The following is a 45,120-nucleotide window of genomic DNA, read 5'->3' on the forward strand; positions in this document are numbered from 1 at the left end:
ACGCCGACACCGTGATCATCGTTCCCGGCTACGGCCTGGCAGTCGCACGGGCGCAGCACGCGCTTAAAGAGCTGACCGAGAAACTGACCCACCGTGGCGTGACCGTGAAGTATGCGATCCACCCGGTGGCCGGTCGGATGCCTGGCCACATGAACGTGCTGCTGGCCGAGGCTGAAGTGCCTTACGACCAGGTGTTCGAGATGGAAGACATCAACTCCGAGTTCGGCCAGGCCGACGTGGTGCTGGTGCTGGGCGCCAACGACGTGGTCAACCCGGCGGCGAAGAACGATCCTAAATCGCCAATCGCCGGCATGCCGATTCTCGAAGCGTTCAAAGCCAAGACCATCATCGTCAACAAGCGCTCGATGGCCAGCGGCTATGCCGGCCTGGACAACGAACTGTTCTACCTGGACAAGACCATGATGGTCTTCGGCGATGCCAAAAAGGTCATCGAAGACATGGTTAAAGCCGTCGAATAAGCTCCCCACATACATTCTGCGAGGGCTATGCTTTCGCAGAATGTCGCGCGACCTACCCAGCATCGGTCGAAAGCTTGATGCACCTTAGCCATCGACATTTTTTGCGATAGTTGCTCGAGCAGCATCCAGCTCTTCTGCCAGTTCGTTCGTCTCTAGTGATCTCTTCTCCAGAGCATCAGCCAGCTCATTAATGTTGTGCTGCAAAGTGCTGACCTGATCCAGCAACACCTGTTTGCCGCCCTCGCATTGCGCGACCAGGGTTTTGAGCGAGTTTATTTCACCCGTCTGGCGCTCCTTGATCAATTCCTGATCCAGATACGCCTTCTGCTGCTGGCGAGCTTCGGTTAATAAACGCTCATTGTCCCGATTCAACTGAGTCAGCTCATCCTGTTTGATGATCAGCGTTTGCTGCAAATGACGCAGCTCCATCTGGACCTGTTGCAACTGCCCTTCATGGCGGCGTTGTTCCTGCTCGCGCTGCTCCTTGATCGCTCCACGGTAGTGCTCTAGCGCATCACGTGCGTGCAGGTGTTTTTCCTCCAGCGAACGAATCTGCTCGTCCTTGTCCTTCATCCGCGCTTCAAGATCCAGATTGGACTGACTCAGCCGGGCATTGCGGGTTTGTTCGGCCTGTAATGTCGTACGGCAGGTCTGCAGTTCGGTCGACTCTGTATCCAGGGCGCTGCGCTGGATATCGAACTGTTGCTGGAGCTGTCGCAGTGCATCCTGACTGGCCTGAAGCTGTTCGAATAACTCGCTTTTCTCGGCCCGCGAAGCCGCCAGTGCCTGTTCAATCTGCTCCTCGCCCTCCTCTGCCAGGCGTTGCGCCACCCGCGCCACCAACTCGTTCAATTCGTCGCTCAGCCCCTGTTGAGGCGCTTTTCGGCGCTGATCAACCTCATCGAGCTCCTTCAGATAGCGATGAATTGTGGTTTTCGAGCCGGTATTTCCAAGCTCAACCCGTACGGCATCAATGCTCGGATTCTCTCCGCGAGCCAGCAGCGCCTCGCGTGCTTTCTGCACGATTGCCTTGTTTACGCCGCCACGGGCCATTTTGTACTCCTACGATTTCGTACTGTTTTACATACCATGTATTTACGTTCTATTTTCGTGTGAAGTAAAGGCCTATAAAACTGCAGTCATCTGATAAAATAATTGAGCGTTATCGCATCAGATAAGCAAAAATCGTCTTTTCCACGGCCGGAAAAGGTACGTTCGCGGGAGGATGGGTCAAGATGAGCAAGGTTGATCGCTACCTGCAGGCGGGCACCCGGGAAAACACCCGGCGTAGCTACCGCGCCGCAGTGGAGCACTTCGAAGTGACGTGGGGCGGCTTTCTGCCGGCAACCGGGGACAGCATCGTGCGCTACCTGGCGGAATACGCCGACCAGCACACCGTCAGCACGCTCAAGCAGCGTCTGGCCGCCCTCGCCCAATGGCACATCACCCAGGGCTTTCCCGATCCGACCAAGACACCGGCCGTGCGGCAGATGATCAAGGGCATCCGCACCTTGCACCCGATCCAGGAAAAGCAGGCGGCTCCCCTGCTCCTGCAGCACCTGGAACACGCTGTCCAGTGGGTGGAACGAGAGGCGGAACAGGCCGCCGCGCGGCACGACCTGACGGGGATGTTGCGCAGTCGGCGGGATATTGCGTTGGTACTGATCGGGTTCTGGCGCGGCTTTCGCGGCGATGAGTTATCGCGAATACAGGTGGAGCACACCCAAGCGCAAACGGGTGTGGGCATCACCTTCTATCTGCCGCACAGCAAAGGCGATCGTCAGCACTTGGGAACGACCTTCCGCACGCCCGCCTTGAAGAAGCTCTGCCCTGTCCAGGCTTATGTGAACTGGATTACCGTCGCGGGCATTGCGCGAGGGCCAGTCTTCAGAAAGCTCGATCGCTGGGGGCATCTGGCGGAGGATGGCCTGAATGCCAACAGCCTGATCCCTTTGCTGCGTCGAGTGTTTAGCCGAGCAGGCGTGCCCGGCGAGCTGTACACCAGCCACTCATTACGTCGAGGGTTTGCGACCTGGGCTACCGCTAATGGCTGGGATGTCAAAGCGCTGATGACGTACGTCGGCTGGAAGGACATGAAATCGGCCATGCGCTATATCGACACGGCCGACTCATTTGGGGAATTGGCTATGGAGCATTCGTCCTCTCCTTCGCCAATGCCTCGAAAACATTCCAGCGTTCTCGCCGAAAAGCTCTAGAAAGTGGCATTAATTCAGGTTGCCTGATAACCGCTCAACAGCTGACCTCACTCCTGCCTGACAATATCGACCGAGATCTCCACCGCCGCAACCGTTCCTCTGTTTTCAAGCCAGTGCGTGGTGTTCCTGTCCTCGGGCCAGCCCACTCCGGGCCCATAGTCCGTGGCRACTCCATTTCGATGGTCAGTGATCGTGCCTTGCAGAATGTAGACGATGCCCGGTCGGTCTATATGGTTGTGAACCGGCCCGAAGACGCCTCCCGGCTCGATGGTCACCATACGCATTCGAAGCTGACGCCCTGCCATACCCTCGATCTCTGGGCCAAGGTCAACGGTGGCAAGTAACTTCACCGCAACACCTTTCGTTTCAGGTGCAACTTGTTCGTTGCTCATCGTGTTCTCCTCTCTGTACAGACAGGGCTGACTGTAAGTAGACACCCTGAAAGGCTAACCGGGACACTATCGTAACGCTACGGGGCCCTATAACGGTCTCGGCTTCGACCAGATGCACACTTTTATAGTGTTTCGGCTTCGCGCAGAGTCAGCGGACTGCTGAGGACGTAGCGTGCAATCTCATCCTTACGCATGAACGCGACCCCCGGACGGCTTTTGGCGTAACGTAGAAATTCGTCCCAGACCCTCACCATCTGTGGCGAGCCGCTGATGCGGTCATGCGCGCTGACCGACATCATGCGGCGGCGTGTGCCGGCCTCTTCGTAGAGTTGATCGAAATCCAACTTGATCTGTTCCAGGAACCGGCTCGGTGAATAGTTGCGGCCCTCGATCAGCAGGATGTCGTTGTTGCGCAGCGTGTACGGCACCACGACGAAATCCTTGCCATTGACCTGTTCGATGAACGGCTCATCACGACTCAGATCGTCGATGTGGTAGACGTAGCCCAACTCTTGCAGCAGCGACAGTGTGTTTGGACCCCGCCGCAGCCAGTTGCAGTTGTAGCCAATTGGCCGCTGCCCCGTGACGGCTTCGACCATGCTGGCTGCCTGAACGAGGAACTGCTGCTCTTCCTCGCGGCTCATCGCATACTGGGAACTCCAGCGAGGGCCGTGTCCGGCTGCTTCATGGCCGCGCGCAACGATTTCCTTTGCCAGTTCTGGATGCCGCTGAGCGGCCTCGCCGATCATGTGCGAAGTCACCTTGACCTGGTGGCGATCCCACAGATCGAGCATGCGCGGGATGCCCTCGCGATAGCCATAGGCAAACCATGTGTTGGCTGCAGGATCCGCTGGAATATCTGGCGGAAAATCTACCTTGGGAAAAGGACTGTCCGTCCCCTTGGACGGCTGTCCGCCCGCCTCGAATTGCATGGAAATGGAAACGACCAGCCGAATACCGTCCGGCCAGAACTGACCATGGCGTGGTGTAGCCGTGAGCTTTGGCGTGGATGCCTCGGCTTGCGCGACTGCGACGGCAGGGAGCACCGCACTTGCAGCAAGCACACCTGCTGCCGCTCCGGCGCGATTGAGAAATGTCCGGCGACTGACTTGTGCCAATGTACTGGAGTCGTCAGCAATGGATTCATGATCAATGTCCATCAGCGTGATCCCCTTACTTCACCATGCCGAGCTGTTGCAGCAGGGTCAGGTTATCTTCGAGATGCCAGTTCTCGGCGATACGCCCCTCGACGACGCGGTAGATGTCCGTCGCGATGAAGTCGATCGTCTGCCCTGTGCCCTGGACGCCCTTGAACTGGCCGGTAAAGTGACCGGTGAAACGCAAATGAGCGATGACCCGGTCGCCGACCACCATCATCTGTTCCACTTCGCACTGGATATCAGGAATCGCCGCGTGCATGGTTTTCGATGCCGCGATCGGTCCGGTAATGCCTTGGGGGCGACCTGGCGGCAGTGTCGAATCCTTGAAGTCGGGTGCCAGGGCGGCGCGGGCGAGCGCTTCGTCGCCGGTGGTCCAGAACGTGCCATAACGGCGTGCGGCCAGGATCTGCGCGTCGACCTGCGCCTTCGCAAGACTATGGTCGACGATCACCGTGCGGGGCTGGACGAGCGGATCGGTCGCGGCGAAGACGGGGCTCACCGCGACGGCGACCAGGGAAGAGAGTAACCAGCAACGTGCATGGGTCAGGCGTGCAACAGGGAAAAGCGACATCAGGATGCTCCAAACGTTGATTGATGTCGCCATTCTGGGTATGTCTCGTCAGTTTGATAATTGGCGTACTATTTGAATAACTTTCAAAAAATATCGAAATATCATGGACTACCTGGGTGACATCCGGCTGTTTGTCGAAGCAGCCAATCTGGGCGGTTTGTCGGCCGCTGGCCGCAAACTCGGACTCTCCCCCGCTGCCGCGAGTGCGCGCCTCGTCAAGCTCGAGTCGGCGTTGCATACGCGTCTGTTCGAGCGCACGACACGCCACCTGCGCTTGACGGATGAGGGGCAGGCGTATTTGGCCTATTGTCAGCAGGCGCTCCAGGCACTCGACGATGGTCATGCCTTTCTACAGGCCGGGAAAAGCATTGTGGGGGGCAAGGTGCGAATTTCCGCAACCTCGGATTTCGGGCGCAACGTGCTGAAGAACTGGCTTGACCAGTTCAACACCCAATACCCCGAGGTGAAGTTCGCGTTGGTGCTGTCGGATTCGCTGTCGCATTTGCTGCAAGACGATATCGATCTCGCCATCCGATTCGGTGTGCCGCCGGACAGCTCCTTCATTGCCCGGCCCTTGGCACCCAACCGGCGCGTTTTGTGCGCATCGCCCCGGTATCTTGCAAAGCATGGCGTCCCCGAGCACCCACGGGATCTGGAGTGTTTCGACTGTATTGTCCTCAACTCTGTTGCCGGGCCCGCGAACGACTGGTGCTTCACCCGCAATGGCAAAGTCGACAGTTATACGGTCCCGCTTGCAAACGCTCGCGAGACGAATGACGGCGCGGTCGCCCGAGAATGGGCGGTTCACGGTTACGGCATTGCGATGAAATCGCTGTGGGATATTGGCCCGGACCTGCGAGCAGGACGCTTGAAGATCCTGTTGCCGGAGTGGCGAACTGCGGAGGCGCCGGTACATGCCCTGTATCAACGCAACCGGTACATGGCGCCTCGCGTACGTGCCCTTCTGGATTTTCTGGTCGAGCGCTTTGCAGAAGAATCCAGCCACCTGGACGACTTTTTGAGCTGACAGCTACGCCAGATCAAGAACCTTCAAAAGAACTGCAAAGAGGATGTACAGCAACACCATCGATGCCAATAGCCAGCGCGAGATGGTGCCCTTTCGGAAAGCGAAGAACATGATGCCCACACCTATCAGGGTGATGATTGCCGCCAGAACCAGCGACGTGTCCAGCGCCCAAGGCGTAAAGAACAGCCCGAATGCAGTGGGCACTGTGGCTTGAATCATCATGGCGCCACTGATGTTGGCCAAGGCCAGTCGGTGTTTACCCTGGCGAACCCAAATGATCGCATTCAGCGTTTCAGGCAGTTCGGTAGCAATCGGACTGAGCAACAGCGCCAGCAATTGAGGGTGGATACCCAGCATGGGGCCCAGAGCGTCGAGTTGTCCGACAAAGAAGTGAGAGGCCGCAAAGATAACCGCCAATGCAATAAGCGTTTGAATCACCGCCGCCGAGGTCGACGGAGTCGCTTTGCCTGGCGCAAGTTTCAGGGGCTCGAGTTCATACTCCTCTTCATCCTGCTCACCGCGCATTTCCTTCCAGAAATACGCTGCATAGGCCGCCAGGAAAAGAATACCCAGCCAAGGTTTGTAGGCGAACACGACAAGACCGAGCGCGATCTTCGCCACAAAGATTACGAGGAACCATCCTTGATCACGGCTGAGTCGCTTGAAGTCCTGACGGATGGCCTCGGTATTCGCCAGGCGCTGACGACACAGCAAGAGTGTTACACCGACTACCGCATAGGCGATCGTCGCCAAGACCAGAGGTCCGCCAAGTGCAGCACCGACGCCGAGGGACTTCTGCTCTGGCGTGTCGCCAAACACAACGGCAATAAACGTGATGACACTTTCCGGTAATGCCGTACCAAAGGCCGCTAGAATGGAACCCGTGGCTTGTTGCCCGACCGCAAGTTTGCGACCGACCCACTCGATGCCATTAACGAAGTATTCACAAGCCAGATAGATGACAACCGCGGAGCCCAACAGCAACGCAAACGTCATGGGCATTGAATGCATAAGGAAACCTGAGGGGCCGGACAAAAGAGCCAATGGTTCAGACACCCGCGTCCGACCCACAGACAGGTATCTTCACCAATGGTCTTGCCAAGTCATATGACCGGTCACGCCATGGCTTGCGAGCCAAGTATGTTGACGTGACCCCTTCCGGAAACGAAGGCGGCTACTCCCCAAGGGAGCGGCGATCCTAAAGATCAGGTACTAATGCGTCAACGGCTTAGTTGCGGGTTTTCAAACTCTGAACCTCATTATTTTGCTGAAAATTCATATATAGCTAGAGCTGGCAGCACTTTAAGTGCTCGATAAAAACATTTGTAACATACTATGTCTTAAAAACCTTCACTATCACTTTCTGAATGAACGCTGAACATTATCCATTGAGTGGGTTACAGCAAAAACAATCCCTCTTATTCTTGTTTAGGAAGTGATCCTTCAGGGGGTTATCAAACACCCTTTAATGGCAATTGTTATTCAGGAGGTAATTAAACAACTGCAAACTCACGCCGGCGTTGCCCGACTCCAGATCGGTACCGTCCTGGTTTATTTAATGTTGCAGTATCTCGTTCGGCGAGGCTCCTGTACAAACACAGGTCACTGATCTGACGACGTCGAGAGACGCCCAAGGTTAAGACAGGCTCTATCGGATTAAGGTTTAGCCCAAAGTGACTTCCGGCCAATGTGGCCCGGATACGTTGTACAGTGCCAAAACCTAGACGTGGAGATCGCTTTCTGCACTCTCTTCTCTGGTTTACGCCCCTGTGTGAGATCTGTTTGTGGTCAAAACAGCTATGGGGACTACCTCAAATGTCAATGGCAAGCGCTACCCCTTCCACCTTCAAGGACATCCGCCTCAAAGATACGGTGGTGTCTTACATGAGCCCTCTGCTCATCACCGTGACCGGCAACATGACGGTCAACCAGGCCAGGGAACATCTGCTCAAGCAACTGCCGGACGATGATATTCCGGCCCACATCTTTGTCACCGACCCGCGCAGCGCTTTGCATGGCCAACTGTCGGTGAAAACACTGCTCACCGAGAAAAACACCGACCTTTGCGTTCGGGATCTGATGATGCCCATTCGCTTTTCGGTTTCGCCGAATCAACTCCGGCACGATGTCGCGCCCGAGCTGATCGAGAAAGGCGTGGACATCGTTCCCGTGGTCAGCGAAGGCCGGCTATTGGGCGTGCTGTATGAAAAAGAAATCGCGACGCTGATTCAGGACGAAGGCACCGACGATGCTCAACGCCAAGGCGCGAGCCTGCCGCTGGAAACGCCCTACCTCAGCACCAGCCCGTGGAGTTTGTGGAAAAAGCGCTTGCCGTGGCTACTGCTGCTGTTTCTCGCCGAAGCCTACACCAGCACCATCTTGCAGGTATTTGAAGAGCAACTCGAAGCCGCCATTGCCCTGGCCTTCTTCATTCCCCTGCTGATCGGCACTGGCGGCAACAGCGGGACCCAGATCACTTCCACGCTGGTACGGGCCATGGCCCTGGGCGAAGTCAGCCTGCGCAATGTCGGCACGGTGCTGCGCAAGGAAGTGACCACCTCCTTCATGATCGCGCTGGCCATCGGTGTCGTGGCGTGGATTCGGGCGTGGATGCTCGGAGTGGGATCGGAAATCGCCATGGTGGTCTGCCTGACGCTGGTCGCCATCACCATCTGGAGCGCCGTTGTCTCATCGATCATCCCGATGCTGTTAAGAAAACTGCGCATCGATCCAGCCGTGGTCTCGGCTCCTTTCATCGCGACCTTTATCGACGGTACCGGCCTGGTGATCTATTTCAACATCGCCAAAATGGTGATGACCGACCTGCCGGCTTAAGCCACTCACCAGACAGCCCCGAATCGCCAGATCCCGGGGCCGTCCTGTTTTTGAAAAAAATGGCGGAAGGCAGCAGGAGTCGAACCTGCCCGGGAACGGCTGCCGTCCCCAACCGGGTTTGAAGCCCGGCCGCGCCACCGGACGCGATTGCCTTCCTTGATGTCAGCTCTCGGGGCGCTGTGCCAGGGCATTGTCTGCACGGATGCAACGCTGGTCGCCAAGCCTGCGGGTCAAGCCGATCCGGTCGAAGTACTCGAGTATCTGGATGCTGCGCTTGCGGCCGATCCCTACCCTGTCGCGAAACGCCGCCGCCTGAATCAACGGATTGTCGTCGACCAGTTGCATCAGCATAGCCGCCAGCTGGTGCACCGACGTGTCGAGGTAAAACAAGTCACGGACGACCTGGTGAACCAGCCCTAATCTCGCCATCTTGCGCAGCAGCAAACGCACGTCAGCTTCGTCACGGCCGATGGCGCTGGCCAGGTTGCGCACCCAGGGTGGATCGAAGCCAGCTTGCTCGAACAATGGCTGCAACTGCTGCCACATGGCCTCGTCTTCTTCACTCAGTCGCACCTGGTGTTCGGGTAAGTGCAGCCACGGCCCACTGACGGTAATGGCGCCGCTGGACAGCACTTCGTCGAGCAGACTGATGAAGGTTGGCCGGTCCAGCGACATGGCCGAAAATCGCCGCAAGCGATCCCGGTCCGGGCCCAGCTCATCCGGTTCAAGTTGATGAAAGTGCGCCAGGTGTTCCAGCAACGAGACTTTCAGCGCCTCCCAGCGTTCGGTGTTGAACAATAACGGACCTTGGCGCGTAGCAATGACACGGACATCCGCCGGCAAATGCCAGGTGCTGCGCAGACGATTGAACTGCCGCTCCAGGCGCAGTGGGTCAAGCCCTGCGTCACTATTGGCAAGCAGCACTGGCAGTATTTGCTCCAGGCTTTCGCCGGTGGCCAGTGCTTGCAACTGCATCAGCCTGGCCGGAACGCGACGTTGGCGGGCCGGTGCAAACGGATCGAGCACCCGTCCTCCGCCGAGAGTGCGCCGTGCACTCTGGTCGCGCAGGACCAAACGGTCGCCATGCACGGCCTGCAACGGCGCGTTCAGCAACAGTTGCGCGAACATCCGCACGCCCGGCTCCAGGCGTGTGCCCTCCAGCAAGGCGACCCGGGCGGTGACGTCCTGAGTGCCCAGATGCACGTGCACCGCACTGAAATGTTCAAAGGCGCGTGGTTCGCTGGCCAGCAACTGCATCTCGATGTCCAGGCGCTGCGTGGGTGCGAACAGCCACTCGGCCAGCATCCAGTCACCGCGATGGATCTGTTCCAGGGCCAGGCGTTCGGTACTCAGGTTCAACGCCACCCGCTGCCCGGCCCACGCCTCGACGACCACATGATTCTGCGCATGCAAACTGCGCACTCGCACAGGCTTGCCTGTCTGGCCCAACAAGAGTGTGTCGCCCACCCTCACCTGCCCAGCCAGCGCTGTGCCAGTGACCACGATACCGGCGCCGGCGACGCTGAAAGCGCGGTCGATTGCCAGACGGAATCCTCCGCTGGCGCTACGCTGCCGGACCTCATGCTGGGCGGTCAACAATGCCTGGCGCAGGGCTTCAACGCCCTCCCCGGTCAGGCTCGACACGGCGAACTGCGGCGCGCCGCAATACGGCCCCGGCGCCAGCAACGCGGCGACCTGGGCGTGTACCGACTGCACCTGTGCCGGCTCGACCCGGTCGATTTTGCTGATCACCACCAGCGCCTTTGGGATCCCCAGTAGCTCGACAATCGCCAAATGCTCGCGGGTCTGGGGCATGACCCCGTCATCGGCGGCCACCACCAGCAACACCAGATCAATGCCCTGAGCGCCGGCGAGCATGTTGTGGATGAAGCGCTCATGCCCCGGCACGTCGATAAAACCGGTCATCTCCGCCCCAGGGTCCAACGGCGCATAAAGGAAGCCCAGGTCGATGGTGATGCCGCGTTCACGTTCTTCCCGGTGGCGATCGCCGGCTTGTCCCGTCAGGGCCTTGAGCAAGGCCGTTTTGCCGTGGTCAATGTGTCCAGCGGTGCCGACAATCACCTTGCCTCCCCCGCTCCTTGCAGCAGGTCGAGTTGAGCGAGCCAGGCCGCTTCGTCGTCCAGCTGGCGCAGATCCAGCCACAGCGCATCGTCGTCGATACGACCGAGCACCGGAATGGGCAAGGCTCGAAAAGCCGCTTCCAGACCATGCAGTTGCCGACTACGCAAGCGTTTGGACACGTGCGGACGCAGGCACAGGGCGGCGCTTGGCAAGCGCGCAATCGGTTGGCTGCCGCTGCCGATCATGCCCAGCGCCGGCAGCGCCGTTACTGCCCAACCGTCGCCCAATACACGCGCCAGCAGCGGACACAGGCGTTCGGCCTGAGCAAGGATATCGGCTTGCGGGCGGGTGAGCAGGCGCAGGCTGGGCAAGCGTTCGGCCAATCGGTCGGGATCACGGTACAACCCCAGCACGGCTTCGAGGGCGGCCAGGGTCAGTTTGTCTACGCGCAACGCCCGCTTGAGCGGGTTCTTCTTGATTCGGGCGATCAGTTCCTGGCGACCGACGATCAATCCCGCCTGAGGACCACCGAGCAACTTGTCACCGCTGAAGGTGACGATATCGGCCCCGTCGGCCAGCGCCTGGCGCACAGTAGGTTCAGCGGGCAGGCCCCAGCGGGTCAGGTCCAGCAGACTGCCGCTGCCCAGATCTTCCAGCAATGGCAACCCGTGCCGGTGGGCCAGTAGCGCCAGTTCGGCGGTCGGTACCTGGGCCGTGAAGCCTTGAATGCTGTAATTGCTGGCGTGGACGCGCATCAACAAGCCGCTGCGCGGGCCGATGGCAGCTTCGTAGTCGCGGGGATGGGTGCGGTTGGTGGTGCCGACTTCATGCAGTTTGACCCCGGCCCGCGCCATGATGTCGGGGATGCGGAATGCACCGCCGATTTCGATCAGTTCGCCACGGGAGATGATGCCCTCTTTGCGCGCTCCCAGGCTGTTGAGCGCGAGCAGTACGGCGGCCGCGTTGTTGTTGACCACCGTCACCGCCTCGGCACCGGTCAGCTCGCGTATCAGGCCCTCGATCAGGTCGTCGCGATCACCACGCTTGCCACTCGCCAGGTCGAATTCCAGATTCAGCGGATAACGGGCAGCCTGTTGCACCGCCTCGATCGCTTCCTCCGGCAGCAATGCCCGACCGAGGTTGGTATGCAGTACCGTGCCGGTAAGGTTGAACACTCGCCGTACCCGACTGCGGTACTGGTTTGCCAGACGTTCGCCGGCCCTCCCCGCCAATACCTGAGCCGTGAGCTCAAGGGCGTCAAGCTGACCCCGTTGCACCGGTTCACGCACATCGTCGAGCAACTGTCGCAGAGTCGCGAGCAAGGCATCGCGGCCATAACGTTCAGCCAGCGGCTGGCAGGCGGCGTTGCGTAACAGGCTATCGATGGAAGGTAAACGCGCGGGGACGCTGGCAAGTTTTGCGGGCATCAAGGGGGCTCCCTGAAACGGTTGGCCGTCGCGGGAGTGGAATGAAACAGGCTCCGGTCCCGGAAACCTGAGTGTAGCCGCTGTGATCAATCTCCCCCTGGCGCCAGCATCAGGTTCGGTGCCAGCCGCTGGTAACCTTCCAGGTCCAGGCGCATGTCCAGCGTCAAGCTGGCGAGGTCCGTTGAGAGCGCTTCGGCGTCAGCATCGTTTTCCAGGTACAGCAGTTTCAGGTAACTGTTGCAGCCGGGGCAGATTTCAGCCCGCAGTGGCGCCTGGCTGGCCGTATGCCGATCATCCTCGAAACTGACGTATTTGAGTCCTTTGCTTTGTTCGCAGTAGACACATTTGACCCGCACCACATGCCATTCGCAGGCACACAGCGAACACACCAGGTAACGCAACCCGTTGTATTTTCCCCGTTGGTGAATCACCCCGGCCATGGCCGGCGAACCACAGGCCGGGCATCGGCCAAGGCTGGCGCACGGCTTCAGTTCACTAACCGGCATGCCGAGCAGCCAGTGGCTCCATGCCGCCTGCAAGGCCGCACCGAGAAACGGCACCAGCGCCGCTGGCAGCCCTGCATACTGGCCGTTGAGCAAGGCAATCGCCCAGACCTTGCGCTGCCCGACGCTGGCGGTGTGCAAGGTGGCCACGGCACTTTTCACTGCCGAACGCGGCGGTGCCTGGTAACGCCGCAGCAGGGTTTCCAGGTACGGCAGCCAGCCGTCTTCGCGTACCAGACTGTCGGCGGCCAGCGGTGGCAAGCCATGTTCCTGGCATAACAACAGGCGCTCAGGATTCGGGGCCGGGGCCAGTGGTGGCTGGTCCAACAGGCTTTGCTGGACATGACACAAATCGGCGACCAGCCGCAGGAAATCGGCCAGCGGATGCCCATTGGCCAATCGCTCCAGGCGCATCGCACGCAAGGTGTACAGGTTGGGCGGCGGCAGGCGCAGGAACGGCGGTGTGCTCGCCGCCGCCTCGATTTGTCCGGGCTCGAGTATCGTGCTCAAGGCATCATCCTTTCTTGCTTATCTGGCTGTCAGGGTTCTCGTCGTGTGTCACCTCGCGGTACCAGAGCGCATGATGTTTCTTCGCCCAGGCACGGCTGACCCCGCCATGCAGCATTGCGCTGACCGAGCCCTTGATCCAGAGGCCGGCGTAGATGTGCACGATGATACTCAGCACCAGCACGAACGCCGCCAGCGCATGCAACAGCATTGCCAGGCGAATCGAGGTGATGCCGAAGTATTGGCTGAAATAGGCCCGCCAGATCACCACCCCGCTCAGCAGCAATATCAGCATGCAGACCAACAGGGTCCAGAACAGCAGCTTCTGCCCGGGGTTGTACTTGCCGATGGGCGGTACGCCTTCCTCCTCATTGCGCATCACCCGGTTGACCCGTTTGAGCCACAGGCGGTCGTTGTCGATGAAAAAGTTGGCTCGCCAGAAGCTGATCACCAGCCCCAGGAAAAACACGAACATCAGCACGCCCATGAAGGGGTGCAGGATGCGCGTCCACGGCCCGCCGCCAAACAACTCGCTGAGCCAGAACAGCGACGGGTGGAACAGTGCCAGACCCGACAGGGCTGCCATGAAAAACAGAATCGCCACCAGCCAGTGATTGGTGCGTTCGTTGGCGTTGTAGCGCAGGATCGTTTTGTCTTTCATGGTCGCCTGTCCTCCTGCGATCCTGGCGTGTTCGGGTCATAGACATGCACCGTCGGGTCGACTTCATGCACGCTGGAATCCTTGCCGGGCGGGTGTTCGTCTTCCTCGACGCGCTGCGGGCCGATGCGCACGTAATGGAAAAAACCCGCCAGCACCGCAGCGCCCATGGCCAGCAACGCCAGTGGTTTGCTCACGCCTTTCCACAGCCCGACCAATGGGCTGATGACCGGCTGGTTCGGCAAGCCGGCGTACAGCGATGGCTGGTCGGCGTGGTGCAGGACGTACATCACATGCGTGCCGCCGACGCCGGCGGGATCGTACAGCCCGGCGTTGTCGAAGCCCCGTGACTTGAGGTCGACGATGCGCTCGGCGGCGTGTTCTTTCATGTCCTCCTTGCTGCCGAACACGATGGCGCCGGTCGGGCAGGTCTTGACGCACGCCGGTTCCAGCCCGACCGCCACCCGGTCCGAACACAGCGTGCACTTGTAGGCCTTGTGGTCTTTGCGTGAAATGCGCGGAATGTTGAAGGGGCAGCCGGTGATGCAATAACCGCAGCCGATGCAATGGTCCTGATCGAAATCGACAATGCCATTGGCGTGCTTGATGATCGCCCCGGGACTTGGGCAGGCCGCGAGGCAGCCGGGTTCGGCGCAGTGCATGCAACCGTCCTTGCGAATCAGCCATTCGAGGTTGCCGGCATCGGTTTCGTGCTCGGTGAAGCGCATCAGGGTCCAGGTCTCGGCGCTGAGATCCTGCGGGTTGTCGTAGGTTCCATGGTTGTGGCCGACCTCGTCGCGCAATTCGTTCCATTCCGAACAGGCCACCTGGCAGGCCTTGCAACCGATGCACTTGGTGGTATCGATGAGTTTGGCGACTTCCTCCTGTTGACGTACCGAAGGCGGCAAGGTGGTGGTGGCCGAACGGGCAATGATGTCTTGGTTGGCCATCAGATTTTCTCCACATTGACCAGGAATGACTTGGATTCCGGGGTCTGTGTATTGCCGTCACCGAGGAACGGCACCAGGGTGTTTGTCAGGTAGCCATGCCGGGTTGCCCCGGTGAACCCCCAGTGCAACGGAATGCCGATATGGTGCACGGTCTGGTTGTTGACCTGCAGCGGACGAATCCGCTTGGTCACCACCGCCACCGCCTCGATATGCCCGCGCTTGGAGCTGACCCTTACCCGATCGCCTGGGGCAATCCCCTTCTCCTTGGCCAGGGCTTCACCAATCTCGACGAACTGCTCGGGCTGGGTGATGGCATTGATCGGGCAATGCTTGGTCCAGAAGTGGAAGTGCTCGGTGAGCCGGTAGCTCGTGGCGGCATAGGGGAAATCCTTCGCCGTCCCGAGCGACTCCCAGACCGAATCGAAGATGCGCCCGGCCGGGTTGCTGGTCGCCTTCTTGTTGGTGGGGTGCAGCGGGTTGATGCCGATAGGCGTTTCGAACGGTTCGTAATGTTCCGGGAAAGGCCCTTCGTTCATCTTGTCGAGGGCGAAGAAACGCGCCACCCCTTCGGGGTTCATGATGAACGGGTTCATGCCTGCTTCCGGCGGTACGTCGGCCTTGTAGTCAGGCACATCGGTGCCGCCCCAGGACTTGCCGTTCCACCACACCAGGCGCTTTTTCGGATCCCACGGCTGGCCTTTCGGGTCGGCCGAGGCGCGGTTGTAGAGAATGCGCCGGTTCATCGGCCAGGCCCAGGCCCATCCCAGATTCTGCTTCATCCCGAAAGGGTCGCTGTTGTCGCGGCGAGCCATCTGGTTGCCCTGCTCGGTCCAGCTGCCGCAGAAGATCCAGCAGCCCGACGCCGTGCTGCCGTCGTCCTTGAGCTGGCCAAAACCGGATAGCTGCTGCCCCGCCTTGAGCGTCGCGCCCGTGGCGTCAGTGACATCGGCAATCGCGTAGCCGTTGAACTCCTTGGCAATCTCTTCCGGTGTCGGATCGTCAGGCACCTTGTAGGGCCAACTGAGCTTGAGAATCGGCTCGGCGAAAGCACCGCCGTTGGCCTGGTAACGCTGACGCAAACGGATGAACAGCTCGCTCATGATCTTGATGTCGGTGCGTGCTTGTCCCGGACCATTGGCGCCCTTCCAGTGCCATTGCAGCCAGCGGCCGCTGTTGACCAGTGAGCCATCCTCTTCGGCGAAGCAGGTGGTGGGCAGGCGGATGACTTCGGTCTGGATGCCGGCCGTTTCGACATCGTTGTAAGGCCCGACATTGCGCCAGAATTCCGAAGTCTCGGTAGCGAGCGGGTCCATCACCACCAGCCACTTGAGTTTGGCCAGCGCGGCCATCACCCGGTTCTTGTCGGGTAAGGCAGCGATGGGATTGAAGCCTTGGCAGACGTAGCCGTTGACCTGCCCGCTGGACATCATGTCGAACACTTTCAGGATGTCGTAGCCGGGGATGTCGAGCTTCGGCAGCCAGTCGTAGCCCCAGTGGTTGTCGGCGGTGGCATTGGCACCGTACCAGGCCTTCATCAGGCTGACGTGGAACTTGCCGTAGTTCTGCCAATAAGACAGCTGTCCGGGCCGAAGTGGCTTGAGTGCACGCTTGGCAATGTAGGCGTCGTAGTCCTGTTCGGCATCGCCCGGCAAGGTCAGGTAGCCGGGCAGCAGGTTCGACAGCAACCCAAGGTCGGTCAGGCCCTGGATGTTGGAGTGCCCGCGCAGGGCATTGACGCCCCCGCCCGGCATGCCGACGTTGCCCAACAGCAACTGCACCATGGCTGCGCTGCGAATCATCTGCGATCCCGTCGAATGCTGGGTCCAGCCCAGCGCATAGAGAATCGTCATGGTCTTGCCCGGTTGCGAGCAAGTAGCAATCTCTTCCCAGATCTTTTGCAGGGCATCTTGCGGCATGCCGCAGATCTGGCTGGTCAGCTCCAGGGTGTAGCGGCTGTAATGCTGCTTCATCAGTTGGTAGACGCAACGCGGGTGCATCAGGGACGGGTCGACTTTGGCGAAACCGTCCTCGCCGATTTCATAGCCCCAGCTCGACTTGTCGCTGTAGGTACGCTTGGTCGCGTCGTAGCCGGTAAACAGCCCGTCCTCGAAACCAAAGTCGGCCTTGACGATGAACGCCACGTCCGTATAGGCGTGCACGTACTCGTGCTGGATCTTGTTTTCAGTGAGCAAATAGTTGATCAGACCGCCCATGAAGGCGATATCGGTGCCGGTACGGATCGGTGCGTAATAATCGGCCACCGAGGCGGTACGGGTGAAGCGCGGGTCGACCACGATCAAGCGCGCCTGGTTGTGCGCTTTGGCTTCGGTCACCCATTTAAAGCCACAGGGGTGGGCTTCAGCAGCATTGCCGCCCATGACCAGGACCAGATTCGCGTTGGCGATATCGGTCCAGTGGTTGGTCATCGCACCTCGGCCATACGTTGGGGCAAGACTTGCCACCGTCGGGCCATGTCAGACACGTGCCTGGTTATCGAACCCCAGCATGCCCAGACTGCGAACGACCTTATGGGTCATGTAACCGGCTTCGTTGGAGGACGCCGAGGCAGCGAGAAAACCCGTCGTCAGCCAACGGTTGACCGTTTGGCCCTTGGCATTCTTCTCGATGAAGTTGGCGTCACGGTCGGCCTTCATCAGGTCGGCGATGCGATCCAGCGCTTCATCCCACGACACCCGCGTCCACTCCTTGCTGCCCGGCTTGCGTACTTGCGGATATTGCAGCCGGCTGGGGCTATGGACAAAGTCCAGCAGGCCTGCGCCTTTAGGGCACAGCGTGCCGCGATTGACCGGGTGGTCGGCATCCCCTTCGATGTGGATGATGCTCTGATTGACGTTCTTGGCCGCATCGCCCTGGCTGTACATGATCAAGCCGCAACCCACCGAACAGTAGGGACAGGTATTGCGGGTTTCATGGGTATGGGCCAGCTTGAAGTGGCGGACTTGCTCGGCGAAGGCTGGCGCGGGTGCCATACCCAGCGCGGCCAGGCTGGAGCCTCCAAGGCCGATAGCGGCGACCTTGAAGAACTGACGACGGTTGAGGTCCATCGTGCGCTCCTGATCAGGTGGAGTTACCCGGAACTTGCCCGGGAAATCTTGGACGAACACGGTGACTGAACGACGGCCGCCGACACTTGAAACTATAGTCAAGATTGCACGGGATGTAGCGAAACCCGGTCGTCGGCGGTGTACTCAGAGCTCCGGCGCGTCATTGCCTCTTTTCCCGATCACATCATCCACCCAGCTCATCGCCGCAATGACCGTCGGGAAGCCGATCGTGCTGGTCAAGGCGATCAGTGCGTGATGGATCTCCTCAGTCGTCGCCCCGGCTGCCAGTGCCCGTCGGGTATGACTGTGCACGGCGCCTTCCGAGCGGATTGCCGCCGCGGCACCGAGCTGAATCAGCTGGACGGTTTTCTCGTCCAGCGGCCCGGCATGATGCACCGCTGTACCCAGGGCCTCCAAGGCACTGAAGTAATCAGGATATAGATGCTTGAGACGTTGGTACGTGTAAGGGTTGTGGCTGCTCTTGTTGTCCATCGTTGTCTCCTCGCGTTGACGGTTTGATTCAATTCCGGCTCTTCATTTCAGGCAGCGCTCTACAAGCTCCTCGGCGCTGGTTACCGGTGGCTCGCAAGTGCGGTTTCGGCAGACATAGGCGCTGGTTTGTCCCGCAAGCGCATGTCGGCCCGCGCCGATGGGCACATCCTCGGCAAAGGCCAGGACGCGTGCCGGCAGGTAGCGGCGCTGCAGCTTCGCGACCAAGGTGCTGGCGGCGGAACGCTCGCCGGCAACGACGATGCTGATCGGGCCACGCTGTACCCAGTCCTGCGCCGCCAGCAGATGGGCGAAACCGAAGGGATTCTGCGCGGCTGCAGCGCGATACATCGCCAATACCTGCTCGGCGCGTTCGTGGTAAAGCTCGCGGCCGGTCAGTTCAAAAAGTCGCAGGAAAGCGAACACGCAGGCCGAGGTACCTGACGGCCAGGCACTGTCGTGCGGTGCCCGAGGCCTGTGCACCAGCGGCTCGCCATCGCTGGGCGTGAAGTAAAGTCCGTCCTCCCAGAACTTGGCGAGGATCACCTCGACCAGTTGCGTGGCGCGTTCGACATAGCGTTTATCGAAGTCGCACTCGTAGAGATCGATCAAGGCGTTGGCGAGGAAGGCGTAGTCTTCGAGGAAGCCTGGAACCTTYGCCGTGCCCTCCCGCCAGGCCCGGTAAAGTCCACCTTCAGGCGTCGAGAGTCGGTCCAGAATGAAGTCGGCGGCGCGCCTCGCGGCGTCCAGATACGTTGTGGTTCCGGTCGCCTGATAAGCCGCGCAGAGACCCTGGATCATTAACGCGTTCCAGCTGGTGAGGATGTTCTCGTCGCGCCCCGGACGAATACGTTGGGCACGGGCCAGCAATAACCTGTCGCGCAGGCCCTTGAGCTGTAGTTCCTGCACTGCGTCCAGTGCGACTGCGCGGTGCAGCACCGTGCTGCCATGCTCGAAGTTGCCGTTGGCGGTGACGCCGTAAGCCCGGCAGGCCAGCGCAGCATCCGGCTCGCCGAGCGCGGCCTGCACTTGAGCGAGTGTCCACACGTAGAACTTGCCCTCTTCACCCTCGCTGTCAGCGTCTTCACTGGCGTAGAAACCGCCGTCAGGGTGAGTCATGTCACGCAGGATGTAGTCGGTGCTTTCCTCGAACACACGCCGCCAGGCAGGCTTGCCGGTCTCGCGATAGGCATCGGCATAGAGCTTCACGAGCTGACCGTTGTCGTAGAGCATCTTTTCGAAATGAGGAACGGCCCAGCGTTCATCCACGCAGTAACGAGCAAAACCGCCGCCGAGGTGATCGTAGAGCCCGCCAGCGGCCATGCGATCAAGGGTCAACTCTACCGAATGCAGCAAATCCGGCTCGTGCAGACGCTGATAGACGCGCAGGACCAGATCATGGCAGGCCGGGTTGGGAAATTTCGGCGCGTTGCCCAGGCCGCCGTTCACCGGGTCGGTGTTTCGGGCAAACAACCGGGCAGCGGTGGCCGGCTGGTCTGGCTCCAGCGGTGTATCACCCTCCAGCATTGACGCCTCCAGCTTGCGATAACCCTGAAGGAACTGTTCAACATTCTGTTGCAGCGCTGCGCGGTTATTCTGCCAGGCGTCGCTCAGACCGAGCAGCAGTTGAGCGAAGCCTGGCCGACCATAACCGTCGTCTGGCGGAAAGTAGGTGCCGCCGAAGAACGGCTCGCGCTCGGCAGTCAGGAACACCGTTAACGGCCAGCCGCCGCCCTGCCCCATCATTTGCACGACTTGTTGATAGATGTCGTCGAGGTCAGGCCGTTCCTGGCGGTCGACTTTGATATTGATGAAGCGCTCGTTCATCAGGCGCGCGGTCTCGGGGTTCTCGAACGACTCGTGGGCCATCACATGACACCAGTGGCAGGCGGCATAACCCAGCGACAAGTGGATGGGCTTGTCCTCGTCGCGCGCGCGGCGGAACGCTTCCTCGCCCCACGGATACCAATCGACGGGGTTCTCTGCATGCTGGCGCAGATAGGGCGAAGTCTCTTTGGCGAGTCGATTGCTCATGGCTGGCTCCTCACGCCGGGTTCCTCAGAACAGCCCCAACTGCAAGCGCGCTGTCTCGGACATACGGCTTTGATCCCATGGCGGGTCCCAGACGATCTCGACCTCGACCTCGCTGACTCCAGGGATACTCTGGACCTTGGTGTACGCCTCTTCTTTGAGTACGTCGCCCATTCCGCAACCGGGCGCGGTCATGGACATCTTGATCTCGACTCGCTGGCCGCCGTCGGCAAGCAAACGGGTTTCACACTGGTAAATGAGCCCGAGATCGACCACGTTGACCGGGATCTCCGGGTCGTAGACGGTGCGCAGCATGTCGAACACTTGCTGGACGTCGAACCCGCCACTGCTCGCCTGGGGCTGCTCCTGCTGCTGAGCATCCCGCCCCAACGCATCGGCGTCAGCGGCGGCGATCCGTGCCAGCCGGCCCCTGGAGATTTGCACCGTGAAGCTGCCACCGAGCGCCTGGGTCACCACTACCTGCTCGCCACGACCCAGTTGCAGTCGCTCCCCGCCCGGAATCAGGGTGACTGCGCAGTCCCGCGTGAGTTCGATCGGTTGCAGGTAGCCCGGTTTATTCGGGTTATCGAAGTGGAAGCCGGCGCCATGCAGGTCATACGTAAAATCGACGGACAAACCATCGGCACGCCCCGCGCTCGCGGGATCGAGCGACAGCTTGATGCCGTCTGCCTCGACCGTGATATCGCCTTCGGCAACGCGCTCAAAGAAAAACTCATGCGCGAAATGCTCGTCGATCTTCAGCCGCACTCCGCGCACATGGCCGTCTGCCAGGGCATCGAGCAAGACTTTGCGTGCCGGTTCGCGCAGGTGAATACGGGGAATTGGTAATGTGGCTGCCATGGCTGATTACTCCGTCGTGACCTGCGAGGCGCCGCCTTCGAGAGCGCTACGCAGCGTGTGCCAGGCCAGAGTGGCGCACTTGACCCGCACCGGAAACTCCCAAACGCCCGAAAGCACCGCGAGTTTACCGAGCTCTGCGGGTGTCACCCGGGCGTTTGGCCCTTCGGTGAGCAACGTATGCACCCGGGCAAAAAGTGCCTGCGCCTCCTCCGGTTTTTTCCCCTTCACCGCCAGCGTCATCAGGGACGCCGAGGCCTGGGAGATGGCACAGCCAACCCCCTGAAAGCTGATGTCCTCGATCACCCCGTTCGCAAGCTTGAGATAGATCTTCAACTGATCGCCGCACAGCGGATTGAAACCCTCCGCCGTACAGGTCGCGTCCGCTAGTGGGTGAAAGTTACGCGGCCGTTTGCCGTGGTCGATGATCACGTCCTGGTAGAGGTCGCGCAGTTCGTCGCCACTCATCGGAACACCTCCTGAACTTTGGCCAGACCGGCCACCAGTGCATCGATATCACGCTCGGTGCTGTAGCAGCCGAGCGACGCGCGAGCGGTGGCGGGCACGCCGAAACGGTTCATCAAGGGCTGTGCGCAGTGATGCCCGGTGCGAATCGCGATCCCTTCGCGGTCGAGGATGGTGCCGATGTCGTGCGGGTGGATGCCGTCGAGGACAAACGAAAGGACCCCGACCTTCTCTGCTGCCGTACCGATCAGCCGCAGGCCAGGCACCGTCGACAGCGCCTTCGTGGCGTAGGCCTGCACGGCCTGCTCGTGAGCCGCAATCGCCTCTGGCCCGAGTTCAGCGAGAAAGTCGATCGCCGCACCAAGGCCGATAGCGCCGGCCATGTTCGGCGTTCCCGCTTCAAACTTGTACGGCGGTTTGTTGTAGACGGTTTTCTCGAAGCTGACCGAGAGAATCATGTCGCCGCCGCCCTGATAAGGCGGCATGCTTTCGAGCAGCTCGTGACGGCCGTAGAGCACGCCGATGCCGGTGGGGCCGTACATTTTATGGCCAGACAAGGCGTAGAAATCGCAGCCCAACGCTCGTACGTCGACCTTGAGGTGCGGAGCTGCCTGGGCGCCGTCGACCAGCACGCGTACGCCACGCGCATGGGCGAGTTCGACAATACGCCGGATCGGGTTGATGGTGCCCAGCACATTGGAGACATGAGTGACGGCCAGCAGCCGGGTCCTGGGCCCGATCAGCCGTTCCAGCTCATCGAGCAGCAGTTCGCCAGCGTCGTTGATCGGTGCCACCCGCAGCCGCGCGCCAGTCTGCTCGCAGAGCATTTGCCAAGGCACGATATTCGAATGGTGTTCCATGGCCGTGATCAGTACCTCGTCGCCTGCGCGGAGCTGAGTCTTGCCATAGGTTTGCGCCACGAGATTGACCGCTTCAGTCGTGCCGCGGACGAAGACGATCTCTTCGACGGACTCGGCATTGAGGAAGCCCTGGACCTTGGCCCGAGCCTTTTCATACTCCTCGGTGGCGCGCACCGAAAGATAATGCACGCCGCGGTGCACGTTGGCGTTTTCCTTTGAAAAGAAGTGCGACATGGCGTCGATGACCGCCTGCGGCTTCTGGCTGGTCGCGGCACTGTCGAGGTAAATCAGCGGCTTGCCGTAGATCGTCTCCGCGAGGATCGGGAACGCCTGGCGCACACGTTCGACGTCGTAGCCTGGCGAAAGGTGGAGTGGTTTCGATAGCCCTTGAAGGCGGTTTTCGAGGTCGCTCATGCCGACACCTCCCGCCCGTGCAACTGCGCGGTGACCAGTCGCTGCACATGCTCGCGCAACGGCTCCAGCTCAATGAGCTCGAGCATCTCGCTGACAAACGCGAAGGTCAGCAGTGACCGCGCTGCCGCCAGCGGAATCCCTCGTGAGCGCAGGTAGAAAATAGCCTGCTCATCCAGTTGACCGACGGCGGCACCGTGAGCGCACTTGACGTCATCGGCAAAAATCTCCAGCCGAGGCTGAGAGTTGACCTGGGCCGACGTCGACAACAACAGATTCTTGTTGGTCTGGCTGGCATCGGTCTTCATCGCTCCCGGACGCACGATGATCCGTCCGTCAAAGATTCCATGCCCATGATCATCGATCACGCCCTTATAGCGTTCGCGGCTGGTACAACGCGGTGCCCGATGCTCGATGGTTGTCTGGTTATCCAGGTGTTGTTGGCCTCGCGGCAGGTACAAACCGTTCAGGGCGACTTCGGCGCCGGGACCTTCGAGTACCACGCGCAGCTCTTGCCGTGCCAGCGTCGAGCCCAGTGCCAGGGAATGCGCTATGAAGCGGCTGCCCTGCGCCTGGCGCACACTGAGCAGCGCGACGTGGAAGGCAGCCGTGCTCTCGTTCTGCAGCGTGTAATGTTCAAGCGTGGCGTCGGCGTCCAGCAGCACCTCGCTGACTGCGTTACTCAGGTAGACCGCTTCCCCGCTGCTGACGTGGCTTTGCACCAGAATCGCCCGGCTCCCGGCCCCCATCTGCACCAGGACACGTGGATGAGTCACCCGTGGCGTGGCGTCCGATGTCGAGAGAAACACCAGATGGATCGGGACATCGAGCGTCGTGTGGGCGGGAATCTGCACCAACGCCCCGTCCTCGGCGAACGCCGCATTCAGTGCGGTAAAGGCTTGGGGGTGTGAGCGAAACGCATGGGCGAACAAACTTTCGAGTTCGCCGTTGTCGGCGTTCAGCAGCGGTGCAAATGGGCACACCTTAACGCCGCGGGGCAGCCCATCAAGTGCCGACAGCTCAGGCGCGAAATAGCCGTTGACGAAGACCAGTCGCACGCCACCGTAGTTGCCGGCGAGTCGTTCGATGTCGACGGCGGACAGGTCCTGACTCGCGATCGTTTCGACCGGCTGGAAAGGAATCTCCAGGATCGGCGCGACTCGCGTGTGCTTCCAGGCCTCGTCCTTGACCGTCGGAAAGCCTTGCTCGATCACCCACTGGAACGCATCGCGGCGCAATGCTTGCAGCCAGGCCGGACGCTGGACGTCAACGCTGGGGGTGAGCTGCGAGAGGAACGCCGCGCTGTTCATGGCCTGGCTCCGGGCGCTGCAGAATCCTGCTCATAGCTGGCATAGCCGTGCTTTTCCAGCTCGATGGCCAGCTCCTTGCCGCCGGACTGGACGATCCGCCCGTTGGCCATGACGTGCACGTGATCCGGGACGATGTAGTCGAGCAGTCGTTGATAGTGGGTGATCACCAGCAGCGCGCGATCCTTGCTGCGCAGCGCATTGACGCCGGCTGCGACTGTTCGCAGCGCGTCGATGTCGAGGCCCGAGTCGGTCTCGTCGAGGATCGCCAGCCGGGGTTCGAGAATCGCCATCTGGAAAATCTCGTTGCGCTTCTTCTCTCCACCCGAGAAGTCGACGTTGAGCGAGCGGTTCATGAAGCTCTGGTCCATCTCGACCAGCGCCATGCGCTCCTTGGCGAGCTCAAGGAAATCCAGCGCATCGAGTTCTTCAAGCCCACGCTGTTTGCGCACGGCATTGAGGGCCGTGCGCAGGAAATAGAGGTTGCCGACACCGGGAATTTCCACCGGGTACTGAAACGCCAGGAAAATCCCGGCGACCGCCCGCGCTTCCGGCGGCATGGCGAGCAGGTCCTGGCCGTCATACAGCACCTGGCCGCTGACCTCGTAAGTCTCAAGGCCCGCGAGGACCTGGGCCAGCGTGCTTTTACCGGAGCCGTTCGGCCCCATGATCGCATGCACCTCGCCCGCTTCCACCCGCAGCGTGATACCCCGCAGGATTTCACGGCCGTCGACGCTGGCGTGCAGATCATTGATCTCGAGCATGCTCCCACCCCGGGCCTTAGCCCACGCAGCCCTCCAGGCTCACACCCAGAAGTTTCTGGGCTTCTACTGCAAATTCCATCGGCAGCTCCTTGAGCACTTCGCGGCAGAAGCCGTTGACGATCATCGGCACCGCATCCTCCGCGCTGATGCCGCGCTGTCGGCAGTAAAACAGCTGCTCGTCGCTGATCTTCGACGTGGAAGCCTCATGCTCGACCTGGGCACTGGGGTTCTTCACGTCGATATAAGGAAACGTATGTGCGCCACACTCGCTGCCCAGCAGCAGCGAGTCACACTGCGTATGGTTGCGGGCACCGGTCGCGGCTTTCTGGATCTTCACCAGGCCGCGGTAGGTGTTCTGTCCATGACCGGCGGATATTCCCTTGGACAGAATGGTGCTGCGCGTATGCCGGCCGATATGGATCATCTTGGTGCCGGTGTCCGCCTGCTGGTGATTGGCTGTCAGGGCTACTGAATAGAACTCGCCGACCGAATAATCGCCCTGGAGAATCACTCCCGGGTATTTCCAGGTGATCGCGGAGCCGGTTTCGACCTGGGTCCAGGAAATCTTCGAGTGCGCGCCTGCACATTTGCCGCGCTTGGTGACGAAATTGAAGATACCGCCACGTCCTTCGGCATCGCCGGGGTACCAGTTCTGCACCGTGGCGTACTTGATCTGGGCATTATCCAGCGCAACCAGCTCGACCACCGCCGCGTGCAGTTGGTTATTGTCGCGCATCGGCGCGGTGCAGCCCTCGAGGTAGCTCACATAGGCGCCCTCTTCTGCAACGATCAACGTGCGTTCGAACTGGCCGGTGTCCGCGGCGTTGATGCGAAAGTAGGTCGACAGTTCCATCGGGCAACGCACGCCCTTGGGCACGTAGCAGAAGGAACCGTCGGAAAACACCGCCGAGTTCAGCGTGGCAAAGAAGTTGTCGCTGTAGGGCACCACCGAACCGAGGTACTTGCGCACCAGTTCCGGATGCTTTTGCACGGCTTCTGAGAACGAGCAGAAGATCACCCCGACTTCGGCGAGTTTGTGCTTGAAGGTGGTCGCGACCGAGACCGAGTCGACCACCGCATCCACCGCGACGCCGGTCAGGCGTTCCTGTTCGGCGAGCGAGATGCCAAGCTTGCCAAACATCTCGCGCAGCTCGGGATCAACCTCGTCAAGACTATTGGGCCCCGGGGTTTTCGGTTTGGGCGCCGAGTAATAGATGATGTCCTGGTAGTCGATGGGCTCGAAGCGAACGTTCTGCCAGGTGGGCTCGCGCATCGTCAGCCAGTGGCGATACGCCTTCAGACGCCAGTCGAGCAGCCACTGCGGCTCGTTCTTCTTCGCCGAGATCAGGCGGATGAGGTCTTCGTTGAGGCCACGCGGGGCCGCATCGTTCTCAAAATCAGAGACAAAGCCGTACTTGTAGGCCCGGTTGCTGAGTTCGCGGATCCTCGCATTGTCAGTGCTCATCGCGGATGCCTCCTGCTGTTGGCAGGATGATGTGATCGTTTAACTATACTCCTTCCCTGTTCCTTACGACCCGAGCTAGCCCCTGGCGTTCAAACATCCGACGATTGCCGTAACAGGATGTCGTTACCGTCCACCCGGACCTCGAACTGTTCGACCTGGTAAGCCGGTTCGGTGAGGCATTCGCCGCTGGTCACGTCGAACTCGTAGGCGTGGACCGGGCAAATCACCACGTTGTCGCACAGTATTCCGTCCCCCAGCGAACCGTCTTCGTGCGGGCAGGTGTTGTGGATGGCGAAGTACTGGCCATCGACATTGAACAGCGCGACGGGCGTGCCCCCAAGGTTCACGGTTATGCCGTTACCCGGTTCGACATCCCCCACGCAGGCGACCTTGACGAACTCACTCATGACGCCACTCCAGGAGGCATAAGACATTCCGGGTTTACGCAATCTGTAGCAGCTGCCGAAGGCTGCGTTCGGCCGCGAAGCGGTCGTAAATCCTGCCTCCTCGGTCGATCTGGAAGTCCGCATTGCGTGATTTCACGACCGCTTCGCGGCCGAACGCAGGCTTCGCCAGCTGCTACGAGTATGCGTACTGACTTAACTGACTGACATTTCTTGATAGTTATTCTAGCTTCTGGATCTGCTGCTGATTCGTCGGGTTTCGTCCGCCAAGACTTGTTTACAGCTGCAGTAGGCTACGCTTTCAGCAACTCATTGCTCATATTTCACGCAGGACTGACGTGATGACCGAGCCCCTTCTCAGCTTCGAAGAACTGAAACTCGCCGCTAGCGCAGGCGATATCGATACCGTGCTGGTCTGCATGGTCGATATGCAGGGGCGACTGGTCGGCAAGCGATTCCAGGTCGAGTTTTTCATCGACAGCGGCCATGAAGAAACCCACTGCTGCAATTACCTGCTGGCCGACGACATCGACATGGAGCCGGTACCGGGTTACGCCGCCGCCAGCTGGAGCAAAGGCTATGGCGATTTCGTGCTCAAACCCGACATGGCTACCTTGCGCCGCGTGCCGTGGCTGGAATGCACGGCGCTGGTGCTCTGCGACGTGCTCGACCATCACCATCGGCGCGACCTGCCCCATAGCCCACGGGCAATCCTGAAAAAGCAGATCGAGCGACTGCGCGAGCGCGGCTACAGTGGCATGTTTGCCTCTGAGCTGGAGTTCTATCTGTTTGACGAGAGTTACGAGGCCATCCACGAGCGCAACTACCACAAGCCGAAAACCGCTGGCCACTACATCGAGGATTACAACATCCTCCAGACCACCCGCGAGGAGCCGGTGCTGCGGGCGATTCGCAAACACCTGCAGGCATCCGGCATTCCCGTGGAAAACTCCAAGGGTGAATGGGGCCCGGGCCAGGAAGAAATCAACGTCCGTTATGCCGATGCCCTGACCATGGCCGACCAGCACGTGATCATCAAGCACGCCTGCAAAGAGATCGCGCAATTGCAGGGAAAAGCGATCACGTTCATGGCCAAGTGGCGCTATGACGCCGCCGGGTCCAGTAGCCATATCCACAACTCGTTGTGGGACAAGAATGGCAAAAAGCCGCTGTTCTTCGACCCCAAGGCCGAGTTCGGCATGTCGACGCTGATGCGTGCCTGGGTGGCCGGGCAGCTCAAGTACGCCAACGACATCGCCTGTTTTCTCGCGCCTTACATCAATTCGTACAAGCGCTTCCAGGCCGGCACTTTCGCACCGACCCGGGCGGTCTGGAGTCGGGACAATCGCACTGCAGGCTTTCGTTTGTGCGCCGAAGGCAGCAAATCCATCCGCATCGAATGTCGCATCGGCGGCGCCGACCTCAACCCTTATCTGGCCTTCGCCGCGTTGATCGCTGCGGGGCTGTCCGGTATCGACGAGAAACTCAGCCTGGCGCCTCCCTTTGAAGGCGATGCCTACCTCGACGAACACTTGCCGGAAGTCTCGAAGACCCTGCGCGATGCCTGTACCGCGCTCAAGGCCTCGAAAATGTTGCGCGAGGCGTTCGGTGACGAAGTGGTCGACCACTACGTGCACACCGCCGAATGGGAGCAGAAAGAGTACGACCGACGGATAACCGACTGGGAACTGCAGCGCGGCTTTGAGCGCTATTGAGCAATCGATTATTGAGGCAGCCATGACGACGATGATTCAACTCATCTCCCCGGTCGATGGCCGGGTCTACGCCGAACGCCACTGCGCCGATGCGGCGCAGATCGAGCAGGCTCTGACGGCTGCCGCAGCCGCCCAGGCGTCATGGAAGCGCCGGCCACTGAGCGAGCGCGCCGCTTTTTGCAGTGCCGCCGTGGACGCGATGCTGGCCATGAAAGACGAAATAGTCCCGGAACTGGCTTGGCAAATGGGCCGCCCGGTACGCTTTGGTGCCGGCGAGCTGCGCGGTTTCGAAGAGCGTGCCCGGCACATGATCGCCATCGCACCTGAAGCCTTGGCTGCGGTCGAACCTGCGCCTGTCGCGGGGTTTCGACGCCAGATCAAACGCGAGCCGCTGGGTACGGTGCTGGTTATCGCGCCGTGGAATTATCCCTACCTGACGGCGGTGAATACGATTATTCCGGCGCTGATGGCCGGCAACAGCGTCATCCTCAAACACGCCTCGCAAACGCTGCTGGTCGGCGAACGTTTCGCCGAGGCCTTTCGCCGCGCCAATCTGCCCGAAGGGCTGTTCCATAACCTGCTGCTCAATCACACCTATACCGCGGCGATCATTGCCTCCGGACGGGTGCAGCAAGTGAACTTCACCGGTTCGGTCGAAGCCGGCAAAGCCATCGAAATCGCCGCCACCGGGCTCTTCCTCGGCATCGGGCTGGAGCTCGGCGGCAAAGACCCGGCCTACGTCCGCGCAGACGCCAACCTTGAGCATGCCGTGGAAAACCTGGTGGACGGCAGTTTTTTCAACTCCGGGCAAAGCTGCTGCGCCGTCGAGCGAATCTATGTTGATCAAACAATTTACCCGGCGTTTGTCGAGCGTTTTGCCGCCCTGACCCGCCAATACGTGCTGGGCAACCCGCTGGACGAAGCCACCACCCTCGGCCCGTTGGTCAATCCGGGGGCTGCCGAGTTCGTGCGCGGGCAAATCGCCGAAGCACTGGCAAAAGGCGCAAAAGCACTGATCGATCCAAAGGCCTTTCCAGCGGACGTGCCCGGCAGCGCCTACCTCGCGCCGCAGGTGTTAGTCAACGTTAACCATCAAATGTCGGTGATGCGCGAGGAAAGCTTTGGTCCGGTGGTCGGCATCATGCCGGTTGCCAGCGACGACGAAGCCATCGCCTTGATGAACGATAGCGAGTTCGGGCTCAGCGCCTCCATCTGGACCGCGGACCTCGCCGCCGCCGAACGTATCGGCGATGAGATCGCCACCGGCAGCGTATTCATGAACCGCTGTGACTACCTGGACCCGGCCCTGGCCTGGGCCGGGGTGAAAAACAGCGGGCGCGGCGTAACGCTGTCGCGCATCGGTTACGAACACCTGACCCGAGCCAAATCCTTCCATCTGCGCCATGAGATCTGAGCCATGAGCCTGACTGCGAACTGGAACTACCCCACGAGCATCCACTTCGGTATTGGCCGCATCGCCGAACTGGCCGACACCTGCCGCAGCCAAGGTATCCAGCGACCGTTGCTGGTCACCGACAGCGGCCTGGCGCGTGCGCCGATCACCACGGCGGCGCTGGAATCCCTGCGCGCCGCCGGCCTCGGCGTGGAGCTGTTTTGCGACCTCAAACCGAATCCGGTCGAGACCAATCTGGCGGGAGGGCTCGACGCCTGGCGTGCCGGCAAGCATGACGGCGTGGTCGCCTTCGGCGGCGGCAGCGGGCTGGATATGGGCAAGCTGATCGCCTTCATGAGCGGCCAGACCCGGCCGGTGTGGGATTTCGAAGACATCGGCGACTACTGGACTCGCGCCGACGAAAGCAGCATCGCCCCGATCATTGCAGTGCCGACCACCGCGGGTACAGGGTCCGAAGTCGGCCGTGCAGCGGTGATCATCGACGAGCGTACGCACACCAAACGGATCATCTTCCACCCGAAAATGATGCCACGGGTGGTCATCAGCGACCCGGCCCTCACCGTCGGCATGCCGGCAAAAGTCACCGCCGGCACCGGCATGGATGCCTTTGCCCATTGCCTGGAATCCTACTGCGCCCCCGGTTTCCACCCCATGGCCGAAGGAATTGCGGTAGAAGGCATGCGCCTGGTGGCCAATGCGCTGGTGCGTGCAGTACGCACCCCCTCCGACCTTGAGGCGCGCGCGGAAATGCTCGCGGCAGCCGCGATGGGCGCCACCGCCTTCCAGAAAGGCCTGGGCGGGATGCACGCGCTCGCACATCCGGTGGGCGCCCTGTACGACACCCATCACGGCATGACCAACGCCACGTTCATGCCCTATGTGTTGAAATTCAATCGCCCGGCCATCGAGGAACGCATCACCCGGCTGGCGGCATATCTGCGTCTGCCGACCCCGGGCTTCGACAGTTTTCTGGCCTTCGTCCTCAAGTTGCGCAAGGACATCGGCGTGCCGCATACGCTGTTTGAGCTGGGGGTGGATGATCGGCAGGCCGACCTGATCGCCGACATGGCGATTGTCGACCCCTGCGCCGGCGGTAACCCGCTGCCCTTGACCCGCAATGGCGCGATGGAGATTTTCGAAGCGGCGTATCACGGCCGGCTCTAGGTTCACTTAAACCGTAATGCGATCTGTAGCAGCTGCCGAACGCAGCCTTCGGCAGCTGCTACAGAGAATGCCTCGCGGCTGAAATCAGGCTCTAGGGCCGGCTTTATTTTATCGCGGCTGCCGGGCCTTCTACTTGCTGGGCTGGACTTCACTGCGCTTCATGGAGAGGTACTCGCTGCGCCCAATCTCATGCAACTGCAGCGGGTAACGTTCAATCCCGGTGTACCAGTCGCTCAGACGTTTTTCGAGCTGTTGCGGCGCGGGTGTCGTCAGCGCGCCGAGGTAGGCTTCGATCGCCACGTAGTAGCGCATCGCATTGCGCTCGACGACACCCCGCATATCGCCAATATAGGCTGGCTGACCATCGGCCTTGCGGCCAACGATGCTGAAGCCGACCTTGTTGCGACCGACTGTCGCCAGATAGCCCTGCATGGCCATACGGGCCGCGATACCGTAGTCGTACGAATAGGACAAATGCAGGAAGCTGCGCTGAGAATCGAGCTTCACCACTTCAAGCTTGACCCGATAGTTGCTCGTTCCAAACGGTCCTTGCGCGGAGCTCAACACAACCTGAAGGTAATCGGCGCTATCGGTGACAACCCGGTAAAGAAAATCGAACGGGTAGGTATCGGCCAGCGGCTGATCCGACTTGCGCCCTATGTTGACGCGTAACCCTTCCCCTGCGCCGGAAGAGGCGTGACAGCTCTTCACGTTCAAATGCAGGATCAGGATATCGCACCAATGGCCGATGCCCTGCAGCGCCGGACTGACCACCGCATAGGGTTGCTCGATCAAGGCATAGACGTCGCCTGTCAGGCTGTCTGACGTTTCAGTTGATTGGAGATAGAGCGGGCGGTGGAACGGGTTGTTGGCCAACTGTTCACGCAAGGCGCCGTAGCGTGCGATCAGTGCTTGAGCATCCTGCGCGTGGGCCAGCGGCATGCCGATCAACAGATAGAGCAAGACCAAGCGAACCAGCATGGCGCCTCTGCAGAAGCTGATATTCACCCGGCTCAAAAGCTTCATGGGCGTCATTTGTGCTTGCCTCACAACCAGTACTCCCAGAGGTGAGCAAACTGCTCCTTGGCTCTTACGTCAAGGGAACGCTGCTGCCACTGCTCAAGTGTGATTTCGTTTGATTTCAGCAAATCGGCAAGGAACGCCGAGCGCATTTTCTCGCCGAACCCGGTGCCGAGTACCACGACGTTGACTTCCTGGTTGTGCAGAAAACTCCGCCAGTCAAGATTGGTAGAGCCGACCGTGGACCAGACACCATCGATCACCGCGGTCTTGACATGCAGCAAGGCATCGCGGCGTTCGTAGAGCTTGACGCCGGCCTCCAGCAGCTCGGTGTAGTGCCTGCGGCCAGCGTTGAATACCAGCCAGGAATCAGTGCTGCTGGGCAGCACCAGCTTCACATCGACGCCGCGTGCCACAGCATTCTTGAGCTCCGCCAACAGCTGCGGATCGGGCACGAAGTAGGCGTTGGTCAGCCAGATTTCGGTTTGCGCACTGCGTAGCGCCGAAATCAGCGTGGCGTAGATCAGGCTGTAGGGTTCGTCCGGCGAACTACCAATAGCACGTACGACCTCGTGGCCTTTGTGTTCGGTTTTCGGAAAGTAATGACGTGTCGCGAGCGGTGTGCCTTTCTGTTTTTCCCACGTCTCGATAAACAGCTTTTGCAGTTCAGCCACGGCTGGCCCTTCAACCCGCAAGTCAGTATCGCGCCAAGGCAACTTGCCGGCGGGTTTGACTTTGGCGTTCAGGCTGAACGAGTTGCCTGAATKGACACTGCTCACGTTGATACCGCCGAGGAAGGCAACGCGGCCATCAATGATCAGTAGCTTACGATGATCCCGCTGATTCACTTGCCACCCAGCCTTGGCGGTCGCGGGATTGACCGGATTGAATTCCAGCACATTGATGCCCGCGGCGGTCAGTCGGGTAAAAAAAGCCGAAGGTGTGCTGAGGGTACCGACGCTGTCCCGGATCAGATTGACCTGGACCCCAGCCGCCTGTTTGGCAATCAGCGCTGCGGCAAAGCGCTGGCCGATTTCATCGTCGTCAAAAATGTAACTCTCGATATTGATGTGATCACGCGCGCTGGCAATCGCCGTGAGCATTGACTGGTAGGTACTCGGACCATTCTGTAACAGTTCAACCTTGTTGCCGTTCGTCAGCGGGCTACCGACGATGGCCTCCTCGATCGCCATATGCAGGTCGAAGATGTTCGTCTGGACGCCTTTGGCCTTCAAACGGTCAATAACGGCCTTGCTGCGTTCGGCTGACAGCGGTCCGTGCGTGCTGTCGATCTTCACAGAGGCCGGGTTGGTGTAGGCCATATCGGGAACGATGGTGGGCAACGAACCACACGCCACCAGCAGTGTCAGGCTCAGCACTGTCAGTGTTCGCAGCAACATCCGGATGGAAAACAGGTTCATGCAGCCTCCGCCCGAAACTGAAGGGGCGCCTGTATCGTGGCAGTAAATGAGCATGGTTTCGGTGCGATAACGCTCTTAAATTTAGACTCTGCACAGCAGCCCCGCGTTTTTTATCACCGACAGCAAATTTGCACGCGCGCAGTAATACCGACAGACGGTTCAGCGTGGCCATGTACACACCACACCATGGATTAATATGTAGGGATAGGGAATCTCAACTTCGGACGGTGGCTGACATGCTTGATGCTCCAAAGCCACAACAGAACCATCTTCTGGCGGCCCTGCCCGCGCAATCGCTGGAGCGCTTGCTGCCCTACCTCGAGCCGATCACCCTGCCGCTCGGCAAGGTGCTCTACGAGTCCGGGGATGCCCTGCGGCACGTCTATTTCCCGACCGACTCCATCGTGTCCCTGCTGTACGTGATGGAAAACGGCGCCTCGGCATCGGCATCGCCGTCTTCATGGGCGGTGAAAGCACGCCGAGCCGGGCGATTGTCCAGAGTGCCGGGCATGCCTTTCGGTTACCCGGCCAGCGACTCAAGGATGAGTTCAACCGCCACGGGGAGATGCTCCTGCTGATGTTGCGCTACACCCAGGCGTTGATCACCCAGATGGCCCAGACTGCGGTGTGCAACCGTCATCACTCGATTGACCAACAATTGTGCCGTTGGCTGCTGCTATCCCTCGATCGCCTGCAAGACAATCAACTGATCATGACCCAGGAATTGATCGCCAACATGCTCGGCGTACGCCGCGAAGGCGTGACCGATGCCGCCGGCAAGCTGCAACGCCTCGGCGTTATCGAATACAGCCGTGGCCACATCAGGGTGCTGGACAGGGCCGCGCTCGAGCAACTGAGCTGCGAGTGCTACGCGGTGGTCAGAAAAGAAACCGAGCGCCTGCTGCCTTACGTTCCGCTAAAGCCAACCCGCTGACTGCCAGTGCCTGCGTGTTCTAGCGAACAGACCGGCCTGCCAGAGTCACCCACACTTAAAACATGAGACGGCCCCGGCACCTGTCCCGCCCATCCAGGGCCCACTGTGCCGCAGGATCTGCGCATGCCAATTACGTCAGGGCAACCAATAGAAAACCGGCTACTCCAGGGGCTGTCGAAGACTGACTACGGCCGGCTGCAAGCACAGTGCGATAACGTCGAACTGGCGTTTGGCACTGTCCTGTTCGAACCGGGCCATCCGATCCTGCATGTGTATTTCCCTCAAACAGCGCTCATCGCTGAAGTGGTGACGTTGTACCGCCACCCTCCTCTGCACATGAGCCTGATCGGCAATGAAGGGATGCTTGGGGCGACACTCGCTCTGGGGGTCAATACCGCCCCTATGCGCGCCGTGGTGCAAGGCGCCGGCATGTGCCTGAGGATGAGAGGCTTGCAGTTGCAGGTCGCACTGCGCGAGAGCCCGTTATTGTTGCGCAGGCTCAATCAGTACCTGTATGTGCAGATGATGCAGCTTGCTCAAACTGCCGCCTGTACCCATTTTCACGAGATTGAGCCACGCCTGGCGCGCTGGTTGCTGATGACCCATGATCGCGCGCACGCCAATCACTTTCATCTGACCCACATGTCCCTTGCGGACATGCTCGGGGTTCGGCGCAGCGGCGTGACATTGGCCGCCGGCACGCTGCAACAGCGTGGATTGATCCGTTACACCCGTGGTGAAATCACGATTCTTGACCGCAAGGGATTGGAAGCGGCGTCATGCGAGTGCTATAGCGACACTCTCTCGACTCCGTTATGACGCAGTTATCGTGGTAAGGGAAAGGTCGCCGTAAACGTAGTGCCGCCTTCTATCGAGGAAGTCACCCTGATATCGCCGTGATGCGCCCTGACAATCTCTCTCACAATGAACAGGCCGAGCCCGACACTGCGCAGTTTTGCATTATCGTGACTGCCGCGAATCATCGGTTCGAACACGTTGTCGAGCAACTCCGAGGGTATCGGCGTGCCAAGGTTGTGTACGCCAATGATTACCTGGTCCTCGAAGCACGAAGACACCGTGACCCCACCCTCAGCCATGCCATAGGCAATCGCGTTGGCAACCAGATTGCCAATAAGCTGATGGATCCGGTCACTGTCGGCGATGAAATGACCTTGGCCGACACAAAGATGGGTCAGCGTGTGCTCAGGGAACACCAGACTCAGCTCGTCCAGGCATTCGCCCACCAATGCGTGCAAATCAACCGGTTTGAGAAAAACCGCCATGCTTCGCCCGACTTGCTTCAGGGTGAAGTCCAGCAGGTCTGCCACCAGACGTTGCGCGCGCTCTGCAGCGTGTGTGATGTGGCCGAGTATTTGTACTTGCTTGGGAGGCAAGTCAAGACATCCGAGCAATTGCGAAGCCATTTTTATCGCCGCCAACGGATTGCGCAGGTCGTGACTGACAATCCCGATCAACTGTTCGGCGAACAGCGCGCGGTCTTCTGCCGCATCGCAGTTGCCAGGTAACACGTCTTGCGCAACATCCCGTGCGTATTGGTTCTTGAGGTTCGTCACCAGATGCCGCTCAACAAGCAAGCGTGCAGCGAGAGGCCGGTCGTCTGTCTTGAACAGCCTCATCTCATGCAACGTGCAGTGATACGTAATGCTGGGTTGCACGCTATTCACTCCAATGCAAGTTCAGCGTTTCGATGGATTTACCACCGACTGAAATGGTGTGGCGCTCTTCATGGCCATTCAAACTGGCGATGACCAGGTATTTGTTGGCCGGCAATTGCGCGTACACGATGGGCCCCACCTGACTCAACGACAACAGGGGGCTACCTTTTTCGCTCTGGATCACCACGTCGACATTGCTGACGTACTGATTGGCAGATCCCGTTGAAAAGGTCATGTGAAGGTTGTAGCCCTGGGTCTGGAGCAAGGCCTTTGACTCATCCAGGCCGATGCCTCCCGTCAGATAGCGAATACCATTCTGCTCCTGCGGCTCCAACTGCACGGCCGACATGTCAACCGGTTCTGCGGTGGCTGCATGCAGCACCACGGGAGACAAACCGAGCAATAGGGCCAGGGTGAGTCTTGAAAGCGTCAGTGAATGACTGAAGATCATGATGAACACTCCTTGGATCGTACTAACATGAATGACTGCACTTTGTTACGTGGCGTAGTTACTTTTTTATTTCGTGACCAATGACTCCGCCAACAGCCGCACCGCCGACAGTGCCCAAGGCGCTGCCTCCGGTCAGAACGGCCCCACCGACAGCACCGACGCCAGCACCAATGGCCGTGTTACGCCCTTGTGTCGACATAGTGGGACAACCACTCAAACTGATGAGCACGGCTACCGTTAAGGCGCCGAGCGTGAACTTCTGGAAGGTTTTCATGTTTTCTCCGGAAAATGACTGGCAGCAATCTGCCTGACACTCAGAGTGCGTGTAGTGGCCGGAGTGGTCTGTGCGCTAGTGCACGGAGAGCTGTTTGTTTTATTAACAGGTTGATGGCAGAAAGTAGTCGATGTTAATGCTGTCGCCCGCGCCCGCGGCGAATACCTCCCCACTATTCACCGCAACCACTCATTGAGCGCCGTATTATTTGTCGATCGACGTCATATTCTCCCTAATAAAAGCAATACAACCAGGACAATTACGACCACGCCTAACAAACCGCTCGGCGCATAGCCCCAGCTTCGGCTGTGCGGCCAAGTCGGAATAGCGCCAACCAGCAGCAAAATCAGCAGGATCAACAGTATGGTTCCCAAGCTCATGGCTTTTCTCCTTGAGTCTGCAAGTAGGTGGATGTTGTGCAGGCAGTGAGGCCTTGATCTGCGCGTTGCAGGCTATCAACTTGGCACACGTATCCGGTACAGTCTGTACGGCAACACACATATCGCCAGTGTTTAATTGATCAAAGGCACGCTCTTTGTTATTCCGCTTGTGCAACATTTTTTGCGTTATTTAGATTACCCAGTGTGTGATGGCGTACAGAACGTTGCGACGATCAGGTGCAGAATAAAAATAACCACAGAGCAGCCTTCGCTGCAGCAGGTAACACCATGAACACAATGACCGAATCCGCCCTGGTACAGCGTATTAATGCACAGTGTCATCCCTTGATGCGCTACCTCCACAAATTAAGTGGCGTACGCTATTTGGCTGCCTATGACGCTGCCGGTAGTTATGAACTGAACCCTATAAACGGCCACGCAAAACACGCGACCGACAGCGAATTAGCCAATACGGAAGTCTGGGAGAGACTGCCTTAGGCAGCCTCTCTAACCCAGAGCTACGTGGTCGGGCTTATCGTTTGATCAGCGAAATCTTGGTGCCTTCAATACTGACGCCCGCCATCAAGCCTTGCTGGCCAAAGACAAACGCATAAGCATCGTCTTTCAATGTCGAGCTCGACAGATTTTTCGCCACCCCTTCATCAACCACAACAACCGTCGGGCCTACGCCAACTTCCCAGCCTTTGGTCTCACGTACATACTTGACCGCTTTGTCAGTCATCAGGAACACGGCGTAAGCATAAGACTGGGCCCCCGCCTGCAAGCCCCATGAACCGGACACGGTGTTGTAGTAATTGTCTACTTTCGAACCGCTGAACATGACCCCCTCGCCAAAACTGCCACCAAATACCAGACCCGCCTTGATAACTTTAGGGAATACGAGCACTGCCTTGGCAGTACGCGACATGGTCTCGGCCACCGGATTGGCTTTGTAGAGGATCTGCAAGGCATGCCGCGAATCCTGTTCCAGGTCCGCAGCCGTTGCGGCGCTTGCGGTATTGAGCAAACCTGTTGAAGCCAGAGACAGGGTTGTGAGGGCGATAAACAGCAGTGAGCGTAATGAAGTTGTCATGGTTGTACTCCAATGCAGCGATACACACGATGCGGCAAGCCGATAACCAGCAGGATGGGTAGCCGCGACTGCTCATTAGAGTGTCGTAGCGACTGGGCCATGTCTGTTCGCTAGCGCACACTGCCAGCCGCTGAAAGGCTTCAATCGTGGCGCAGCCAGCGCGAATTCCGCTCTGGATGAGCGGATGAGGCCACTAGCGGGCGGCGCCATAAGCGGGTGTTGTAGAAATGATCAACACTCTCAAGACAGTGGAGATCCCTGTGGGAGCGAGCCTGCTCGCGATGGCGGTGTATCAGGTCGCTTCGATGTTGGATTTGCCGACGTTATCGCGAGCAGGCTCGCTCCCACAGGGTTTCGTGTGTTTATGCCAAGCGGCGCAGTGTCAGTCGAGGGCTACGCGGCCTTGCGTTGTGACCTACACCTGCGCCAGAATCCGTCGGCTTGCGCGCTTGGCACCGGGTCTCTATCGTTTCCGTGTCGCTGAATGTTCAGTGACCGGGTGTGAGAACCCGAAACAATCAAGGGTGCAACAGTGCCCTACATGACATGTAGTGGCTCCCAACAGTCAAGGAGCTAGACAATGCCCCACCCTCTGCCTCTGAAAACCGCCGGCCTTACCCTCACTTATCTTTCCGTCAGCATCTGTAGGGAATTTCCCACGCCCTCTCTCGTAACGATTTGAAACTTTTATTGAAACCACAAACTCAATCCGCCATCACCAAGCACTTTAGTGATCGATATCGATATTTAACGCCTCGGTCAGGCGGTTTGCTGGGTAATTTTCATCGTAGATTATGTCGGTGATGCGCCAGCCTTCCGGCGTTTTGCGTAACAACACTTTGGTGCCGTTGAAGGTGCTGTCGCGCAGCGTGCTCCAGGCCAGCTGTGATTGTGCGATCTCCCCCCACTGACGGGTTTCTGTAATCCGATACTGATCAACCCGATCTTGAAAACCGGTGATGAGCATGTTGTCGACAAAAGGAGGCTTGTCTTCGGGATGAGCTTTGATTTGCCTGTCACGTTCGATTTCTGCTTTACCCAACAGACGAATAATGGCCGAGTCAAACAGTGGCTTGGCATCATCGACTTTCAACAAGGCGGGGTAGCCATCCTTTAGGCCTTCTTTGAGATACCAGTCGGCCAGTTGTTTTACAGTGGCCTCAGGCGTATTTGCTTTATCTGAGCACCCCAGCAAGAACAGTCCCAGGGCGATTAGGCTGATAGTTTGATAAAACTTTTTGTGCAGTTGCATCCCGTCTCACCTAGTTCGATACTTTTCACAGAAATGATCAGATGATCGCCACTTCAATAACTTACGCGCGTACCGTCAGCGCACGCGATACGCCGTGCATCCAGCCAATTCAATAAGTCCTCGCTACTCATCGGCCGTGCGCAGAGATAGCCTTGCCCTTGGGTACACCCGAGCGCTATCAGCTCCTGGCGCTGCTCTTCGGTCTCGATGCCTTCGACCACTACCGACATGCCCAGGGATTCACCCAGGGTCAGGATGCTGCTGATGATCGCTCGACAACGTGGCTCGTACTCCAGAGTGCGAATAAACTCGCCATCCAGTTTGATCTCGTTGAAAGGCAGCTGACACAGGCGCTGCAACGACGAAAATCCTGTGCCGAAGTCATCAATGGAGAGCCGACAGCCCATCATCCGCAAACGCACCAGACATTCCATGGCGGTCGCAGGCTCTTCCAGCAAACCGCTTTCGATCAGTTCGAAAGTCAGGTCGGAACCCGATGCACCATGAACAGCCAGAATCGTTTTGATCCTCGAAACAAACTCAGGACTGGTCAGTTGCGCAGGCTGCAAATTGAAGGCGACGTTGAGACGATCACCCTGCTCCATGGCCTGTCGCTGCAGGCTCAACCCTTGATGCAATAGCAGGAACAACAGTTCATCCATCAGCCCGCACTGCTCCATGGCGGGCATGAACACCGATGGCGGCAACATGCCTTTGACGGGATGATGCCATCGCGCCAGAACCTCGACCCCTTGAACCCGGTCAGTCAGCAGGTCGAATTTCGGCTGGAAATAAGCGTGAAGTTGCTGATCGTCAAACGCCCGATGCATATCCTCATGACTGGCCAGAGCCGTTGCCGGCTGCAACGGTCGCGCGCTCTGCGGCTCACCCAAGTGTTTTGCCAACAGCTCCTGCAACGCGTCGAACCGCAAGGGCTTGCCGACATCGCCAAGCATCACCATCCCCGACATTGCAATGATCCGCCGTACGGAACGACGCAAATCCACCGACAGCGAACTGCTGATAATGATCGATCCCACAAGACCGGATGGTCCTGCGTGCTGCAAAAACTCCAGACCGTCCATGCCTTCCATCCGCAGGTCGCACAACGCGATGTCGACCGGCCCCACCCGCTCGAGAATGGCCAGCGCTTGCGCACTGTCCGCGGCGGCAAAAACCTCTTGGCAGCCCAATTGCCGAAGCATGTTGAGTGCTACGGAACGTTGGAAGGGATGATCCTCAAGGACCAGAACGCGTAATGGAAGAGTGGGCATCATGGATGGCTCGCAGGGTGATGAAACAACCAGGGACCGAACTATTTGATGCCGCAGGGTGAAATTCAGACGCTGTCTTCATCACCCTGCGTTATCGCGATGTCATGGGATCAAGGATCACGAGTGGGGCGGTGCCAGCACCTCTCTGACCATCGGCGAAAAGTACGCAACCTGTAGGGGGTAATCCTGCCCCAACAGCTTGCCTTCGCCATACCAGGTGATACCGCCCTGGCTCAGGATCAGACCGTTGCTACCAAATTCGAATACGCTGCCGACGGAACTGCTGAACACGAAGCGACTGTCATCCATTTGCACCAGCTTGTACTGAGTGCCCGCGGGCGGCAGTTGATCCTTGATGCGTTGCAGGTAAGTCGGTGCCAGGCGGTCAAACAATTGCCTGGCCCGCTCACGGTATTGCGTGATCGATAAGCCGGGACTGCGCTGCAACTCGGCAGCAATCAAGGCGAACACATCGGCATTGGCCCGGGCTTCGGCCAGCTTGATCGACAGCGACGACGCCAACAGCGCGTTATCAACCTGCAGCGAGGATTTCTCCGGCTGCCCGTTGGCCGCCGGCGTCGTAACCGGGCGCATGAACTCGGCCATATTGACCGTCGACAATACAGTCGTCGCCAGATACGCCGCACACGCGGTGGTTTGCTCTGCCTGGTCGCCATTGATCAGTAGTGAGAGCTGGTTGCCCTGCTTTGGCAGTGTTAGCGCGTCGACTCCTTGCTGCTTGAGAAAGGCGTTGACCTGTTCCTGTTTCACTTCGCCCCGGGCCAAGGCGCAAAGCTGCTCCATCACCGGTGCATTGCGCTGGCCATCGAACCTCGGCGACAGTTCGAATATCGCATCATGAATCACCGGCAAAGCGGGAATTCTGAGCCAATTGCTTGGGATATCCGCCGGTTTGTTGGCCAAAAATTTGTCATAACCGGCGAACGCCAACAAAGTGATCAGTGTGGTGACGAAAATGGATTTCATATTCATAGTTATTTTCCTGAAAAAAGTCGGATAGAGACGAATCAAAAACTGCCATCACCATTGATAACCCACCCCCACAGCCACGCCGACATTGCGTTGGGTGTCCGTACTGCCCTGCAACTTTGTCAGCCACCTGCCGTTGCCGGACATATGTGATACACCGAAGGCAACCGACGATTGACCGCGATAACTACTGGCGGACGCCACAGTCATGCTTGCACCCGGTGAGTAGGCTTGCGGCAAACTGGCCATTGCCATTGCACCGGCAATCCCCGCGCTGAGAATTTCGTCCTGCTTCTTGATGTCATTTTTCAATTCCGAATAACGCTGGTCGGTGTAGGCATTCGCGTTGTCGGTGATGCCCGCCACGCTCTTGGTCAGTTGGTCGACGTTCACCGCATCCGTGCCGCTGGTGCCTGCCGCAATGTTGGTGAGCTGCCGCTCATTGCCCACGCTGCCCACCGAAACGCTGTTCTCGCGATCAGCCACCGAATTGGCGCCCAGCGCAGTGGAGTTCTTGGCCGAAGCCTTGGCCCCGTTGCCCACAGCGACCGAGTTTTCTCCGGTAGCCTGAGACTTCGTACCGACCGCCGCGCTGTTTTTGCCCGACGCCACCGCCCCCGCACCGCCGGCTATCGAATCGACGCCTGTGGCTTTCGGTTTGGCTACTGCACTGCTGTTGTTCACCTGGAACATGCCGTCGGTGCCGTTCTTGAGGTTGGAGACATCGCCCTCGACGGCGCTGATACGGGCACCCTGCTGAATTGCAGTACCATTGAGATTGGCGATCGAGTCATCCGTGTACTGCTTGGATTCGGCGACCGCACCGTCGAGCTGGCGCACGTTGACCGCATCGTTGGCGTCCTTGCCGTCAGCGACGTTGCTGACGGTCCGGGTTTCGCCGGTCGCCGCATTGCCCACCGACACCGTGCCCGAGGTCACATTGTTCGCCGCCGAATACTTGCCGGTGTAAGCCTCTGCACCTCGACCGTCATCACTGGCACCGCTGCCCACTGCAACACTGCCGTCAGCAGAAGCCTTGGCACCGTTGCCCATCGCCACCGAGCCGTTACCCGATGCCTGAGCTTTGGGGCCCAAGGCCATCGAGTCGGTACCGGTGGCTGCGGAGTCGACGCCGGTGGAATTGACGTGCAAATACTTGATGCCGCCTCCCGAGCCAATAAGGCCTTCAAGGCCGCCGACCCGACCGTCCAGGTTGGTGATGTCCGTGGTGTTTTGATCCACTTGATTGCCGACCGATTTCAGTTGCGCCACGTTGACCGCATCGTTGTCCTGCGTACCTGCTGATAGCCCGGTGAGCTTGCGATTACCCGCCGCCGTACCGATGCCTACCTCGCCGACCGAAGTCTGCGGTGTCGCCATTCGATAGGCGCTGTAATTCGTCTCGGCCCCGACCGTGGTCACCGAGTTCGAACCCAGCGCTACACTCATGGCCTGACTCGCATTGGCACCGGTGCCCAAGGCAACGCTGCCGTCAGCGGAAGCCTTGGCATCGTTGCCCATCGCCACCGAGCCGTTACCCGACGCCTGAGCTGTGGGGCCCAAAGCCATCGAGTCGGTACCGGTGGCCGCGGAGTCGGCGCCGGTGGAGTTGACGTGCAAATACTTGATGCCGCCTCCCGAGCCAACAAGGCTCTCGAGGCCACCGACCCGACCATCAAGGTTGGTGATGTCCGTGGTGTTTTGGTCCACTTGATCACCGACCGATTTCAGTTGCGCCACGTTGACCGCGTCGTTGWCCTGCGTACCTGCCGACAGCCCTGTGAGCTTGCGATTTCCCAGCGCCGTGCCGATGCCGACCTCGCCAACCGACGTCTGCGGTGACGCCAATCGATAGGCGCTGTAACTCGTCTCTGCCCCGACCGTGGTCACGGAACTCGAACCCAGCGCCACGCTCATGGCCTGACTCGCATTGGCACCGGCACCCAACGCGACCGATTGCTCAGCCGATGCCTGGGCCGCGCTGCCCATGGCGATACCGGAGGCCTGCAACACCTGCGTATTGCGGCCGATGGCAATGCCACCAGCGGCAGCCTGACCGACACTGGCCTGGTTACCGATACCAATGCCGTTGTCACCGTTGACCACGGTGGCCGGACCTACCGCAATCGACTCCGCGCCGCTCGCGAGCGAGTCCACCGGGTTCGTCGAGTTGGCGTGGAAATAGCGGGTGCCGGTCGAACTCAAGGAGCCCATCGCCCCGGTCAATTGACGCAGGGTCACGGCGTCGTGATCTTCGGTGGCATCCGCCACATTGGTGATCTGCCGGTAGCTGCCTGCCTTGCCCACCGAAACCGAACCGAGCAAGGTCGCGTCCGAGGTGTCATATATGATCGCGCCGCTACCGACCGGGATTGTGCCGCTGGCCGGTGCCAGGGCACGGTTCGCGACCGAACCTTCGCCCAGTGCGATACCGCCCGAGACCTGGACCTGACTCTGATGCCCCAGCGCCAGGCCACCATCAGCGGTCGCGTTGGAGCCCGAGCCGGCGGCGAACGAATTGGCGCCTGCAGCGATGGACTGCGGGCCGATTGCAACGCTGTCCACGCCGTTGGCTTGCGAATCGGGCAGCGCTGAATTGCTGTGGAAATACTTGATGCCGGTGCCGTTGTTGAGAAGGCTATCGACTTGCGTCCCCAAGCCATCCACCGCGCTGTTGGTGGAGAACAACTGGCTGCCGTTGACCGCGTCGGTGCTGGCCGCAGACACCCGACCGGCTGCCACGTTAGTGATCTGACGTTCGTCGCCGACGCTGCCCACGCTCAATACGCCAGTCGGTGTCGCACCCTCGTAATTGAAAGTGGTGCCATTGATCACGCCATTGGCGGTCGCAACAGCAGCAGCCGTGGTGGCGCCGTTGCCCAGGGCGATGGAGTTGGCAGTGCCGGCGACGGCGCCGTTGCCGATGGCGATCGCATTAGCGGCGGTCGAACTCGCGGCTGGGCCGACGGCCACGCTGTCCACGCCGGTCGCGGTGCTGTCGGCGAGCGTTGAGTTGGCGTGGAAATATTTGATGCCCGCGCCATTGTTGATGTTATTGAGGCTTTGGTTGGTCGCAAAAAGCTGCGAGCCATTCACCGCATCGGTGCTGGTGCCGTTCAAGGCACCGGCGCTCAGG

The 45,120-nt window shown here is 59.6% G+C and carries 40 protein-coding genes, 1 tRNA gene, 1 pseudogene and 2 riboswitches; of the genes and pseudogenes, 10 read left to right on the forward strand and 32 right to left on the reverse strand.

Features of this window, described 5'->3' with window-relative positions:
• The coding region (locus AC1DHT_RS27825) for an NAD(P)(+) transhydrogenase (Re/Si-specific) subunit beta (protein WP_477761054.1) at window positions 1-479 on the forward strand (479 nt) is incomplete at its 5' end.
• Window positions 480-563: 84 nt separating this feature from the next.
• Here AC1DHT_RS27825 and AC1DHT_RS27830 read toward each other — a convergent pair.
• Entirely contained in the window at window positions 564-1,532 is a 969-nt protein-coding gene (locus AC1DHT_RS27830) for a DNA-binding protein (protein ID WP_442114823.1), read from the reverse strand.
• Window positions 1,533-1,714: 182 nt separating this feature from the next.
• Between AC1DHT_RS27830 and AC1DHT_RS27835 the strand changes: the two genes are divergently transcribed.
• Window positions 1,715-2,695, forward strand: coding sequence for a site-specific integrase (locus AC1DHT_RS27835; RefSeq protein ID WP_442114824.1), 981 nt, complete (start codon window positions 1,715-1,717; stop codon window positions 2,693-2,695).
• A 47-nt stretch (window positions 2,696-2,742) separates the two neighbouring features.
• Here the strand turns inward: AC1DHT_RS27835 and AC1DHT_RS27840 are convergent, their stop codons facing one another.
• The 3 genes from AC1DHT_RS27840 to AC1DHT_RS27850 all read right to left on the reverse strand — a co-directional run bounded on the left by AC1DHT_RS27840 (window position 2,743) and on the right by AC1DHT_RS27850 (window position 4,818).
• Entirely contained in the window at window positions 2,743-3,087 is a 345-nt protein-coding gene (locus tag AC1DHT_RS27840) for a cupin domain-containing protein (RefSeq protein WP_427545428.1), read from the reverse strand.
• Window positions 3,088-3,209: 122 nt separating this feature from the next.
• Window positions 3,210-4,247, reverse strand: a complete 1,038-nt coding sequence (locus AC1DHT_RS27845) for a polysaccharide deacetylase family protein (RefSeq protein WP_477761552.1) — start codon at window positions 4,245-4,247, stop codon at window positions 3,210-3,212.
• Between the two features lie 13 nt (window positions 4,248-4,260).
• Window positions 4,261-4,818, reverse strand: a complete 558-nt coding sequence (locus AC1DHT_RS27850) for an ester cyclase (RefSeq protein ID WP_442114825.1) — start codon at window positions 4,816-4,818, stop codon at window positions 4,261-4,263.
• Between the two features lie 103 nt (window positions 4,819-4,921).
• On the opposite strand from AC1DHT_RS27850, the gene AC1DHT_RS27855 reads away from it, so the two are divergent.
• A complete protein-coding gene (locus tag AC1DHT_RS27855) occupies window positions 4,922-5,845 on the forward strand; it encodes a LysR family transcriptional regulator (RefSeq protein ID WP_427545422.1) in 924 nt (307 codons plus the stop codon).
• A gap of 3 nt (window positions 5,846-5,848) precedes the next feature.
• On the opposite strand, the gene AC1DHT_RS27860 is transcribed toward AC1DHT_RS27855, so the two are convergent.
• Complete coding sequence (locus AC1DHT_RS27860; RefSeq protein ID WP_427545420.1) at window positions 5,849-6,841, reverse strand: sodium:calcium antiporter; 993 nt, start codon at window positions 6,839-6,841, stop codon at window positions 5,849-5,851.
• An 18-nt stretch (window positions 6,842-6,859) separates the two neighbouring features.
• Window positions 6,860-7,035: riboswitch (yybP-ykoY riboswitch) on the reverse strand.
• Between the two features lie 373 nt (window positions 7,036-7,408).
• A riboswitch (M-box (ykoK) riboswitch) is annotated at window positions 7,409-7,584 on the forward strand.
• A gap of 145 nt (window positions 7,585-7,729) precedes the next feature.
• Between AC1DHT_RS27860 and AC1DHT_RS27865 the strand changes: the two genes are divergently transcribed.
• On the forward strand, window positions 7,730-8,680 hold the full coding sequence (locus AC1DHT_RS27865; RefSeq protein WP_427545418.1) for a magnesium transporter: 951 nt from the start codon (window positions 7,730-7,732) through the stop codon (window positions 8,678-8,680).
• Window positions 8,681-8,740: 60 nt separating this feature from the next.
• On the opposite strand, the gene AC1DHT_RS27870 is transcribed toward AC1DHT_RS27865, so the two are convergent.
• The 16 genes from AC1DHT_RS27870 to AC1DHT_RS27945 form a co-directional block, all read right to left on the reverse strand.
• Window positions 8,741-8,836 (reverse strand) — tRNA-Sec (locus AC1DHT_RS27870).
• A gap of 6 nt (window positions 8,837-8,842) precedes the next feature.
• The gene (selB, locus tag AC1DHT_RS27875) at window positions 8,843-10,762 is read right to left on the reverse strand and encodes a selenocysteine-specific translation elongation factor (protein ID WP_427545416.1); all 1,920 of its coding nucleotides are present in this window, start codon (window positions 10,760-10,762) and stop codon (window positions 8,843-8,845) included.
• The gene (gene selA, locus AC1DHT_RS27880) at window positions 10,759-12,189 is read right to left on the reverse strand and encodes an L-seryl-tRNA(Sec) selenium transferase (protein ID WP_442114826.1); all 1,431 of its coding nucleotides are present in this window, start codon (window positions 12,187-12,189) and stop codon (window positions 10,759-10,761) included. The genes selB and selA overlap by 4 nt, the downstream gene beginning before the upstream one ends.
• 86 nt (window positions 12,190-12,275) lie before the next feature.
• The gene (fdhE, locus tag AC1DHT_RS27885; RefSeq protein ID WP_427545412.1) at window positions 12,276-13,202 is read right to left on the reverse strand and encodes a formate dehydrogenase accessory protein FdhE; all 927 of its coding nucleotides are present in this window, start codon (window positions 13,200-13,202) and stop codon (window positions 12,276-12,278) included.
• A gap of 4 nt (window positions 13,203-13,206) precedes the next feature.
• A complete protein-coding gene (locus tag AC1DHT_RS27890; RefSeq protein WP_427545410.1) occupies window positions 13,207-13,860 on the reverse strand; it encodes a formate dehydrogenase subunit gamma in 654 nt (217 codons plus the stop codon).
• Window positions 13,857-14,807, reverse strand: coding sequence for a formate dehydrogenase subunit beta (gene fdxH / locus AC1DHT_RS27895; protein ID WP_054597364.1), 951 nt, complete (start codon window positions 14,805-14,807; stop codon window positions 13,857-13,859). Before fdxH ends, AC1DHT_RS27890 begins: the two co-directional genes overlap by 4 nt.
• A complete protein-coding gene (fdnG, locus tag AC1DHT_RS27900; protein WP_427545407.1) occupies window positions 14,807-17,872 on the reverse strand; it encodes a formate dehydrogenase-N subunit alpha in 3,066 nt (1,021 codons plus the stop codon). Before fdnG ends, fdxH begins: the two co-directional genes overlap by 1 nt.
• Before the next feature lie 144 nt (window positions 17,873-18,016).
• Window positions 18,017-18,364, reverse strand: a complete 348-nt coding sequence (locus tag AC1DHT_RS27905; protein ID WP_216743122.1) for a carboxymuconolactone decarboxylase family protein — start codon at window positions 18,362-18,364, stop codon at window positions 18,017-18,019.
• Window positions 18,365-18,406: 42 nt separating this feature from the next.
• Entirely contained in the window at window positions 18,407-20,395 is a 1,989-nt protein-coding gene (locus AC1DHT_RS27910; protein ID WP_427545405.1) for a thioredoxin domain-containing protein, read from the reverse strand.
• A gap of 24 nt (window positions 20,396-20,419) precedes the next feature.
• Complete coding sequence (sufT, locus tag AC1DHT_RS27915) at window positions 20,420-21,253, reverse strand: putative Fe-S cluster assembly protein SufT (protein ID WP_427545403.1); 834 nt, start codon at window positions 21,251-21,253, stop codon at window positions 20,420-20,422.
• 6 nt (window positions 21,254-21,259) lie between these two features.
• Window positions 21,260-21,718 (reverse strand): Fe-S cluster assembly sulfur transfer protein SufU, encoded by a 459-nt coding sequence (gene sufU / locus AC1DHT_RS27920; RefSeq protein ID WP_347926691.1) that lies wholly within the window; start codon window positions 21,716-21,718, stop codon window positions 21,260-21,262.
• The gene (locus tag AC1DHT_RS27925; RefSeq protein ID WP_427545401.1) at window positions 21,715-22,989 is read right to left on the reverse strand and encodes a SufS family cysteine desulfurase; all 1,275 of its coding nucleotides are present in this window, start codon (window positions 22,987-22,989) and stop codon (window positions 21,715-21,717) included. The genes sufU and AC1DHT_RS27925 overlap by 4 nt, the downstream gene beginning before the upstream one ends.
• Window positions 22,986-24,296 (reverse strand): Fe-S cluster assembly protein SufD, encoded by a 1,311-nt coding sequence (gene sufD / locus AC1DHT_RS27930; protein WP_427545399.1) that lies wholly within the window; start codon window positions 24,294-24,296, stop codon window positions 22,986-22,988. The genes AC1DHT_RS27925 and sufD overlap by 4 nt, the downstream gene beginning before the upstream one ends.
• Window positions 24,293-25,057 carry a Fe-S cluster assembly ATPase SufC gene (gene sufC, locus AC1DHT_RS27935; protein WP_427528883.1) on the reverse strand — a complete coding sequence of 255 codons (765 nt, stop codon included), beginning with the start codon at window positions 25,055-25,057 and terminating at the stop codon, window positions 24,293-24,295. Before sufC ends, sufD begins: the two co-directional genes overlap by 4 nt.
• 16 nt (window positions 25,058-25,073) lie before the next feature.
• Window positions 25,074-26,522 carry a Fe-S cluster assembly protein SufB gene (gene sufB, locus AC1DHT_RS27940; RefSeq protein ID WP_427545397.1) on the reverse strand — a complete coding sequence of 483 codons (1,449 nt, stop codon included), beginning with the start codon at window positions 26,520-26,522 and terminating at the stop codon, window positions 25,074-25,076.
• Between the two features lie 89 nt (window positions 26,523-26,611).
• Window positions 26,612-26,929, reverse strand: a complete 318-nt coding sequence (locus AC1DHT_RS27945) for a Rieske (2Fe-2S) protein (RefSeq protein ID WP_427528879.1) — start codon at window positions 26,927-26,929, stop codon at window positions 26,612-26,614.
• A gap of 338 nt (window positions 26,930-27,267) precedes the next feature.
• On the opposite strand from AC1DHT_RS27945, the gene AC1DHT_RS27950 reads away from it, so the two are divergent.
• Genes AC1DHT_RS27950 through AC1DHT_RS27960 form a run of 3 tightly spaced genes read left to right on the forward strand, consistent with a single transcriptional unit; the run spans window position 27,268 to window position 31,219 of the window.
• Window positions 27,268-28,641, forward strand: coding sequence for a glutamine synthetase family protein (locus AC1DHT_RS27950; RefSeq protein WP_427545395.1), 1,374 nt, complete (start codon window positions 27,268-27,270; stop codon window positions 28,639-28,641).
• A 22-nt stretch (window positions 28,642-28,663) separates the two neighbouring features.
• A complete protein-coding gene (locus AC1DHT_RS27955) occupies window positions 28,664-30,055 on the forward strand; it encodes an aldehyde dehydrogenase family protein (RefSeq protein ID WP_427545393.1) in 1,392 nt (463 codons plus the stop codon).
• Between the two features lie 3 nt (window positions 30,056-30,058).
• Entirely contained in the window at window positions 30,059-31,219 is a 1,161-nt protein-coding gene (locus AC1DHT_RS27960; RefSeq protein WP_427545391.1) for an iron-containing alcohol dehydrogenase, read from the forward strand.
• Window positions 31,220-31,348: 129 nt separating this feature from the next.
• On the opposite strand, the gene AC1DHT_RS27965 is transcribed toward AC1DHT_RS27960, so the two are convergent.
• Window positions 31,349-32,200, reverse strand: coding sequence for a hypothetical protein (locus AC1DHT_RS27965; RefSeq protein ID WP_427545389.1), 852 nt, complete (start codon window positions 32,198-32,200; stop codon window positions 31,349-31,351).
• A 65-nt stretch (window positions 32,201-32,265) separates the two neighbouring features.
• Entirely contained in the window at window positions 32,266-33,660 is a 1,395-nt protein-coding gene (gene cls / locus AC1DHT_RS27970) for a cardiolipin synthase (protein ID WP_477761553.1), read from the reverse strand.
• Window positions 33,661-33,896: 236 nt separating this feature from the next.
• Here cls and AC1DHT_RS27975 point away from each other — a divergent pair.
• Both AC1DHT_RS27975 and AC1DHT_RS27980 read left to right on the forward strand, forming a co-directional pair.
• Window positions 33,897-34,594, forward strand: a pseudogene (locus tag AC1DHT_RS27975) (Crp/Fnr family transcriptional regulator).
• Window positions 34,595-34,717: 123 nt separating this feature from the next.
• Window positions 34,718-35,413, forward strand: coding sequence for a Crp/Fnr family transcriptional regulator (locus AC1DHT_RS27980; RefSeq protein WP_427545383.1), 696 nt, complete (start codon window positions 34,718-34,720; stop codon window positions 35,411-35,413).
• A gap of 5 nt (window positions 35,414-35,418) precedes the next feature.
• On the opposite strand, the gene AC1DHT_RS27985 is transcribed toward AC1DHT_RS27980, so the two are convergent.
• The 4 genes from AC1DHT_RS27985 to AC1DHT_RS28000 all read right to left on the reverse strand — a co-directional run bounded on the left by AC1DHT_RS27985 (window position 35,419) and on the right by AC1DHT_RS28000 (window position 37,375).
• The gene (locus AC1DHT_RS27985) at window positions 35,419-36,168 is read right to left on the reverse strand and encodes a sensor histidine kinase (RefSeq protein WP_427545381.1); all 750 of its coding nucleotides are present in this window, start codon (window positions 36,166-36,168) and stop codon (window positions 35,419-35,421) included.
• A gap of 103 nt (window positions 36,169-36,271) precedes the next feature.
• Complete coding sequence (locus AC1DHT_RS27990) at window positions 36,272-36,721, reverse strand: carboxypeptidase regulatory-like domain-containing protein (RefSeq protein ID WP_427545379.1); 450 nt, start codon at window positions 36,719-36,721, stop codon at window positions 36,272-36,274.
• 58 nt (window positions 36,722-36,779) lie between these two features.
• The gene (locus AC1DHT_RS27995; RefSeq protein ID WP_427545377.1) at window positions 36,780-36,995 is read right to left on the reverse strand and encodes a glycine zipper 2TM domain-containing protein; all 216 of its coding nucleotides are present in this window, start codon (window positions 36,993-36,995) and stop codon (window positions 36,780-36,782) included.
• Window positions 36,996-37,216: 221 nt separating this feature from the next.
• A complete protein-coding gene (locus AC1DHT_RS28000) occupies window positions 37,217-37,375 on the reverse strand; it encodes a DUF3309 family protein (protein ID WP_081013818.1) in 159 nt (52 codons plus the stop codon).
• Between the two features lie 288 nt (window positions 37,376-37,663).
• Between AC1DHT_RS28000 and AC1DHT_RS28005 the strand changes: the two genes are divergently transcribed.
• The gene (locus AC1DHT_RS28005; protein ID WP_427545375.1) at window positions 37,664-37,873 is read left to right on the forward strand and encodes a hypothetical protein; all 210 of its coding nucleotides are present in this window, start codon (window positions 37,664-37,666) and stop codon (window positions 37,871-37,873) included.
• A 34-nt stretch (window positions 37,874-37,907) separates the two neighbouring features.
• On the opposite strand, the gene AC1DHT_RS28010 is transcribed toward AC1DHT_RS28005, so the two are convergent.
• The 5 genes from AC1DHT_RS28010 to AC1DHT_RS28030 all read right to left on the reverse strand — a co-directional run.
• The gene (locus AC1DHT_RS28010) at window positions 37,908-38,468 is read right to left on the reverse strand and encodes a lipid-binding SYLF domain-containing protein (RefSeq protein ID WP_427545373.1); all 561 of its coding nucleotides are present in this window, start codon (window positions 38,466-38,468) and stop codon (window positions 37,908-37,910) included.
• A 727-nt stretch (window positions 38,469-39,195) separates the two neighbouring features.
• Entirely contained in the window at window positions 39,196-39,720 is a 525-nt protein-coding gene (locus tag AC1DHT_RS28015; protein WP_427545371.1) for a hypothetical protein, read from the reverse strand.
• A gap of 53 nt (window positions 39,721-39,773) precedes the next feature.
• A complete protein-coding gene (locus AC1DHT_RS28020) occupies window positions 39,774-40,997 on the reverse strand; it encodes an EAL domain-containing response regulator (RefSeq protein ID WP_427545369.1) in 1,224 nt (407 codons plus the stop codon).
• Window positions 40,998-41,111: 114 nt separating this feature from the next.
• Window positions 41,112-41,987, reverse strand: coding sequence for a hypothetical protein (locus AC1DHT_RS28025; RefSeq protein ID WP_427545367.1), 876 nt, complete (start codon window positions 41,985-41,987; stop codon window positions 41,112-41,114).
• A gap of 48 nt (window positions 41,988-42,035) precedes the next feature.
• On the reverse strand, window positions 42,036-45,120 hold a 3,085-nt coding region (locus AC1DHT_RS28030; RefSeq protein WP_477761554.1), incomplete at its 5' end, for a YadA family autotransporter adhesin.

It is taken from the genome of Pseudomonas sp. 05N432 (genome assembly GCF_056396945.1).

What these genes read in the sequence shown, in the direction of transcription:
- AC1DHT_RS27830 (WP_442114823.1), bottom strand. Translation starts at nt 1,532, where the DNA reads ATGGCCCGTGGCGGCGTAAACAAGGCAATCGTGCAGAAAGCACGCGAG.
- AC1DHT_RS27835 (WP_442114824.1), top strand. Translation starts at nt 1,715, where the DNA reads ATGAGCAAGGTTGATCGCTACCTGCAGGCGGGCACCCGGGAAAACACC.
- AC1DHT_RS27845 (WP_477761552.1), bottom strand. Translation starts at nt 4,247, where the DNA reads ATGGACATTGATCATGAATCCATTGCTGACGACTCCAGTACATTGGCA.
- AC1DHT_RS27850 (WP_442114825.1), bottom strand. Translation starts at nt 4,818, where the DNA reads ATGTCGCTTTTCCCTGTTGCACGCCTGACCCATGCACGTTGCTGGTTA.
- AC1DHT_RS27855 (WP_427545422.1), top strand. Translation starts at nt 4,922, where the DNA reads ATGGACTACCTGGGTGACATCCGGCTGTTTGTCGAAGCAGCCAATCTG.
- AC1DHT_RS27860 (WP_427545420.1), bottom strand. Translation starts at nt 6,841, where the DNA reads ATGACGTTTGCGTTGCTGTTGGGCTCCGCGGTTGTCATCTATCTGGCT.
- AC1DHT_RS27865 (WP_427545418.1), top strand. Translation starts at nt 7,730, where the DNA reads ATGAGCCCTCTGCTCATCACCGTGACCGGCAACATGACGGTCAACCAG.
- selA (WP_442114826.1), bottom strand. Translation starts at nt 12,189, where the DNA reads ATGCCCGCAAAACTTGCCAGCGTCCCCGCGCGTTTACCTTCCATCGAT.
- AC1DHT_RS27890 (WP_427545410.1), bottom strand. Translation starts at nt 13,860, where the DNA reads ATGAAAGACAAAACGATCCTGCGCTACAACGCCAACGAACGCACCAAT.
- fdxH (WP_054597364.1), bottom strand. Translation starts at nt 14,807, where the DNA reads ATGGCCAACCAAGACATCATTGCCCGTTCGGCCACCACCACCTTGCCG.
- AC1DHT_RS27905 (WP_216743122.1), bottom strand. Translation starts at nt 18,364, where the DNA reads ATGGACAACAAGAGCAGCCACAACCCTTACACGTACCAACGTCTCAAG.
- sufT (WP_427545403.1), bottom strand. Translation starts at nt 21,253, where the DNA reads ATGGCAGCCACATTACCAATTCCCCGTATTCACCTGCGCGAACCGGCA.
- sufU (WP_347926691.1), bottom strand. Translation starts at nt 21,718, where the DNA reads ATGAGTGGCGACGAACTGCGCGACCTCTACCAGGACGTGATCATCGAC.
- AC1DHT_RS27925 (WP_427545401.1), bottom strand. Translation starts at nt 22,989, where the DNA reads ATGAGCGACCTCGAAAACCGCCTTCAAGGGCTATCGAAACCACTCCAC.
- sufD (WP_427545399.1), bottom strand. Translation starts at nt 24,296, where the DNA reads ATGAACAGCGCGGCGTTCCTCTCGCAGCTCACCCCCAGCGTTGACGTC.
- sufC (WP_427528883.1), bottom strand. Translation starts at nt 25,057, where the DNA reads ATGCTCGAGATCAATGATCTGCACGCCAGCGTCGACGGCCGTGAAATC.
- sufB (WP_427545397.1), bottom strand. Translation starts at nt 26,522, where the DNA reads ATGAGCACTGACAATGCGAGGATCCGCGAACTCAGCAACCGGGCCTAC.
- AC1DHT_RS27945 (WP_427528879.1), bottom strand. Translation starts at nt 26,929, where the DNA reads ATGAGTGAGTTCGTCAAGGTCGCCTGCGTGGGGGATGTCGAACCGGGT.
- AC1DHT_RS27950 (WP_427545395.1), top strand. Translation starts at nt 27,268, where the DNA reads ATGACCGAGCCCCTTCTCAGCTTCGAAGAACTGAAACTCGCCGCTAGC.
- AC1DHT_RS27955 (WP_427545393.1), top strand. Translation starts at nt 28,664, where the DNA reads ATGACGACGATGATTCAACTCATCTCCCCGGTCGATGGCCGGGTCTAC.
- AC1DHT_RS27960 (WP_427545391.1), top strand. Translation starts at nt 30,059, where the DNA reads ATGAGCCTGACTGCGAACTGGAACTACCCCACGAGCATCCACTTCGGT.
- AC1DHT_RS27965 (WP_427545389.1), bottom strand. Translation starts at nt 32,200, where the DNA reads ATGCTGGTTCGCTTGGTCTTGCTCTATCTGTTGATCGGCATGCCGCTG.
- AC1DHT_RS27980 (WP_427545383.1), top strand. Translation starts at nt 34,718, where the DNA reads ATGCCAATTACGTCAGGGCAACCAATAGAAAACCGGCTACTCCAGGGG.
- AC1DHT_RS27990 (WP_427545379.1), bottom strand. Translation starts at nt 36,721, where the DNA reads ATGATCTTCAGTCATTCACTGACGCTTTCAAGACTCACCCTGGCCCTA.
- AC1DHT_RS27995 (WP_427545377.1), bottom strand. Translation starts at nt 36,995, where the DNA reads ATGAAAACCTTCCAGAAGTTCACGCTCGGCGCCTTAACGGTAGCCGTG.
- AC1DHT_RS28000 (WP_081013818.1), bottom strand. Translation starts at nt 37,375, where the DNA reads ATGAGCTTGGGAACCATACTGTTGATCCTGCTGATTTTGCTGCTGGTT.
- AC1DHT_RS28005 (WP_427545375.1), top strand. Translation starts at nt 37,664, where the DNA reads ATGAACACAATGACCGAATCCGCCCTGGTACAGCGTATTAATGCACAG.
- AC1DHT_RS28010 (WP_427545373.1), bottom strand. Translation starts at nt 38,468, where the DNA reads ATGACAACTTCATTACGCTCACTGCTGTTTATCGCCCTCACAACCCTG.
- AC1DHT_RS28015 (WP_427545371.1), bottom strand. Translation starts at nt 39,720, where the DNA reads ATGCAACTGCACAAAAAGTTTTATCAAACTATCAGCCTAATCGCCCTG.
- AC1DHT_RS28020 (WP_427545369.1), bottom strand. Translation starts at nt 40,997, where the DNA reads ATGATGCCCACTCTTCCATTACGCGTTCTGGTCCTTGAGGATCATCCC.
- AC1DHT_RS28025 (WP_427545367.1), bottom strand. Translation starts at nt 41,987, where the DNA reads ATGAATATGAAATCCATTTTCGTCACCACACTGATCACTTTGTTGGCG.